This window comes from Sutcliffiella halmapala (assembly GCF_050107295.1).
Lineage (GTDB): Bacteria > Bacillota > Bacilli > Bacillales > Bacillaceae_I > Sutcliffiella_A > Sutcliffiella_A halmapala_A.
Window position 1 is genome coordinate 338,111 of the sequence record NZ_JBNIKR010000002.1, and the last position, 57,671, is coordinate 395,781.

Consider the following 57,671-nt stretch of genomic DNA (forward strand, 5'->3'; position numbering starts at 1 on the left):
CGTAAGAGTCTGGGCGTTTTCACTGTAATTCTATTTTTCCAATTGATTCTGCATCAATTGGGCAATCTCCTGGGAATCATATGCGTTCTGCTTTTTTAGCCTAGCGATGACTTTTTCTTTCCGTTCCTTGGAGTGGTGCTGATTCAGCTTCCATTTCCCTTCAAGTTTATCTACCGTTAAGCGAATTCCGACAATCCCGTTCAACATACTGTCCACGGTTTCTTCATGTTCTTCAATCTTCCACGGGGCTGCAAATTCCCCTTCATAGAAATCTGTTGCATTTTTTAGAATATCCTTCAGTGATTGAGAGTCCGTCAGAACTTCAACTTGTCCATGTGCATGTGCACTTACATAATTCCATGTTGACACCGTTCCAGGCTCCTCGTACCAGCTGGCGGAAATATACGCATGTGGACCTGTGAAAACAGCTAATGCTGTCTTGCCCTCCAGTGTCTTCCATTGCGGATTTGCTTTTGCCATATGGGTTACCAAGGTGATGCTTTCTTCGGCCTCTTTTACGATAAAAGGGAGATGTGTCGCTGTCGGGTGATCACCGTCCTGTGAAAAAAGGACTCCGAAACTGTTATGACGGATAAATTCAATGATTTCATCCTGCTTTTCATTTTTGAATTGTTTTGGTATGTACATGATGGAAGGTTCACCCCGGTTTGCTTGATATTATTATATTTATTATAAAGGATTGTAACTAGGAAGGGGGACAAAATAAGAATACAATCGAAAATAAAAAAGCACGCGGCAATCACCTAGCCGCATGCATTCTCCACTATCCTTTATAACTCCGTTTTGTCCTTCTGGTCTTTATTGCGCTTATTGCCCTTACTATTATCACCAGCAACATGCTCGCTGGAGTTGATACTGTCCCCGGTAGGACTGTTCTGGTTTTTGCTTCCACCATGGTTATATTTCTTTGTCATATTAGATTCGCTCCTTTAAGAAAATGTAGGTAACTGATCCAAATTGTTGGTAGGGTCGCCGTCTGCATTGCCCCGGATATACATCTCGCCATCTTTCCCTTTGAATACATTGGCACCGAGAATCGCACCATTATTGACGGCCAATAACGCTTCTTCATAGGAGATTACGTTGCCGGAAGAAGTTTTAAACTTTACAATGTCTCCATCTCCGTTCTTTTGAACAGCAACGAAAGTTTCGCTCATCCTGCACACCTCCTTTTCTTTATGCTACTAATCTGTCCCAGAAGAACGAATTTATTCTAAAAGAAAAGAAGAGGATATTCCGGAGAACATAGAGAAATAAAAAGAGGAAAGGCAGGCTGAATAAACATGAAATCATTTGACTGGAATCAGGAAACAGAAAAGAAATGGAATGAGAATGCCGATTTCTGGCATGAAAATAGTGAAAATATGTGGCTAAAAGGGAGCAGGAGCACCATCATCCCTTTTATTGGAGAAAAATTGCCTGAAGGCTCGCACATACTTGACGCAGGCTGCGGAGACGGTTTTGGTTCCTACCTACTTGCTGAAAACTCCTACAGGGTAACAGGAATAGATATAGCGGAAAAGATGATTTCCCATGCAAGTGAAAAGCGGAAACACCAAAATGTAACCTTCCAGAAGGGGGACCTGACCAAGCTGCCTTTCGAAAGGGGTCAATTTGATGCGGTAATGGCCATCAACTCCATTGAATGGGTTGAACAGCCACTAGACGTCCTAGGAGAATTCCAGAGGGTTACAAAGGAAAAAGGTTTTCTGTTTCTGGGACTTCTTGGGCCGACTGCCGGACCTCGTGCAAACAGTTTTCCAAGATTATATGGAAATAAAGCGATTTGCAATACGATGATGCCCTGGGAATTCGAGCAGCTGGCACAGGAAAATGGCTGGGAACTTTTAGACGGGATTCCCGTATATAAGGAAGAAGCGAAAAAGGTGGATGTGACAGGTCTTCCTAGACACCTGAAGCAGGCATTGACGTTCATGTGGGTGTTTATGCTGCAAAAAAGATAAAGGGGCGTGATTGTATGTCAAAGTACTCCATCGATCAGTTTATCCAAAAAAGCAAGCAGGTTGATAAGGGGCAGGGGCTGTTCGAGCTTGAAACGGAAAGAATTCTGGAAATCAACTTGGACGGGGAGATCTGGGCCAAAATGGGTTCGATGATTTCCTATGATGGAAAAATAAAATTTGAAAGAGAAGGAATCCTGGAGCACGGATTGGGTAGGCTCGTTAAAAAAGCATTTACCGGAGAAGGTTCTCAATTGATGAGGGCAACGGGTTCCGGTAAACTTTATGTTGCCGATCAAGGAAAGAAGATTACCATATTGGATCTTCAGGGGGAGAGCATCTTCATCAATGGGAATGACCTCCTTGCATTTGAAAAAGGCTTGGACTGGGATATCAAGCTGATGAGGAAAATTGCCGGCATGATGGCAGGTGGACTATTCAATGTCAGGCTTGAGGGGGAAGGAATGGTGGCGTTCACCTCCCACTATGAGCCACTGACACTGATGGTTCATCCTGGACACCCGGTCTACACGGATCCAAATGCAACAGTCGCCTGGTCTGGAAATCTTGAACCGGAATTTGTCACTGATATCCAGCTGAAAACGTTTTTTGGCAGAGGAAGCGGCGAGTCGATTCAGATGAAATTTTCAGGAAGCGGCTTTGTGGTCGTTCAGCCATATGAGGAGGTTGTTTATGCGCAAAATACTCAAAGTTAATCCGTAGTGAATATCTTAAAAAGCAGATAGGCAAAACCTATCTGCATTTTTTCGTTTAGACGGATTTTCTCCATGCACAATCAAGGGAGATCTTTTCACTTTCCTCTATAACGTCATCGATAATCGTGTTTGATGCATAAGGAAGATGTAGATTTTGCAGGGAGTCTTTTATTACTTGTTGTAGTTTAGGGTCTTCGAGCAACATAATTACGGCTTCAAGCAATCTTTCTTTTTTCTCCACCAATATTGCCGCAACCTTTTCCTGAAAGAAAAAGGCATTTTCTTTTTCCTGACCAGGAACAGGTTTGTACAAAATAACCGGAGTTCCAATGGCACATATCTCTGAAAGGGTAATGCCGCCTGGCTTTGTCACAATACAATCGGCGATCCTGAACAGTTCATCAATCCTTTCCACAAACCCGTGTGATTGAAATTTGGCAGGATGCAAAGATTCAAATGCCTCCAATTCTTTTTGCAGCATCTTGTTGTTTCCGCAAACTACAAGTATTTGATAATTTGTTGTGGAAAGAATATCTTCACAGATCTTATATATATCTTTCAACACACCATGTGCCCCCGCAAGTATTAGCAAAAGCTTTGTGTTTCTATCTACCTTATATTTTTCAATAATTGGTTCAAGGGGAGGGTGGTATTCGAAGTTGGAGCGGATCGGAATGCCACTGACCATGATTTTTTTGTCATGGATATTTAACTTCAGAAGTTCTTCTTTCAGACTAGGAGTTGCAACATAATACTTATCTACTTCACTGTGCAGCCAAAGTCGATGCAGACAAAAATCCGTCAGTATAGTGAAAGTAGGGATGAAGATACCTGTTTTCTTACGGAATTCAGGTACTGCATGGATTGGGAACGTGTTGATGAGAATGTCCGGCTGTATTTCATCGATCAGCAGACTGAGACGGTTTAAACCGTAATAGGCATACCATCTCCAGAGTTTTTTATCGTAAACTTTATTCGTACCATAGTAAAAAAGGCGATACATCTGTTTTCCGACTGTAAAACTCTTTTTATAGAGCTTTTCTGTAACTTCAGTGACAGCAGGATGCGATTCGGAATAGAGATTACAGATTGTCACATCCTTTATACCCTTGCTGATACAAGTCTGTTGCAGTGAATGAGATACTTGCAAATGTCCATTGCCATATGCAGCAGTCAGTATCAAAATTTTCGGGTTGTTACGTATCATGAATTGACCTCCCTAAAAGGTGTTTTGGCCTTCCTCTTTAACGTAGCACCCATATGTAAGACTAGTATGACTGAATGTTAAAATTCATCTGAAATTTTGTTAATATTCTGTAAATGTGATAGGTGGTTTGATCATAAGTAGTTGAATCAAAAAGTGGTACAATAACGAGTAGGGAAAATATTATTATTATTTGGTGGGGGAATGAATGTGAAGCATACAAAAACGGCTGTGCCGTCTGATATTGAGATAGCACAACAGGCATCCATGAAGAAAATTTTCGAAATCGCAAATGGATTGGACATCGAAGACGAGGAGCTCGAGCCTTACGGGCGATATAAAGCAAAGTTGTCCTTGAATATTTTAAAAAGATTACAACCGAAAGAAAACGGGAAATTGATACTGGTAACTGCCATCAATCCTACACCTGCAGGAGAAGGGAAATCCACTGTAACGGTAGGACTTGGGCAAGCCTTACATAAATTGGGCAAAAAAGCTGTCATTGCGATGAGAGAGCCTTCTTTAGGACCTACTATGGGGATGAAGGGTGGCGCCACTGGCGGAGGCTTTTCACAGGTTTTGCCGATGGAGGATATCAATCTACATTTTACAGGCGACCTCCATGCCATAACCACTGCTAACAATGCCCTTGCTGCCATGATTGACAACCATATTCATCAAGGAAATCAGTTGCAGATTGATACGAGAAGAATCAGCTGGAAGCGGGTAGTCGACCTAAATGACCGCGCATTGCGTAAGGTGGTTATCGGACTTGGTGGACCTGTACAGGGTGTTCCGAGAGAGGACGGTTTTGACATAACCGTAGCCTCGGAGATAATGGCGGTATTCTGCCTCGCAAAAGACCTGAACGATCTGAAACGTCGCCTATCACGTATTGTGGTGGCATACGACATTCAAAAAAAACCGATAACAGTGAAAGATCTGAATGTGGAAGGTGCACTGACACTATTATTAAAAGATGCTCTTCAACCCAATTTAGTTCAGACATTGGAGCATACGCCAGCTATCATTCATGGTGGACCTTTTGCAAATATTGCTCATGGGTGCAATAGCGTGATTGCTACACAGATGGCTGCAAAACTTGGTGACTATGTGGTGACAGAAGCAGGATTCGGTGCAGATCTTGGTGCAGAAAAATTCCTGCACATCAAGACACCGTCGCTTGGGTTCAATCCTGAGGTGGTAGTCATTGTGGCAACCATCCGTGCATTAAAAATGCATGGCGGCGTACCGAAAGAAATTCTGATGGAAGAGAATGTCGAAGCATTGTCTAATGGTATTTCCAACTTGAAAAAACATATTGAAACCATCCAAAGCTTTGGTCTTCCTTATGTGGTGGCACTAAATGAATTTGTAACAGATACAGAAAAGGAAGTTTCCTTCGTACTTGACTGGTGCAGAGAGCACAACATTCCAATCTCCTTGACACAGGTGTGGGAAAAAGGCGGAGATGGTGGTGTGGCCTTGGCAGAGAATGTTTTGGAGCAAATCGAGAAAAAGCAGACCGCATTCACACCGCTGTACAAGCAAGAGGATACTCTTGAACAGAAACTCGAAAGCATTGCAGTAAACGTATATGGTGCAAAAGGAGTTGAGCTATTGCCTGCTGCCAAAAAGCAGTTGCAGCAGATTGAGGGCGAAGGCTGGGGCAAGCTTCCAGTATGCATGGCAAAAACACAGTACTCCTTAAGTGATGATGCCAAAAAGCTTGGCAGGCCGGAGGATTTTTTCATCACCATCAGAGACCTGAAGCCTTCTGTTGGAGCAGGTTTCATTGTCGCTTTGACTGGAAGTATCATGACCATGCCTGGACTGCCAAAGGAGCCGGCTGCACTAAAAATGGATGTGGATGAAGAAGGCAAGGCTGTAGGTATATTCTAAAAGGGGAAGGGGATGAAACGAATGTTTGATCCTACTGTATTTGATAACTTGAAAGTCATTATAGAGGGAGCGATTTATGACCTTGATCTGGATGGAGAGCTTCAGGTTGTCAATCGACGAGATCTGGTCGACCTCGCTAACATGTCCAGGCAGTTTTCCATGGATATTGCCGTTTCTGCAGAAATGCTAGGAAGGGTCGAGCTGTCGAGCAACCTGGAGAATATTTCTGGTGAGCTACTAAAAAGGCTGGACAGACCGGGATGCTCAGTGACGGTATCTTTTTTTCAGGAAGTCAAAACAAGCTCGATAATCAAAGAGAAATTGGAACAATGGAAGAGAGAAATACAGGACATATGGGGAGAAAGCTGGGAGATGGAACTATCTTCAACAGAAAACCTTGATCCGAAACAGCCCTTAAAGCTTTCGGCGACCATCCGATTCGACCGTCTTTTCTACGAGGACAATATCGATGACCTAGAGGAGCTCCTCCCGTACATGATGAGCACATTGAGGTAAGCCTATTATTAGACAAAACGAATTTCCTTCCATCATAATAAAGAAAAAACAACAGAGGTGATCAGTTTGTCTATTTATGAATATACTGCCAAGAATTTAAAAGGTATTGATATTCCTTTAAGTGAGTACAGGGACTATGTGGTTCTGATTGTGAATACGGCAAGCAAATGCGGCTTTACCCCTCAATATGAAGAGCTGGAGCAGCTATATCAGGAATACCGCGACCAAAAATTTATGATATTGGGCTTCCCGTGTAACCAGTTTGGGAACCAAGAGCCCGGAAGTGAAGAGGATATCAATGAGTTCTGTCAGGTGAATTATGGGGTAACTTTTCCGATGTTCGCAAAAGTGGATGTGAACGGCGATGATGCTCATCCATTATTCGACTATTTAAAAGAGAATGCCAAAGGACTCCTGGGATCGAAGGCTGTCAAATGGAATTTCACCAAATTTCTTGTAAACCGAAATGGCGAAGTGGTCGACAGGATTGCGTCTGCCACAAGTCCCCTTAAAATGAAAAGTGATATTGAAGCATTACTATAATAATAATATTGGATACCAAATATCCATTTTGTTGAATACTATCAGAAAAATCCTTTCCGTTATGGAAAGGATTTTTGAGTATTACTATCGAATAAATAATAATACTATTATGTCAAGAAAGGAGTAACCGTTTGAAAATCATCGATGCCCATGTGCATTTTTCAGAAATAGCAAGTTTTCATGATACCGCAAAACGCCTTTCCAATCTATCGTATTCCTATGATGGGCTGCTTCAGGAATGGAGGGAGCATAATGTGGTAGGCGGAGTGGCGATGGGGGTCACTGAAACAGTACATAACGGATTTCCTGATTATCAGAGCAATACCCCTATGGGATTGGATCTGGCTGCGTCCATTCCTAAAAATCTGGTGTATTGCCCAGGAATCAACCCTTTCAAAATGGATGAACAAAATTTAAAGAACCTGGAGCTTGAATTACTTAGACCGGACGTTGCAGGTATCAAAATCTATCTGGGTTATTATCCAATTTTTGCTTATGATGAGATCTACACGCCGGTCTATAGGTTGGCAGCAAAGTATAATGTGCCTGTGGTCTTTCATACTGGCGATACATACTCCGAACGCGGCCTGTTGAAATATTCTCATCCGCTGACGCTTGATGAGGTCGCTGTAAAGAATCGGGATGTTACGTTTGTCATGGCTCATTTCGGGGATCCCTGGGTGCTTGATGGAGCGGAAGTCGTGTATAAGAACAGGAATATGTATGCAGATCTCTCCGGATTGATTGTTGGAACGGAAGAGGAAATCAACAGGCATAGGAGAACCCGGTTTCTGAACCATCTTCTGCATGCTCTTGATTATTGCGATCATTACGAGAAGCTGATGTTTGGAACCGATTGGCCTTTAATAGGAGTGGGGGCTTATATCGATTTCATAAAGGGGATCATTCCTGAAGAATTTCATCATGATGTTTTTTATCAAACGGCACTTAAGGTTTTTCCAAAATTAAAAAGTAATTTGATTGAATAATATAAAGAGAATTTAAGGGGGAAAAGTGAAATGGAGAAGATTGCTTGGGTTACAGACAGTACGGCATTTTTGGATGATGTACTAACTAACCATCCGGATGTTTACAGCATACCAATGGTCGTTTATTTTGAAGAGGACGAATATTTGGACGGAGTCACGCTTTCCTTGGAGGATTTTTATACTAAATTGGAAACAAGTCCAATTCCTCCAAAAACATCACAGCCATCTGTTGGCGCATTTGTGGAGTTGTACAATAAGCTTTCTGAGTCATATGATCGAATCATTTCGGTCCACCTTTCGAGTCATTTAAGCGGAACTGTGAGTTCTAGCAAACAGGCAGGAGAAATGGTCGATATACCTGTTCATACGGTCGATTCGAGGGTTATTTCCTTTCCCTTGTCGGCAATGCTGAAAAGAGGGGTTGAAATGCGGGAAGCCGGGACCTCTTATGAAGAGATACTCGCCCATCTGGAGGAGCTGGCAAAAAAATGTGAAATCTATGTGTTGATCGGAAGCCTCGAGCAGCTTCACAGAAGCGGAAGAATGTCAGGAGTACAGAAGCTGTTGGGCAGTCTCCTTCAGATAAAACCGATCATAAAGATTGAGGATGGAAAACTAGAAGTTTCAGAAAAAGTACGGACTGAAAAGAAAGCGTTATCAAAAATTACAGATTACTTGAAGGAGGCAGCTGCACTTTCCTCCATCAGGGAACTGTTTGTCCTGCATGGCACAAACGTTGACCAAGCTGAAGCATTAGTTAAAGAACTGCGTGAAACCTATCCGTCGATACCAATAAACGCCTTTCCATTATCTACGGCAATTGCTGTTCATGCAGGGGTGAATACAATCGGCATCTCTTGGTTTAACGAGTAATTCTAGCGATAAATCAGAAGATATTGAATGTCAGATTGATTTAAAGGGTAGCCTCCAATAACCGTGTACCCAATACTGATGAAGCGGGAAAGGGTTTCCGCACAACTGATGCTTGCAGGTTCTGATGGAGCGTGATCACTTTTGGTGATGGAAAGCACCTGATTGGTAAGAAAGTTGCATCTGATGAGAACCACATGTGTTCCTTGCCACGCAGTACCAATCTGTGTGGGGTTATGGTTAGCCATTGTTTTACCTCCTGCAAAAGCTGATTGAAAGTTGAGAGTATTACATTCTCATTTTTCAATTGGCTTTTTGTATTGTCATTTTTTTTAGCCCGTGCCCATTAATATGTATATGTGGATAGCCATATGCGGTGACTATTGGCGTTTAAGGTTTTTGCATTATAAGATTGAGGATAATCATGATAGAATAGAAAAAGTAGAAACCTTTAAGTCAGGGGAATAAGGAGTCTGTTTTTGTGATTGATAAAATAGAGAGCTTCGTACAATCAAAATTTGAACATGATGCTAGTGGTCATGATTGGTACCATATACAACGAGTGAGAAAACTGGCTGTACATATTGCCGACCAGGAAAAGGCGGATCGTGGTTTCGTAGAAATTATCGCTCTTTTGCACGATGTGTTGGATGATAAGCTGACGGTTGACAAGGTAGAAGCTCAGCTTGAACTAACTGAGTTTCTAAAGGGCCTGGCACTGCCTGAGGCTCAGATCCAAGAAATTCAGTACATTATTGAAAACATCGGATTCAAAGGCGGCAATGGAGTTATTCTTCCTAGCTTGGAAGGCCGGATTGTCCAGGATGCGGATAGGCTGGATGCACTTGGTGCAATTGGTATCGCCCGTACCTTTATGTATTCCGGTGCGAAAGGGCGTGCGATGTACGACCCACGAATAGCGGTAAGAGACTCCATGAGCTATGAACAATATCGAAATGAGCGCTCTTCCGCGGTCAACCATTTCTATGAAAAACTGTTTTTATTGAAGGATACTTTACATACAAAAACTGCAAAAAGGATTGCCGATGAGCGTCACCTCTATATGGAGCAGTTTGTTGATCAATTTTTGAAAGAATGGAATGAGATTTAACGATGAAAATGTTAATCGGGGAGAACCTCTCAAAAACCTATGTGGAAAAAGTACTGCTGGACAATGTATCATTCAGTATACAAGAAAAAGAAAGAGTCGGCTTGATCGGAGTAAATGGAACTGGTAAATCTACGTTGCTAAAAATAATCGCAGGCCTGGAAAGCTGTGACACAGGGACCATTACAACTTCTAACGACTATACGATCGGCTTTTTGTCACAAGCGCCGGAGTTAATGGATGAGTTTACAGTGATGGAACAGATTTTCAGCAAGGATACGCCTACGAATAAAGTTATTAAGCAATACGAGGCTTGCCTTGTGAAAATGCAGGAGAACCCTGCGGAAATAAGTCTCCACGAGGAGCTTTCAAAGCAACAGCTGCTGATGGATCAGCTTCAGGCTTGGGATGCCAGTGCAAATGCAAAGGCTATTCTGCACAAACTTGGAATGGATGACGTCAACCTGGTCATCGGGAATCTTTCAGGCGGACAGAAAAAGCGGGTCGCATTGGCACAAACATTGCTCGAGTCTGCAGATCTCCTAATATTGGATGAACCGACCAACCATCTGGACTTTGAAGCGATTGAATGGTTGGAAGATTATTTGAGCAAGTACAGAGGGGCAGTCCTGCTCGTAACCCATGATCGGTATTTCCTGGATCGTGTCACGAATAAGATTTTTGAGCTGCACAATGGATCTGTTTATTCCTACAATGGAAACTACGGCGACTACCTTGAAGCCAAGGCCATCCGAATGGAAGAATTGGAGAAGACCGAAGCAAAGCAGAAAAGCCTTTACCGTCAAGAGCTTGAATGGATGAGAAAAGGCGCCAAGGCGAGAACAACGAAGCAGAAGGCAAGAATCAAGCGATTTGAGGATCTTGATGAGAAAGTATCCGCAACTTCTGCCTCACAAGACCTCGAACTGATCACCGGGTCTCAGAGGCTTGGGAAAAAAGTGATGGAACTCGAGGGTGTCAGTCTCCATTATGGAGAGAAGGTCATTTTGGACCATGTGGATCTTCTGGTCAAGCAAAAAGACAGAATAGGGATAGTAGGACCGAATGGAGTTGGGAAATCCAGCCTGCTGAACGTGCTTGCAGGTAGGATCCAACCAGATAGCGGTGAGCTTGACACAGGTGTGACAGTAAGAATCGGATACTATACGCAAGAGCAGGAAGAAATGAACCTCGAACAGAGAATGATAGATTATGTGAAGGAAGAGGCGGAAGTCTTAAAGAGTGATGATGGCACTCAAACAAGCGCGTCCCAGCTATTGGAGCGATTTCTATTTCCTTCCCATTCCCATGGTACACCCATAAGAAAGCTTTCTGGGGGAGAGCGGAAAAGACTATACCTTCTTCGCATCCTTATGTCACAGCCTAACGTATTATTTTTAGACGAACCCACCAATGATCTGGACACAGAGACATTGACCATTCTGGAGTCTTATCTTGCAGAGTTCCCAGGTGTCGTCATCACGGTATCACATGATCGCTATTTTCTTGATAAAGTAGTGCAGGAGCTTGTCATTCTAGAGGGAAATGGAAAGCTGAAACGTATCTTTGGAGAGTACTCTGACTATGTGGAAGAGCAGCTTCGCAAGCGCCAGGAAGATAAAAAAATCGAGCAGGCCGTAAAGGATAACCAGCAGAGGCAAAAGCCGAAGACCTTGAAGCTGACTTACCAGGAGCAAAAGGATTGGGATGGAATTGAAGAGCGGATCATGGCGGTCGAAGAGACTTTGGAAGAGATTGAAGCGGAGATAGCCAAAGCCGGAAGTGACTATGAAAAGGTCAGCAAATGGATGAAGGCCCAGGAAGAAAACCATGAACTTCTTCAGACCCTGATGGATAGATGGGAAGAGCTTTCAGAGAAAGTGGAGCAAATAAACGCTAAAGAATAATGTCTATTCGTTTAAATGAATAAGGCTTGTATGCTACCATAGTACTATTGAATCGTGTAAAGGAGTGATCACTCGTGAGAATAAAAGCAATAGAGCCTACACCGAGTCCAAATACGATGAAGGTTATTTTGTCGGAGGAGCTGCCGGCAGGTGCCAGAAACAATTATACAAAGGACAATGCCTCCCAGGCACCGGATATCATCCAGTCCATATTGGAAGTGGAAGGTGTAAAGGGAGTTTATCATGTTGCAGACTTTCTGGCGGTTGAGCGAAATGCCCGCTATGACTGGAAAGTGATTCTTGCGGATGTAAGGAGCGCTTTTGGTGAATCGGAAGAGGACCGCGCAGAATCAGGTGACACACCACTTAGCGGGTTCGGAGAAGTGAAAGTCTTTATCCAGATGTTCCATGGCATTCCCATGCAAGTGAAGTTGACTGACGGGGAAGTGGAAAAACGAGTCGGCCTTCCAGAGCGTTTCATGAATGCAGTCCTGACTGCACGAAAAAACCAGGACAATGTGGTCTTGGAGCGGGAATGGAAAGAGCATGGAATCCGATACGGCGACCTTGAAGCCGTAGGGAATGAGATTGTGGAGGAAATTACAGCAACCTATTCGGAGGAAAGACTTCAGAACATGCTGGAAAAATCGGCATCAGGTGAAAAGCAGTCTAATATAAAGCAGAAACAAAGATACAAGGTGTCTTTGGAGATGCTTGATAATCCCGACTGGTCCGAGCGATTTGCAGCCCTTGACCAGATGGATCCGACAGAAGGGGATATCCCAGTATTGGCTAAAGCCCTTGAGGATGAGAAAGGTTCTATTCGCAGGCTGGCAACCGTATACTTCGGTATGCTGGAAGACTCTGATATATTACCTTATTTGTATAAAGCGCTGAAGGACAAATCCGTAACAGTAAGAAGAACTGCAGGTGATTGCCTATCCGATCTTGGAGATCCAGCGGCAATGTCTGCCATGATGGAAGCATTGAAGGATAAAAATAAGCTTGTCCGATGGCGTGCAGCAATGTTTCTATTTGAAGTCGGAGATGAAAGAGCATTGCCGGCTCTGCGTGCAGCAGAGGATGATCCAGAGTTTGAGGTCAGCATGCAAGTGAAAATGGCGATTCAGCGTATTGAAGGCGGGGAAGAAGCAAAAGGTTCCGTCTGGAAACAAATGACCGAACGAAACAAATAAAAGGGGGACGTAATCATGTCGATGGCATATGAAGATTATATGAGACAATTAGTAAAACCGATGAGAGATGAATTGACCAGAGCTGGATTTAAGGAACTGACTACAGGGGAAGAAGTGGAATCTTTCTTTGATAAAGTGGAAGGTACAACTTTAGTTGTTGTCAATTCAGTATGTGGTTGTGCAGCAGGCCTGGCGCGTCCAGCAGCTACCCAAGCTATCCTGCAGGCAGAGAATGCTCCTGATCATCTCGTGACCGTTTTTGCTGGGCAAGATAAGGAAGCAACGGAGAAAATGCGTGGGATTTTCGGCGATATCCCACCTTCATCCCCTTCCATGGCAATACTGAAAGGGAATGAAGTGGTCCATTTTATTCACCGTCATGATATCGAAGCGAATACGATGGAAAATATTATGACCAATCTTCAAGGTGCTTTCCATCAATATTGCAAGTGATTTTTAAAAGAATGGTGTGCGCCTTTGAGTGCACACCTTTTGTTTATGCGTAAAGATACTTGAAATGGAAAATCAAAAGCAGGAGACAATGAATAATGATCGTAACCACTGCAGGCAGAACAAATGACCAGATGATCAGAACCGCCATTAGAGTTGCAATGGAATTGGATCTGCCTTACATAGAACGAAACAAAAAATCCATCGGGCTTTTACAGACGCAATATAAAACAGATGTTTTAGTCATTGGGAAAGACAGAATCGAATGGTTCATATTAGGTACGAGTAACCCTGTATTTTTTCATCCAAACAGTGCGGCATTTAGGGCAAAGCGATGGCTTTCCGGCGAAGTGGAACCGTTCCTTCAGGCAACCACCCTGAAGTCGGGCATGTCTTTTCTGGATTGTACCTTAGGTCTTGCGTCTGACAGCATCATGGCAAGTCTTGTAACTGGATCTGCGGGTAAAGTGACAGGCATCGAAGCGAACAAGCTGTTATCTTATATTGTGAGTACGGGCCTTCAGAACTGGGAATTGCAAAATGAGGAAACGGAACAATCAATGAGGCGGATTGAGGTTGTTCAAGGAAATCATCTCGATATTCTTCAAACACTTCCCTTTGACTCCTATGATGTTGTCTATTTCGATCCGATGTTTGAAAGACAAATCGAGGAATCTACCGGAATTCTTTCAATAAGGAATATTGCGCACTATGGAGAGCTGACTCAGAGAACAATGGAAGAGGCAAAAAGAGTCGCAAGGAAAAGAGTGGTGTTAAAAGACCATTGGCAAAGTGAACGATTTGAACGTTTTGGGTTTACGAGAATGGTTCGAAAATCATCCAAATTCCATTATGGCTATTGGGAGAAAAAAACTGATTTGGGACAAACTATTGAAGATTTCACAAAATATTAGTAGGAGGTCTTCAATATTATGGGTGGAAAAAGAAAAAAACCTGGCAATGTGGGGTTACCCTCTTCTCAAGTGGAGGGACAGGGGACAACATCTACGGAAATCGATGGAAAGTCCATGAGCTCCAGCAGAAAAAGCACAAAACGAAATTAAAAAGAAAACTCGTGTCGGAGTGAATCCACACGAGTTTCTTTTTGCTTTTTAGATTAGTCTGTAATACATAAATAAGTTAAATATCCCAATGTTAAAAATGAGCTTACAATCAATAGAACCTCATACATGTATAAAACCTCCATTATGTACTATTTACACTTATGAACGAAGCGGTTATATAAGGATAACGCTATTCTTAATATTAACAAAAAAAGCTAAATAAATGAACAAAAAATATCAAAAATGAACTCCAAATCAATTTTTACTTCGGTATTGTTACATCTTAGAGGAAAAGTTATATTACTCTTTGTAAAAAAACAAAGTTAAATAGATAAAATTTTCTTACTTTTATGATATACTAGATTTAAAAAATTATGACGTACATAAAAGAAAGGGAGTTTCCCATGCCGAAATGGTTGAAGAAATCGTTAGTGGTCCTTATTACTGCATTGACATTCGGTACTGTTTCACCTCCTGCCTATTTAATTGCGGACGACAATTCCGATGATTCCAATTTCAGTGACATAAAGAGTAGGGAATCTGATAGTTTTTCCTCAGGATTATATCATTCTCTCAAACCGGAGCTTTCCAAAGAGCAGTTTTTATACCAAGCACTTGAGCAGGCGGAAGTCCAAAGCTTTGCGAAGTTCGGTTCCCGCATCGGGCCGAAAATTGAAGATGAATTCAAGGATGTGATCCTTCCGAAAATGGAGGAAGTAATCAGCACACTCGCTTTTCAGCATCCTGAAGAGGATTTAAGCAACCTTACTATTTCGGAATCACCAGCCGGAGGAGATGGCGAAAAAATCTTTCACATCTACCACAAAGTGTCCGGACAGGATATAATCCGTTTTCATGTTAGAAAGGACAACCCTCCAAAAGAGGGGTATTGGTTCAATTTCCATTACCATACCCACCATGACCAATTCCAGAACCATCATGCGTTAGGATCCATTTTCTGGGCCAAAAACATGCCGCCGAAGTGGCTGAGCTAATAAGAGAGAATGAGGGGTCTGAAATGAGAAAATACACACTGCAACAAATGAGAGAGACTGCAAAGAAAATGCTGGAAGACCGTGGTGTCACTATCCGGGATATAGCGGAAATTGTACTGCTCCTTCAACAAAGATACATTGCCGATGTGACGCTTGAGGATTGCATCCACAATGTAGAGAAGGTGCTAGAGAAAAGGGAAATCGTCCATGCAGTTCTTACCGGAATTTCACTAGACATCCTGGCCGAGCAGAAGCTGCTGCCGGAGCCATTGCAATATCTCGTTGAGACAGATGAGCCTTTATATGGAATCGATGAAATCATACCTCTTTCCATTGTCAATGTGTATGGTTCGATCGGCTTGACGAATTTCGGTTTTCTCGATAAAGAGAAATTCGGAATCATCAAGAAGTTGGATGAACACGTAGGAGAAGAAGTGCACACATTCATGGATGACATTGTCTGTGCACTCGCTGCAGCAGCAGCAAGCAGAATAGCCCATCGCACCAGGGACATTCAAGAAGCAGCATTAAATCAAGAGGAAATTATTGTTTAACCATAAAACAAGAGGGTGTCCAACAAGTCAGTTTTTCTTGACTTGCTGGATACCTCTTTTGTATTGTACGAATCTTATTGAAATGTTCAATAGAAGTGTTCTAATGGCCTTTTTTCATGTAAAACTCATTGAGAAGTCCAATAGGAGTGTTCTAATGGCCTTTTTTCATGTGTAAACTCATTGAGAAGTCCAATAGGAGTGTTCTAATGGCCTCTTTGCATGTAATTCACATTGAGAAGTCCAATAGGAGTGTTCTAATGGCCTTTTTGCATGTAAAACTCATTGAGAAGTCCAATAGAAGTGTTCTAATATACAGGCGATCCAAAATTGGAAATATTTAATTACCCATTTCCATTCATTGCTAAACCTTTTAGGCGAAAATGACAGCTCAAATACACGTTTAGATGTTATAATAGAAACATATTATTCGATAATGTGAATTTTCAAACAATACATAACATCCTAGAAAAACATCATCAGAAGGAGAGGGAAAATGAGTCGACGTGTTTTAGCCATTGGACTTTTATTAGTTTTTACGATTATACCGGTTTATTGGAAGGCATACGCCAGTTTGGATGCTATTTCATTAAAAAACTATCATTCTACTACCTTTAATTCTCATCTCGGAGAAATAGAAAATAGAGAACTGATGGAGCATCTGATCTATGTACCATCCGGGGAATTTGCAGAAAAAGAGGCGGCATCCATGGTGTCCCGATTATCTCATATTCCGGGAAGTATTCTCAGCATATTGGTCCAGCAGAACATCCATCTGTATTTATTTAGTGGCAGTTTGACAGAAGTCCAGGGCTTTGAACATCTTCATGGAGTCAAACCCAGAGGCTATAGCGTAAAAGGTTCGACCTGGGAGAAAGTTCCGGGAGTGGGCGGTTCCAAGCTGGTCTTGGCGAAAATAGGTCATAGCAATAAAGGAATGGGTCATGGCTCAGTCAATCTAGAGCTTCATGAATTAGCGCATTCCGTTGACCGATATGTGCTTGGAAATGTACGAATGAACCAAACCTTTTTGACTCTCTGGAAGGAGGAAGCACCTCAGCTTTTTCCTGGTAAAGACTATTTTCTGCATTTTCCAGAGGAGTATTTTGCTGAAACATTCGCCATGTATTACTTAAACGAAACCTCTAAATTGGAAATTGCAATGAAAGCACCAAAGACATTTCTATTCCTGGAGAATCTAGAGACCTCTCCAATATCGAGAGGAAATTTGCTGGGGCTTCGATCACAGTGAGCATTTCATCATGAAATGCTCTTTTTTCATTATCTATATGGTAGAATAGAATCGTCGACTATAGCTGAAGAGGTGAATATAATGAAACAATACTTAGATCTTTGTAGTCATATTTTACATAACGGTACGAAAAAAGAAGATAGAACAGGAACTGGCACGATCAGTACATTCGGGTATCAGATGCGTTACAATCTTGCAGAAGGCTTTCCGGTTGTGACGACCAAAAAGCTACATCTGAAATCCATTATCCATGAACTGCTCTGGTTTCTAAGCGGTGATACGAACATCAAGTACCTTCAGGAAAATGGTGTTCGCATTTGGAACGAGTGGGCCGATGAAAATGGCGATCTTGGGCCAGTTTATGGCTATCAGTGGAGATCCTGGCCTACACCTGACGGGAAGAGCATAGACCAGATTACAAATGTGGTAGAACAGATAAAGAACAATCCAGATTCAAGAAGGCTGATCGTATCGGCATGGAATGTGGCGAATGTGGATTCCATGGCACTGCCCCCATGCCACACCATGTTCCAATTCTATGTTGCAGATGGTAAATTGTCCTGCCAGCTATACCAGCGTTCTGCCGATGTTTTCCTTGGTGTCCCTTTTAACATCGCATCCTATGCATTATTAACCATGATGGTCGCCCAAGTCTGCGATTTGGAGCCTGGGGAGTTTATTCACACCCTAGGGGATGCTCATATCTATACTAACCATTTAGATCAGGTGAAATTGCAGCTTGGCAGAGAACCAAAAGGATTGCCTAGAATGGAAATCAATAAAGAGGTGAAATCCCTTTTTGACTTCACCTATGCAGACTTTAAGTTGGTAGGCTATGATCCGCATCCAGCGATCAAAGGAGTGGTCAGTGTATGATATCCATGATCGTTGCGACAGACAGAAATGGTCTGATAGGCAGGGACAATGATATGCCATGGAGACTACCCGAGGATCTGACTTATTTCAAAAGGATCACAACAGGATCAAAAGTGGTGATGGGAAGGAATACTTTTGAATCCATTGGTAAGCCGCTTCCCAATAGAGAGAATATCATACTCACAAGAAATAGTGACTACCATGTGGAGGGCTGCAAAACATTATCCTCCATCGAGGCACTTAAAGAGATGGCTCAATCAGAAGAGGAAATTTTCGTCATTGGCGGGGCCAATATCTACAAACAGGCTATGCCGTTTACAGAAACACTTTACCTTACATATATTGACGAGGAATTCGTGGGAGATACCTATTTCCCTGAAATCGAAAAAAGTGAATGGAAACTGGTTTCAGAAGAAAAGGGAGTAAAGAATGAAAAGAACCCTTATGACTACTTTTTCAGGGTATATAAGCGAAGATTTTAGAGTTGTTTGGATTAGGGAGAGAATGAAATGCTACGTACGTTATGGTGGTTCACCTACTTTTTCGGCTATTTGATTTATAGCTTGCCGACAATAGAAAAAGTAAAAAGATTGGCCCCTTCCATGCCAGTGGAAGAGAGAGATACAATTATTCATGAAAAGCCGAAGCATTGGGCAAAAAGCCTGGTGAACATTACTGGATCCAACATTCATGTGATAGGAGAAGAGAAGGTTCCAAGTGGTCCAGTGCTGTTTGTAAGCAATCACCAAGGAAACTTCGATGTCCCGATCCTTATCGGATTCCTTCAGAAGCCACTGGGCTTCATTTCCAAAGTTGAAGTGAAAAAGATTCCTTTTATCCCAAGATGGATGGAAGCGATGAATTGCGTATTTATCGATCGCAAGGATAGAAGAAAAGCCATCCTCTCCATCAGGGAGGGTATTGCAACATTGAAAGAGGGGCATTCGCTCGTTATCTTCCCAGAAGGAACAAGAAGCAAAGGGAATGAGATGGGAGAATTCAAAAAAGGTGGACTGAAGCTAGCAATAGAAAGTAGAGTACCAGTTGTACCCGTTACCATCTCCGGATCCTATAACATCATGGAAAAGAGCAAGTTCGGTTTTCAACCAGCAAATGTAACAGTAACCATCAGCGACCCGATCTACATCCCAGCAGAAGGAAAAGTCGATGGCACCGAACTGGGTATCGAAGTGCAAAATCGAATCAAAGAACATTTATAACATGAAATAGCAATCTATATTAATATAGCAAGGTCACTACTGGAATCAGTTAGTGGCTTTTGTTCTATGTATGTATAGGAGATAATGAACAGGGGGGAAAATGGAGTATGTTGAAATTGATCAAGAATGTTCACGTGTATGCACCCGAAAATCTAGGCAGGAAAGATGTTCTTTTGATTGGTGATAAAATTGGAGCTGTCGAAGATGAAATAACGGTCCAGACCAATCTGCAAAACATTGAGCTGATTGATGGAGAGGGACAATTACTGGTCCCAGGATTCATAGACGCCCATGTTCATATTACAGGTGGTGGCGGAGAAGGCAGTTTTCATACCAGAACTCCTGAGCTGATGCTTACTGACGCAACAACATCGGGCATCACAACACTTGTCGGTGTCCTAGGAACAGATGGGACCACCAGAACGATGGCAAGCCTGATTGCCAAAGCGCGTGCTCTCGAGGAAGAAGGCATTTCCTGTTACGTACATACAGGGTCGTATCAGGTTCCCGTCAAAACCCTGACCGATACCATCGAAAATGATCTTATTCTTATCGATAAAATCATAGGTGTCGGAGAAATTGCCATAGCGGATCATCGTTCCTCGCAGCCTACCATGGAAGAGATGGCGAAAATAGCTGCCAGTGCAAGGGTGGGGGGGATGCTATCAGGTAAAGGAGGCATCGTCAATATTCATGTTGGGGATAGCAGTGCATTGCTTTCCCTTATTGAGAAGGTAGTCGAAGAAACGGATATTCCGATAACACAGTTCTATCCGACACATATTAATCGAAATAAAAGCTTATTTGAAGCAGGCATTCATTATGCCAAAAATGGAGGGTATGTGGATTTTACAACCAGTACTGTTCAAAGATTCCTCGATCAGGGGGAGGTCAGTTGCAGCACTGGCCTAAAAAAAATGCTTGAGGCAGGAGTGCCGATTCAAAACATTACATTCACTTCAGACGGACAAGCAAGCCTCCCGGAATTCAATGGTCAGGGGGAGCTTGTCGGATTGCAGGTCGGTAAAGTGCGGTCCCTTTTTCAAGCAGTAAGAGAGGCAATCCTCCAAGAAGGCATTCCGCTTGATGTCGCAATAAAGGTCATCACAGAGAATCCGGCAAGGATTTTGAAGCTGGCCCAAAAAGGGACGGTATCCACAGGGAAGGATGCTGATCTTGTAATGCTGGATCCACAAAATCTGACGGTACAAACAGTGTTTGCAAAGGGGAAGATGATGGTCCGACATGAGATGGCAATCGTTAAGGGTACCTTTGAAGATTAAAGGAGGGTTCCAATATGTGTGGAAGATTTTCTCTGACGACAGAAATTCATAAATTACAGGAGCGATTTTTCCTTGAGAATTCAGATAGCCTCAATTTTCAGCTGAGCTACAATATTGCACCTGGGCAAAAAGTGCTGGCTGTGGTCAAAGGGGAACAAAAGAACAAGGCAGGATTTTTGCATTGGGGGCTTGTACCGAGCTGGGCAAAGGATAAGAAAATCGGGAACAAAATGATCAATGCCCGAGCTGAAACGCTACAGGAAAAAGTGAGCTTTCGTCGTCTTCTAGAGAGAAGGCGCTGTCTCATCCTGGCCGATAGCTTCTTCGAATGGAAAGCGGAGGAAGGTGTGAAAAAGCCCGTCAGGTTTGTCATGCAAGATCTGCAGCCATTTGCATTTGCTGGACTCTGGGACCGGTGGAACCATAACGGAGAGGAGTTGGTAAGCTGTACAGTCATTACCACCCAGCCGAATGAACTGGTAAAAGATGTACATAATCGGATGCCCGTCATCCTTCAGAAGGAGCATGAACAGAAATGGATAGATCATGAAGAACAAGATCTAACCTTTCTAACCTCCATTCTAACACCCTTCGACGCTCGTTCCATGAAAGCTTATGAGGTTTCCTCTGCTGTAAATTCACCTAAAAACAATGATTTAAGATGTATTACACCCACTTAAAATGTAGGCTATTTTCGTAAAGATTGTTGTTTTTAAATATCAGGCTGGACTAAAGATATGATGTCACCATTAAACTCCTGTTGGTTTCCGTTCCAGGCGTTCGCTTTCCGCGGGCGGCCTCGGGAGCCTCCTCGGCGCTTTTGCGCCTGCGGGGTCTCACTTGACACGCTGCTCCCGCAGGACAAGGAAGGCTTCGGCAGCGATACATCGCACGCAGAAAATGCTTGCATTTTCAAGGAGTCTCACACCTTGCACTCCAACCAACAGGGGTGAATAATAGTATAAAATTTCCTTCCTAAAGCATGAAAAAAATTGTACTTTTCTCATGTTTTCATTTCAGTAGAGCAAATGATGTTAAAAACTGAGTTGATTGTAGCGGAGGACACTTGACTCCTGCGGGAGAGTAGAGGGCATGGGAGACCCCACAGGCGAAGCCGAGGAGGCTCCCATCCGTCCCCGGGGAATCTTGTGTCCGGAGCGGAAATCAACGGGCTGCATTTGTGCATACAATTTATCCATTTAAAAACAACGAATGCGAAAACAGCTAAAATGTTTTATTTTGTCAGACTATTTATTAACACTTGTGAGAAAGATTAGGGTATAATAATGACAAACGGGTGAAAAAGAGGATTGATATTTTGCTATGGAAAAGCCTAGAGTTCACGATTGAAAAGGGACAGAAGGTAAAAGTCATTGAAATTCCAGTATTGGAGGACGATAGCACATATCACTTTATGCTTCGTGTCAGATTGCAGACATTTTTAACACAAATTCTTTCGGATAAAAATCCCAAGCAAGTGTATTCGTTCAGGGAATATCTGCAAAAAGTGTTGAAATGGCCGGATTATTGCAATGTAATAAAAACAGATATCTTAAAAAACAATGCTTAAAGAACCGAGAATGTGATAATATGGGGACAGGGCTAACACCCTGTTATTTTTTTTGTCAAAAAACGCCAAACTAGAAAAAAATGTGACGAAATCCTGTATAATGTAGGTTTCAAGTCAAAAAATAAGGGTAATTGGTTTGAAGTGCATATAAATGCAGGTATAATAATAACTAGGCTATATTTGGGGAAGTGAATTCATGACAAATGTAAAAATAGTGACGGATTCGACCGTTGATATTGATCAATCCATCATAGATGAGTTAGACATCAAAATTGTACCATTGTCCATCACCATAGATGGAAAATCATACATAGACAGATTTGGTATCAAGCCTGATGAATTTATGGACAAGATGAAAGATTCAAAGGAGCTTCCGAAGAGCTCCCAACCTGCTGTTGGTACTTTTGTGGAAACATATGACGAACTAGGCAGTGATGGAAGCAGAATATTGTCCATCCACATGACAGGCGGAATGAGTGGGACAGTTACATCTGCAGAAAGTGCCTCCAACATATCCGAAGCTGATGTAACAGTGGTGGACTCGCGCTTCATTTCTTTTGCCTTATCCTTTCAGGTAGTGGAAGCTGCAAAAATGGCTAAGGAAGGGAAGTCTGTTGAAGAGATCCTAAAAAGATTGGATGCGGTAAGAGCTAACACTGATTTGTTCATCATGGTGGATACTTTGGATAATCTCGTGAAAGGTGGCCGGATTGGTCGCGGCAAGGCCATGATCGGCTCCTTATTAAGCATCAAACCGATCGCATCTCTTGCTGACGGGGTATACACACCGGTGAACAAGGTCAGAAGCCATTCCCAGGTCATAAAATTCTACACGAAACAATTCAAGGAAGATATTGCAGGCAAAACAGTTAAACGTGTAGGAATTGCGCATGCAGGCTGCCTGAAGCTTGCAGAAACGTTAAAAGCTTCCCTTCAGGAGGCATCGGGATTTCAGGATGTGGAGATAGCATTCACTACACCTGTCATTTCCACTCACACCGGACCAGGTGCGCTTGCACTCATGTATTTTGCAGAATAGAACCGAAAAAGCTAAGGGCTTGGCCCTTAGCTTTTTTTATTAGTTAGAAGGCGGCATTGGTGTTGGTGTAGGAGAGGAGTACCCTTCCTTGTATGCCTCATCGATGCGGTCTCTGATTTCTTTTATGGATTTTCCGTCCTTATATTCCATTACCGAAGTAGCTGCAATTTCCAGACACACTCCGCATCTTGTTCCATGATCATCCCATTCAAGGGAACCGTCCTCATACACTTCATGAACGAAGCATTGATAACTGCTTTTATGTCCAGCTGAAGTCCCGCAGCCACAATAGCAGGGGATATGCTCCAGTAATTCCTGGTGTTGTGCTGCAGCGGCATAGATTAATTTAATATCGTCTGATTTCTCGTCCAAAAAGGCGGGAAGCTCTTGAACGGAACCGGTTTTTTCTCTAAGGTCCCCTTGAAAGAAAGAAGGTTTTTCATGCTGATGATGTTCTTCTGCTTCAGACGTTTGATTTGTTGCAATCGACTCTGAATTATTGGAACATCCCGTTGAAATGACCAACATGAATACAACTATCAATGCCATTTTTTTCATATCGTACACCTCGTTTACATAAACTATACCATTCTACTATAACATAGCCGAAATAGGGATACTTTAACATCTTTGTGAACGAGGTGAGGGTTTTACACTTATCTAATTACCAGAATAATAGTCCGCCTAGTACAATTCCTGTAACGAAAGCTAATGGAACAGCTACAGGGTTGTAACCATATCCGCCATATCCGCCATATCCACCAAAAAAGCCCATTCCGAATCCATTCAGGCCTCCTCTTCTGTTTGGCTGAATGTATACATGGCTGGGTGACACCCTAACAATTCTTCCGCAATGACTCGAGCCGTCCCTGCATCTGATGGTAACCATTTGCCCATGGTAGCGTTGGCACTGTTGATAAAACTGTGACATATCTCATCCTCCTATCGATTAGATTACATAGTAGACTATTCCGCTTCCGAATGTGTTGCTTGTACGTTTGACTAGCTAAGTCCGAAACCACAGAATTTTTCAGATAAAGGGGGGGAATCTGGATGAGCAGGAAAATCTTATTGTTTGCAGATTTTGGCATAGACGATATTATGGCCATCATCTATGCGTACAATGAAGTCAATGTGAATATTGTGGGAATCGTTGCAGAGTATGGAAATGTCCAGAAAAGAACTGCTATTCGAAACGCGAAATATTTGCAGGAAGTGACAGGCAGGGATGATGTTCACTTGATTGGAGGGGCTGAACGTTCGTTAATTGGTGTACCGCCGATCTATTATCCGGAAGTTCATGGGCCTGAAGGATTTGGAGGTTTCGATCCACTTTCGGAATATATCGATGCAGAGGAAGAAGATATTTTCGAAAATTTTCATCAGATCTACGATATCATCGAAAAATATGATGGAGATTTGACAATTGTCTGTGTAGGGAGGCTCACCTCCTTGGCCACTTCATTTATTCTTTATCCAGAAACGGTAGCAAAAGTTAAAGAGATATTTATAATGGGTGGAGCATTCAATTTTCCCGGCAATGTCACTCCTGTTGCAGAAGCTAACATTTTTGGTGATCCTTTTGCCGCTAACATCGTATTCAATTTCGCAGAGGATTTGACCATTTTTCCCCTGAATGTGACACAGCAAGCAATCCTCACATATGAAATGGTCAATTACATCGATCAGGTGAATAAAGCAGCCAACAACACGCTCGGTCAGATCATCAAGCCGATGATGGACTATTACTGGCAGTTTTACAAGTCACAAATACCTACTATTCCTGGTGCACCATTGCATGATGTTGTCACTTTATGGGGAGTATTCAACGAACAGCATATCAAATATGTCAACAAGCCTGTCAGTGTAGTCACAGCGCCTGGGAATGCCTTCGGACAGACGGTAGGGGATTTCCGTGATTTTGTCCAGCTTTCAGACAAGCCTGTCCATCGGATTGCCGTTGCGATCGACTATTCCAAGTTTATCAGTCGGGTCGTGGAAGTGCTGACAAATGAATTGATCAATTAACGGAAAAGTCACCTCTTTATGAATAGGGGATGACTTTTTTCATATTCTTCACTGTTCTGGCTATCCTATCCTTATAGATGCTCGCCCGGAAAGGAATGTCCCTTATGGCTTCTGCTACGTCCCTGTCTTCCCTCGGGATCGAGGAGGTAAAGAATTATTTCACCAAACAGCTTCATCATAGTCCGGATTTGTATTTTTATGAGCTTCCGGTAAAGGAATCAACATTACTGTTTATCTATATGAAGAATCTAGTGGATGATTCCACACTGAATCAGTTTATCCTCACTCCTATAATGGAAAACTTTCATCTGGTCGATTCAGAAATGAAGGATCTTCGTCACAAGCTGTTAATGACAGACACTTTTCTTACGAATGATGGGGAAACTGCAAAAAAATATATATTGGAAGGCTATGTTTTTATTTTCGAAAATCAGGGGAAATCGGGGATCCTTGCCAATGTGTCCAAAAAAGTGGAGCGAGGATTAGAGAAAGCTGAAACAGAATCGCTTGTATTCGGGCCGAAGATTTCCTTTACGGAATCATTGAGTACCAATATCAGCATCGTACGCCAAAATATTCTCCTTGAAGATCTTTGTACAAGGACGCTGACGGTAGGAAAGCGGAATGAGACGGAAGTCCGGCTGGTATATATAAAAGGGGTTGCTGATAATGAATCAGTAGAATACATAGAAGAGAAAATAAAAAAACTTGAAGTGAATGAAATTCTGGACACATCAGTCTTGGCACAATTGATAGAAGACCACAGCTATTCCGTCTTCCCGCAATATGTGCAGACAGAGCTGCCTGACCGTGTTACATACAGTCTGGAAAGAGGCATGATTGCTGTATTTGTGGATAGAAGTCCGATGGTGCTATTGGGACCTGCAACTCTATTCAACTTTTTTGAATCGACGGAAGATGTGTATATGCGCTGGAACATGGGCAGCTTTATTCGCTCTCTGCGCTATCTGACTATGTTCTTGTCCATTCTGCTGACTCCTGCCTATGTTGCCATCATTACGTACCATTATGAAATGATACCATCGACACTGATTGTTTCTTTGGGAGAGTCCCGTTCCAAGGTACCGTTCTCACCGATATTTGAAGCTTTTTTGTTGGAGATCATGATAGAACTATTAAGGGAAGCGGGTGCAAGGCTGCCGACAAAGGTAGGTCAAACAATGGGTATCGTAGGGGGGATTGTACTTGGACAAGCTGCAGTGGAAGCAGGATTTACTAGTAATATCCTCATTATTGTGGTTGCACTCAGTGCTCTCGGGTCCTTTACGGCTCCCAGTTATTTAATGGGGACTGCAATAAGGATTACGAGGTTCCCGATTTTAATTCTAGGGGGCCTTTGGGGAGGAGTAGGGATAGCAATTGGACTTTGCTTTCTGCTGATTCACCTGCTAAGGCTTTCTAGTGCGGGAAAACCATATTTGCGGCCAGTGTACCCACTTGATTTGAGAAAAGTGAAAAATACCGTATTAAGAATTCCTGTCGAAATGATGAAAACCAATCCTGATAAAAGAGGTTTTTTCTCATTTAGTGGAAAATACACAAAAGATATTGATGAATAGGGTGGTCAAGGATGAACACTCCCACAACGGTAAAGCGACAGCTCTTGGTGCAAGCATTTTTAGTTTTCTTTGTGGTTCACACAAACCAGACTGGGGTTGGAATAGCAGGGGTAGAAAGAATTATTTTCTTTGAGGCCAAACAGGATGCATGGATCTCTCTGATTATCAGTTATTCAGGAATGGCTCTTACCATTGCTGCGATGTGCTATATATTAAGGACATTTAAAGATAAAGACCTATTTGACATCCATGTATCCCTATTCGGCAAATTGTTTGGAAACATGATGAACATACTTTACATCACGTATCTATTGGCTGGACTATTAGCCATTATACTTGGTTATTCGGAGATTGTTCAGGCATGGATCTTCCCTGATATGAAGACCTGGGTGATTTCCTCCTTTCTTCTCATTCTTACCATATATGGTGTATTTGGGGGAGTACGAACCATTGTAGGTGTTAGCTTTATTACTTTCTTTTTAGCTATATGGCTGCTGTTGTTGATATATGAGCCGATTCGATTTATGGATTGGACCAATTTCCTTCCAGTATTGGAGGCATCCCCCAAGGAAATATTGAAAGGTGCATATAAATCATCATTTACTGTACTAGGGCTTGAAATTTTATTTTTCATCTACCCGTTTATCAGGAATAAGGAAAAAGTTCATTTTTATGCCCAAGCAGGCGTTCTCTTTACCTTTCTACAGATTCTTCTATTAATGGTCGTGTCCATTGGTTATTACAGTGGTGAGCAGCTTGAAAAGACAATCTGGGCAACCCTCTCCCTGTTTAAGATCATTCAATTTCAGAACCTGGAGCGCTTTGAATTTTTTGCTGTTTCCATGTGGCTGGTAATCATTCTGCCAAACATTCTATTGATGATGTGGGCGGCAAGCAGAGGCCTCAAGAGAATCACGAAAATTAAACAAAGAAAAATAGTGGTGGGATGTGCGGCAGTATTAATTGTATTAACTTCCATATTCAATAGAAGAGTTGAAAATAATGAATACATTGATGCGGTTGGACTATATGGATTCAGTATTGTTTTTGTCTATACCGTGATTTTGTTTATAATCGTTTTTATCCGTAATCGATTCTTGGCAAGGAGGGGGACGGGATGAGGCAAATTAAACTTATATGTATAATGGCCAGTTCCATCCTGTTGAGTGGTTGCCTGCAACAGAAACCATTGGAAGAGCTAGGGTTGGTTACTGCAATGGGCTATGACAAAGAGGATGAGCAGCTCCGAGGAACTATCGTCTACTATGAATTCGATCCGCTCCATACAAATGATTCCAAGATGGTTTCTACGCTTGCGAATACAAGTAAAGGGATTCGTCAAAAAGAGAACCTTTCATCAAGCAGAAAACTGGTATCAGGCCAATTAAGAATCGCAATCTATGGGGAGGATCTGGCAAAGGAAGGGATTATTGCTTATATCGATACACTTTCACGAGACTCTGAAATAGGAACAATGGTCTATTTGTCGGTAGCTGAAAACTCCGCATATGATCTAATAAACAATTCCCAGCAGTCAGATGAGATAACAAATGTAGGTACGTATCTATATGACCTGATAAGCCAGAATGTGGAAGCCGAATCACTTGTTTCCCCGACCCTCCATGAGTTCATGCAATGCTATTACAGTGAAGGAAGGGATCCGTTACTGCCGTTGCTGGACTTCTCAGATGATACGCTGCAAATAAAGGGTCTTGCATTATTTAAAGATGATAAAATGAAAGGGTTAATCGATACAGAGAAATCATTCTATCTAAAGCTATTATTAGAACCGTACAGAGGGGGAACGATTGAAGTTTCACTCCCGAAAAAAGAAATGGAAAAGCACATCAAAAAGAGGGAACAAGTCCAAAATGAATCTGAAAACCTGTTTGTTTCACTAGATCATTTGGAAAGCTCAGTGCATATAAAACTCGACGATGCAGAATCCAATCATTATAGAATAAAGGTGGATTTGGTTACAAGAATGCAGGAAATCTCTGAGGATTATGATCTTGGAAATCCAAAATCCTTAATAGTTTTGGAAAAAGCCATCGGCAAAGTGATGAAAGGGAAAATGGAAAAGTTAATAACCGATTTTCAAAGTCTCGGTGTAGATCCTGTCGGTTTTGGCAACTACTATAGATCAAAGGTCGGATATGATAAGTTTACAAGGGAGAAATGGGAGGGCATCTATCCAGAAGCTACTTTTACCATCGAAGTGAAATCAGAAATATTGCGTACCGGAGTTATGGATTAGGAGGGCAGAACTAGCCCTCTCTTTTTTGTTGAGAAAATTAGAATTGAAAAGTAAAAAATATTGGAAATGTTTGAAACCTTTTACGACCTATTTCGTCAAAGATATAGTTATCCACGTAAAACTGCTTTAAAATGGAAATATCAAGGATATAAAGAGAAAAGTTTTTATGATTAATAGGGGGAAGCAACTTGAGAAATATAGAGAGTATAAAAAAAATCATTGTCTTATTATTATTTTGTCTTGTTCTACTTCCAGGAATGCCGAGTGCGGAAGCAAAGCTGGAAGTGAAAATCGAATATGGTGTGGACAATAAAGTCCAAATGGGCAGAGGCCATACTGTAAAAATAGAAATGAAAAATAATGGCGATGTGGTAAAAGGCGACTTGGTCATATTCACTAGTCCTACATATAACATGGCAGGCAGCTATGTCATTCCGGTGGAGCTTGAGGCAGGCGGATCAAAGGTTATCGAATTGTCAGTCAAAGGCAGTACAGACCAGTATTCCTACGGCTATTCAGGGAAACCCACTGATGCTATAAGCTTCTACGATGGCGGTGTGGAAAAGGGCATGGAAGTGAAGCTTAGTGGCAATGCAAATGCCAAGCCCCGCTTTATGGCAGATAACCGTCTGATATTAGGTGTACTAAGCAATAATCACGATGCAGTAAATTATATGAAGCTGGTAAAATACCAGAATGAAGCGATGGAACTTTTAAATATCAAACAGGAAAATATTCCAACCGAATCATTCGGCCTGGAAATGTTCGATGTCATCATGATACATGATTTCCTTATTTCTACCTTAACTTCAGCACAGCAGAATGCTCTAAAGGAATGGGTCATCAACGGAGGCTCTATCGTGTATGATTCCAAGATCAACATGGCACAGGATTTTGGGGAACTGACCGATTTCCTTTTGCTCGATCCTAGCAAAGAAACGAATATTTCATCCATCGATAACGAGAGTGCTTTTCCTAATCTTCCTGTCTTTACTGGGGAAATGAAGCAAAATGATGTACAGGTGCTTGTAAAAGAGGGAGATACACCATTGACCATCATGAAAGCTTTTGGAGCAGGTACGGTAACTCAGGTGACTAGCAGCCTTTCAAATCCAGAGTGGAGTGGTTGGGATGGTGTAGGATCATGGTGGAACAGTGTCATGCAAAAGGCATCTTCCAAAAATGTCGCCACATATAATGCACCTCTTCTTGAAGAGCTATCCCATCAACTGAGCGCAATAGGAGAAACATTTCCGGGTTCCATTGTTTCCGTCCCATTGCTGATCGGGGCATTTGTTCTTTATCTCATCATATTGATTCCTGTACTTTATATCATTTTAAAGAAAACAGATAAACGGGAACATGCATGGTGGATCATCCCGGGTATTGCATTATTTACAAGTGTAGTGGTATTTGGAATCGGTGCAAAGGATAGAATTTCCGGCACTCAAATCAATGAATCCAGCATCCTTGTATTGGAAAAAGATTCAAAGTTCGCTTCCGGATTCGGTGTGGCTTCCATCTTGACAAATAGTGGAGGCAAATATCGGGTGGAAACGGAGCATGAGCAGACAGATTTTTTTCCGGTGACCTATGGATATAACGATAATATAGATCTGATGAAAAATTATGCTTATTTGCAGGCTGGCGAAAGTGGTACAGATATCACATTCAACAATGTAGAATACTGGTCCATCCGAACAAGTGTGGGAAATGTAAATAATGTGGAGCTTGGGACTTTGGAATACGAAATGACAGTAAAGGACGGAAAAGTAGTTGGAAATATCCAGAACGGTCTAGCCTATGAATTGAAGAGTGCCTATATACTATCAGGAACAAACGCTCAAAAACTGGGGGATATCAAGGCCGGCGAAGCAAAGCAAATAGAATTCGATATACCAAAAGGAAATATTGCAAATGTACTAGCTTCACCGAATTATGCGGCAGTATCAAAAGCCTTCCCTAATTTTGGCGCCAGCATGTACCAGCACGGGGGACCTGTACAGATTGAAAAGTGGGAGCTGCAATCCTATAAGCAATTTCAAATGCTGGATATGTTACTGAACAGAAAAGATATTTTTTCCGGGACCGATCAGCCCGTCCTTGTAGGATATATCACACAGGACTTACTCGGGACTAAGGTTAATGGGAAAAAATCAAATAACCATTCCTTGCACTTAGTGGCAATACCAGTAACGATTCAAAATGAAGGATCGGGAAGCTTCAGTTTTACAGAGGAGCAATTCAGTCCAAAACTTACGATAACAGAAGGGGAGACTGGTGACATATATCATAACGGGTTGGAATACGGGGAGCCATTTATTCACGTGAGTGATGGAAGCTATACCCTTTCCTATCAGTTGCCGGAGATGATTGCCAAGGAACGGGATAGTTTCAATAAACTGAAGCTTAAGCTGAAGTCAAGGGACGTAAATCTGGAGTATTTCATTGTTAATCAGGAAACGAAGGATCTCGTACCTTTAGATAACAAGAGCAGCATAACCATCGAAGAAAAGGTGAAAGATTTTATTTCTAATCAAAACGGCATAGAAATAGTCATTAAGGCACCGGTTAACTTTGAAGATCAATTGGAAATTCCGGGAATCGGGCTAGAGGGAGAGTTAGGTAAATGATAGAAACAGTCAATCTTACAAAAAAGTATGGAAAATTTACAGCTTTGGATTCATTGAATCTGAAGGTGGAGAAGGGTACTGTATTCGGGTTTGTGGGACATAATGGTGCCGGCAAATCGACCACCTTTTCGATTCTCTCTACTCTTTTGGCACCAACGTCCGGAACTGCATATGTAAATGGTTATGATGTAACCGAAAATCCAAAAATGGTACGGAAATTCATTGGTTATATGCCGGATTTCTTTGGTGTTTATGATCAATTCCGTGCAGATGAATATCTAGACTTTTATGGAGCAAGTTACGGAATTCCATATGAGGAGAGGCAGAAATTGATTCCGCAATTATTGGAGCTTGTAAACTTGACTGACAAAAGAGATGCTTACATTGATGTGCTCTCCCGTGGAATGAAGCAAAGACTTTGCCTTGCCCGGGCACTGATTCATGATCCCGAAGTACTGATTCTTGATGAACCGGCATCCGGACTCGATCCGAGAGCAAGGATTGAGATGAGAGAGATTTTAAGGGAACTGAAGCATATGGGGAAAACAATCATGATATCCTCTCATATTTTACCTGAGCTTGCTGAAATGTGTGATGAAATTGGTGTTATCAATGGAGGAAAGCTGGTGGCGACTGGCAGGGTGGAGCAAATCCATCAGCAGCTACAGGCAAACAAGGTATTAAAGGTCCTCGTAACTGGCAATATGGAAGGAGCAATACAATATTTTGAAGACTGTCCTTCCGTGTCCAACATCCAGATCAATGAACAGAAGGAAAACCTGCTCTCCTTCTCCTTCGAAGGTACAGATGAGGAACAGGTGCAACTTCTTAAAAATGCGCTTGGAAGAGGCATCATGATACTAAGCTTCAGTCAGGAAGAATCCAATTTGGAAGACATCTTCTTAGAAATAACAAAGGGTGTGGAATAGATGAGGTCACAACTGATAAACCCCATGTTGAACAAAGAGTTCAAATTACGTTTTCGAAGCTTTAAAAGCTTTCTGGGGATATTCTTCTATTTAGCAGTCCTAGGCTTGATCGCATTGTTTTTCATTTATATGGAAACACGATACAGCTCCATGGGGATGTTCCGTCCCGAAAACAGTAAGAATATGTTCATGATATTGGCTTTTGTCCAGCTTGCGCTTATCTTCTTTATGACACCAGGTCTTACAGCGGGTATCATCAGCAGCGAAAGGGAGAAACAGACCTTGAACATATTGCTGACAACCCAGCAGTCCTCCACAAGCATTATCGTCAGCAAGCTTGCATCGTCGCTGTCCTTTCTATTATTAATTGTCTTATCAAGTCTGCCTTTGTATAGTATCGTGTTTCTGTTTGGTGGCATCTCTCCAAAACTGTTAATTATGACATTTGGAATCTACCTGCTTTCCATGGTCACATTAGGGAGCATAGGGGTATTCTTCTCCACCTTCATCAGAAAAACAATTGTTGCCATGGTCTGCACATATGGAGTAGCATTCTTTTTTGCAGCAGGCACCGCTGTTATCACCATGTTTTTAATGAGCTTCCTCTCATTCGGCGGTACTGGAGGAGGTCCATTGGTCAACCCTGCACCATATTTTATTGCAATGCTGAATCCATTCGTATTATTGATGCTGGTTTTTGAACCAGGATTCGAGATGGAATTCCAACGTGTGACTGGTGTGGAAACATCATTGGGACTCGGGTTTATTCTCTCCTATATCATTTTATCTATTGGGTTGGTCATATTGAGTATTCGAAAACTGCGTCCAAATATGAAGCCACACAAAAGGAAGGGAAAAAATGAAGGATAAAGAACAACTTATTGTTTTTCTTCGTTCAATTAGAAAAAAACTGCGGATTCAGAAGATTTCAAAGCAGGCACAGCTGGCTTGGTTCTTCGGTTCCTGCGCATTTCTCCTTATCGTTTTGGTTGGAAGATTTATTGTGACACCATTCATGTTGGAAAAGGCATTAATCCTTGGGGGAATTGTCTTCTTTGTATCCCTCCTCTTTTATTGGAGAAAAAGGCCGTCCACATACGATGCAGCCAGGTTTTCTGATCAGGTACTGAAAGAGGATAGGCTTGTCACAACACTTGATTATGCCGAAGATTCCTCCTTCCTGGCAGAGCTTCAAAGAAAGGAAGCTCTACAGCATCTCAGGCAGCATGAAAGGGAGATAAAGGATATCAGGTTGACGCATTTCTACGGGAAAATCATGGTAACATCCATTGCAACTATTTGTTTAGCCTTACTGCTGCTTGTGGTGCCAAATGCAAAAATGCTGGAAGCGGAAGCAGTTGAGAAAAGGCAGGAAATAATTGAGGAAACGAAGGAAGAATTGAAAAAAGCTGCTGAAAATGAAAAAGACAGACAAGGGCTAAAAGAAGAGCTGGAAAAATTAAAAGAACTGGAAAAATTGGATGATCCCAATGCACTCTTAAAAGAATTAATGAAAAATGAGAACGAACTTAGTGAAAAACTGAAGGAATTAAAAGAAAAAGAACAAAAATTAAAGGAACTCGCAAAGAACAGTCCAGAGAATGCAATGGCAAACCTTGCATTGAAAGGTAAAAATACTGAACTGCAAAAAAGGCTAGACGAGCTGAAAGAAAACTCGGAAAATCTCTCCGAAGTGGAAAAGGATGAACTGAAGCAGTTGGCTGAAAACCTCCTGGATAAAGAGGATATGGACATGGAGGAATTATCGGCGGAAGAACTGGCAGCGTTAATGGAACAGCTAGAGGAGCTTTTGCAGGACGCGGCCTCCATGGAGCAGCTTGAAAGCCTGCAAAGTTCCCTACAGTCTGCAGCAACAAATCAATATGCCAAAATGTCACAGGCAGGAATGAACCCTACGAAGCTTACGCTTTCCAATTCAAAGCAAAACAATCCCTCCACCCAGACTGCGCAAGGTCAGCAGGGTCAAGGTCAAGGTCAAGGTCAAGGCCAGGGTCAAGGCCAGGGCCAGGCTCAAGGTCAGGGTCAGGGTCAAGGCCAAGGCCAGAGTCAAGGCCAGGGCCAGGCTCAAGGTCAGGGTCAAGGCCAAGGCCAGGGCCAAGGTAGTGGGAGCGGAACTGGCGGCGGTGGAACCGGAGCAGGTACCGGTGCTGGAAAACAAACCCTAACTGTTCCATCCTATCTTGCAGGTGAAGGTAGAACGGAAACGGACTCAGGGCCAACTGGGCAAGGCAGCTCCAATTTTGAGGATGCACAGGATTCACCTGTGTTGAAAGGCGAGGTCCGCAATTACGATGAAGTATATTCTTCCTATGAAAAGAGCTATCGGGAATCCTTGGATCGCATGAATCTGCCATCCAAGCTTGAAGATATCGTCAAACAATATTTTAGTGAAATGGATCCGAAGGGAGTCAATTAAGTGATAGGTCTGGAAGAGAAAGAGAAGGAATTAAAGTATTATCAGGATTCATTATCAGAAATACAAAAGGAAATAAGTAAAGTGATTGTTGGCCAGGAGGAGGTCATTCAGCAATTGCTGTGGGCGATAGTATCGGACGGTCACGCACTGCTTGAAGGTATGCCCGGTGTCGGAAAGACGATGCTGATCCGTACCATTTCGGAGGTGCTTGATTTCCGATTTTCGAGAATTCAGTTTACCCCGGACCTTATGCCATCAGATATTACTGGTACAAAAATGATTGAAATTCACGACACTGGGAAGCAATCCTTCGTCTTCCACGAAGGTCCCATTTTCTCCAATATCGTTCTGGCAGATGAAATCAATCGTGCCACACCCAAAACCCAGAGTTCATTGCTAGAGGCGATGGCGGAGAAGACCGTCACCATCATGGGGGAAACCCGTATGGTAGCCTCTCCTTTCTTCGTCCTGGCGACACAGAACCCTATTGATATGGAAGGAACTTACCCTTTGCCGGAAGCCCAGATGGACCGATTTCTATTGAAAATAAACATGGATTATCCCAAAAAAGAGGAGCTCTATGAGATTATCAACAGGACGACAGGAACCTCTTCCTATAAGGTAAGTAAACTGCTCGATACAGAGAAAATGCAGAAAATCCAGTGTGCCGTTAAAGAGATCCTAGTATCAAAAGAATTATTGGATTATACGGTGAACCTTATTATGGCTACACACCCTGCAGACGAAAATGCCAGTGAGATGGTTAAGAAATATGTCCGCTATGGCGTAGGGCCCCGGGGTATCCAAAGCTTGATTAAAGTGGCAAAAGCGAGGGCTTTCTGTTCAGGCCGTTACCACATCTCTAAAGGCGATATCAAGCATGCTGTTTTCCCGGTTCTGCGACACCGCCTTTTTTTGAATTTTGAAGGGGAAGCATCAGGAGTGGAAGAGGACACCATTCTGGAAGATGTTATCAACCACATGGATAAACGCTTGAATGCAAGGTAATAGCGAATGTTAAATGGATCTATTACTAAGCAGCTTCAGTCCTATTCCCTTCAGGCGAGCAAGCTGAAAAGAAGCTGGCATAAAGGTACCCGTAAATCAAAACGGTTTGGTGCTTCCCATGATTTTTCCGACTATAGGATCTATCAGCAGGGAGACGATCTACGTCAGGTGGATTGGAATATCTATGCCAGAACCCAAAAACACTATATTAAGAGATATTTAGATGAACAGGAACTCATTGCCTCCATTTATCTGGATTGCACATATTCCATGTCCATTGTTCCTGAGAAATGGAAATTGGCGAAAACACTTGCTGCCTCATTTGCCTATTTGGGTTTATGCCAGGATGACAGGGTTTCAGTAATTGGTGTACATGGAGAGCAGTCTCCTTATCTGTATCGAAAGGGGAAAGCACATCTGTTTCAAATGATGCAATATGTGGAAGACCTGAGTCCAAAGGAATCATCATCTCTTTTTTCTGAAGCCGTAGCGGGCTATGTGCAAAGGAAAAGCAGTATATCCATTGTGATCAGTGACCTGATGGAGCCGCTGGAGTCCATCTTCCATGTCCTTAAGCTGATACAGGCAAATAGGCAGCAAATCTACCTCATACAAGTACTGGACCGGGAGGAGTTAGATCCTAGCATGGAAGGTGATTATATGCTGGTGGATAGTGAGACAAAACAGGAGGTCAATGTAACGATATCTGATTATACGAAAAATCAGTATAAGCAGAGAATGAAAAACAGGATGGAAGCCCTTGAAAGCTTCTGTTATGAAAGAGGCATTTCCTATATAACATGCAGCACACTGGAAACCGTCGAAGATATTCTCTTTAAAAGAATGACCTCATTAGGTTGGATTAGGTGATATAAATGGGATTTACAGCACCGCTATATTTTTTTCTCACTGCTTTTCTGCTCTTTGTCATCTTTTTGTATTTCTTTAGAAAGCAGTATGAAAAGAAATCAATTCCTTCTGTGCTTCTATGGCAGGAATGGATGAATGAATTCGAGGCACAGGCTTGGTGGAAGAAGCTTCAACATCATATTCTTTTATATTTGCAATTATTGGCACTCCTATTTCTCATTTTCTCGCTCGTTCGGCCATACTTCGAGAAAGAGGGAATCGAAGGAGATCATTTCGTTTTTATTTTTGATACATCTGCAAGCATGACAGCTTTAGCAGATGAAGAGAGTACCAGGTTTGAACTAGCGAAACAAGAAGCCCTGGATACCTTGGAAGAGCTAGGTGATCAGGCTGTAACGATTATTGTGGCAAACGATACACCTTTGATGATAGAGGAGAGGGTATCCTCCAAAAGGGAAATAAGAAGGCACCTGGAAGCTTTAACTCCTTCCTATTCAACGGCAAACCTTACAGATTCCATCGAATTGGCAAAGAGTTTGATGGGGGAGGAGCAGGGACAGATTCATGTATTTTCAGATAATCTATCAAAGAGTACAGACATTTCCTTTCACAAGAACACAAGATTTGCCGCACATAATTTTGGTGAGGAGCATCCGAACCTTTCCCTTGTAACCTTCGGCGTAAGTATGAATGATGAAAAGGTTATTGGTGTAGCAACAATTAAAAATGAGAGCAAGGTACAAAAAGAAGTCATCTTGAATGTGTACGGGGAAGATGAAAATCTTGTGGAAGTGACAGAACGATTAGAGCCAAATGAAACGAAAACCATATACTTGGAGAACTTATCACAAGCAAAGATCTATCGCGCGGAAATCAGTGGCGACACTCATTACGTTTTGGATAATGAACAGTATGCCTTTCTTTTGGATCAAAACAGGTCTACCATCTTTGTTCACGAGGCTGTTCATCCATTTGCAAGAAAGGCTTTGGAGATTGCCAGCTCCCAAGTTATTCACCTTACCTCCAATTCTATAGTTCCAAAAGATAAGGAAGGAGTACATTTTATTAAAGGCTTGCCAATGGATGAGTGGCCGGATGGACCAAAATTCATCTTTCTTCCCATGGGAACTTCCCCAGAGGTGAAGGTGGAGCTTGAAGGGGAAGTAAGCTTTGATCAGAATCATCCTCTATTAAATATGGTGGAAATTGATAAGGTATTTGTTCAGTCTGCCTACAGCTCCAAAATAGAAGGTTTGAGTGTATTGGCGCAAAAGGGCAATATACCATTACTGCTTGAGGGAATGTATGATGAATATCCGATTATTGTTCAGACATTCGAACTAGATGCAAGTGACTGGCCATTGCACCCCAGTTTTCCTTTATTTTTATATAATGCAATCGAGCATCTGACAGCGGGACAGGAGCTAATGGGCTATTATTCTCCTGGTGATTGGCTTGAATATATCCCTGCATCAGATACATCTTCAGTGGAAATTGTCAATGATAAAGGTGAAGCAGTAATTCAATATAAGGATTTTGATCAGAACCTGCAGCTTCCGATTCAACCGGGACTCTATACGTTCAAAGAGGTAAAGAATAGTACTACTAAAGAAAAATTACTTACAGTCATGCTGGACGATGAGGAAAAAACGATTGTTCCAGAAGAAAGCTTTTCCCTATCTTCATCAAAGGCCGTCAAGGTGGACGAAGGCACTTCTAGTAAGGATGTAACCTATATATTCCTGATATTAGGCTTGCTTGTACTGCTTGTGGAATGGGAGGTATATAGACGTGCAGTTGCAAATTGAACACCCTCTCATGCTATTATTCTTAATACCTGTCATCATCAGTCTGGTGCTATCCTGGCGCAAAAAGAAACAGAAAAGGAGCAAGGATTATGTAATTTTCAGCCTAAGGAGCCTTATCTTTTTTCTTATTATCATTGGACTTGTCATACCTTCCCTACTCTATCCGGTAAAAGGAGTACATACGGTCTTTGTCCTGGATCAATCAGAAAGTGTCAAACGGTTGGAAGGGGAAATGCTGGACTTTCTGAACCGTTCAATCGAGGCGAAAGGGGATGAAGATTCCTACGCCATCATTACTGTAGCTGATAAGGCAAGGCTGGAACGCTCATTTTCCCGTGAAAAAGATGAAGTGCAGACCGTTTCAGTAAATGAGGAAACGAATTTCACCAATCTGGAGGAGGGAATCAAGCTTGCTTCAAATTATCTTCCGAAAGATTCCAAGGGTAGAATCGTCCTATTGACAGATGGTGTGGAAACGAACGGAGACAGTCTCAGACAGGCGGAGCTTCTCTCATCAAATAACATCGAATTTGATGTCAGGGCCTTTCAGCCACCAAATGTCCATGATGTTTCCATCCAATCCTTTACTACTCCCCAAAATGGTTTTGAGGGGGAGGCGGTTCCTTTTCAGGTGTCTCTAGATTCGAATTTTGATACGACTGCAACACTGCAGATATCACTTAACAACGAAATGGTCATTCTAGAAGAGATAGTGGTAGCTAAAGGGATGAATTACTATTCCTATCAAGCTCCATTAAAAGAGCCGGGACTTTATTCCTTTAAAGCTGAAATTATTCCAATAGATGATAAAATTGTGGAAAACAATCTTTCCCATTCGATCACTACTGTCAACGGGCAACCGAAAGTGCTGTTGGTCGATCAGGAAGCACAAGGAGAGAAAGTTTATCAGGCTCTGACTTCCAATGGGTGGAGAGTGGACCGGATTCAACCGGAACTTTTACCGACCAATCTGGCAGGATTTCTGGCTTATGAAAGCATCCTTTTCCATAATATATCTGGCCATCATTTAAGTGAAACCCAGATGAAATTGATGGAGACGGCAGTAAGAGATTTTGGTGTCGGATTCATCATGACCGGTGGAGACGAATCATACGGATTGGGTGGCTATTTCCAGACGCCAATCGAGAAGATACTACCTGTAGACATGGATGTCAAAGGTAAAAAGGAAATCCCTTCGCTCGGTCTGGTTATCGTACTTGATCGTTCAGGCAGTATGATGGGGGAAAAATTCGAGTTGGCTAAAGAAGCAGCTGCCAGGTCTGTTGAGCTATTAAGGGAAGATGACACCTTTGGATTTATTGCATTTGATACGGAACCTTGGTCTGTGGTAGAAACAGCTCCAATAATGGACAAAAAAGAAGTGATTGAAACCATCCGATCCACTGCACTAGGCGGAGGTACAGATATTTATCCTTCTTTAAGCCTGGCATATGAACAACTGAACAAACTAGATCTTAAAAGAAAACACATTATTCTGCTTACAGATGGACAATCTCCGGATGGTGCGTATGAAGAGCTGATTGAGGAGGGTCTGGCGAATAATGTAACGTTATCCACTGTTGCCATCGGAGGAGATGCAGACATTAGCCTCCTCGAGGAACTTGCAGGTTATGGCAGCGGGAGATTCTACGAGGTTTATGAGGCGAGTTCTGTACCGAGCATCCTGTCGCGTGAAACAGCTTTAACAACAAAAACATATATTGAAGATAACCCGCATGTTCCGTTTGTAACATCAGGCTATGATTGGTCCACGCGTTTTTCTGGAGGTACTCCAACGATTAACAGCTATATTGCGACCACTCTTAAATCCAGGGCAGACCAGATCATCAGCAGTGAAAAGGAGGATCCAATCCTTGCACGGATGAACTACGGTTTGGGAAGAACTGTTGCCTGGACCTCAGATGTATCGGGAGCCTGGAGCGGAGGTTTTCCAATCTGGAGCGAATGGACCGGCTTCTGGAACGAGATCGTCACATGGTCCCTGCCTTCCTATGAAAAAGGAAATTTTGACATTCAGACAAGTGTATCGGGTGGAAAAGCCACCGTAAGAGTGGAGGCTGCCGAAAATAAGCTCCTTCCCCTTAGTATCAGTGTCTCGAACAACAAGGGTGAAATAATAGAGAAAGCAAAAAGTAAATTAATAGGGCCAGGGCAGTATGAATTGGAATTTCCTGCTCTACCGGAAATCTATTTCTTGAATATCAGCCAGGAAGAACAAGGAGAAACGGTGAACACCTATTCCACTGGTATGGTGGTTCCCTATTCTACAGAGTTTGAACAAAAGCCTATCAATCAGGATCTGATTGAAAAACTGGCTTCCATCAATAACGGAACGATATTAGAGGAACCAACCGAGTCATTCAGACCTTGGCACAAGAACTTATATCAAAGTCAGTCCGTTTGGAGCCCATTTATCATCTTTGCTTTTTTTCTTCTGCTGTTGGAGATCTTTATTAGACGGTTCGGACTGTCACCGTTCTTTTATCTGAAAAGCAAGGTTATTCCTAAGAAGAAAACTGCTGAAATGAGAGAAAAGAAACTTCCTTCCATAAAAGGGAAAGAACCCAAAAAGGCAAAACCAAAGACAATCCTAAACACCCAGGAAATCAGGAAAGAGAACCTTGTTTCCAGTGAACCAACAAAAAAACCTAATACAGAGCAACGTCCAACAACTGAAAACAGCAGTCCCACCGACAAAGAAGATCGCATGGCACAACTATTAAAAGCCAAAAATAGAAAAAGAAAAGGTTAACCCCAGCGGTTAATCTTTTTTTAATGAAGGTTCTATTGAAGAAAAGAATTATTTACATATACTAGCTGTTGATTGGAGCAATAGCCAAGACTCCGGCGGGTGTTGCGTTTAGTGGGGACCCCGAAGGCGAAGCCGAGGAGGCTCCACAATCGCCCCTTGGGTCGCTGCGCCTAGTGCGGAAATCAACAGCGGTGTTTAACGGCACAAATAAAATATGTTGATTTTATGAACTTGATTGCAAGCTTCTTTTAACACCTGCCATTTAGTGATAATATTTGACGTAGTAAAAGTATTCATGAAAAAGGTGAGTTGTTTGAGGAAGAGAATAAAATTGTTAAGTATATTTCTTGTTATGACTTTACTATTGGCAGCATGCGGTACGCCTGGGAAGGAAGGCATTCCGGATGCAACAGACCGGGAATTGGAGGACTTCTCTTATACCAACCAAGAAGGAAATACTTTTGGACTGAAGGATATGAAAGGGGACATAACGGTTGCCTCCTTAATTTTCACAAGCTGTACAACTGTATGTTCACCGATAACTGCTAATCTCGCCAAATTACAGCGGATGTCCATGGAAGAAGGGCTCGACGTACATTTCCTATCCTTTTCCGTAGATCCTGAAGTGGACACTCCTGAAAAGTTAAAGGAATTTGGTAATCAATTCGAAGCGGATTATACAAAATGGAATTTTTTGACCGGCTATTCCCAGGAGGAGATTGAAACCTTCGGACCGGAAAATTTTAAAACGATAGTTGCGAAGCCTAAAAATGGTGGAGAGGTTGTTCATGGTACCAGCATCTACCTGATAGATCAGGAAGGAACCATTGTAAAGAGCTATGATGGGCTCGATGTTCCGTTTGAAGAAATATTGGAGCATGTCAAAATTCTTCAAGAGCAATAATATTAAATGTCCAGCAAAACCTTTTGTTTTGCCGGACATTTTTTAGTACCTTCTAAGATTTCTCTGATTTCTGTTCCAAACTTGCCCTTACTCCATCTGTCACAATAACATGTAATTCCTTTGAAAATAATTCCCTCGAAACCTCCTCATTACATGCAAGTATTTCCTTTTCTTTTAAATTTTCATTCGTTTTATTATCCATCTGTTTCATCCTTTCATTTAATATAGTATTAAAGTGTGTAGAGTAGGTATTTTTGAAAAAAGAGTGGTAGTATGATATAAAAAATATACCGCATCCACTATTAGGGTATATAATTGTGATAATATACCTATCTGCTTTAGACCCTTAAGTGCATGAATCGAGGATAAGGTTTACTTACTTTCAATAAAGTGGGAAACCTCAGCAAGAAGGTTCACTTAATGAGGAGAATGTGAAATGAATAAAAGTTTATCCATTTTTGGCCTATTGGGCCTTTTCATAGTCGGTACTGTTAGTATGTCTAGTTGCAGTGCACAAAATTCTTCGAGCATTGTGCTTGAAAAAGCTAAAGAAAGACGGGAAAGCCAGGAAGAAAAGGAATTTTTCGAGGGAGGTTTATTCTTCAATATAGAAGAACAAGCCGAAAACAAGCAAAAACAAACAACATTAGAGGAAAAAGAAGAAGTATCCGATGACTTTTTTGATCGCTCCTTTCAATTAGTTTTCTTTGGGGATTCATTGACACAAGGCGTTGGAGACAGTACGAAAAAAGGTGGATTTACTCCTTTTGTGAAGGAGCATTATTTGAATAAATCCTATATCGATGAAGTTTCCATCACCAACCTTGGTGTAAGGGGAAACAGGACCAATCATCTATTGAAAAGACTAAAGCAGCCCGAGGTCCAGGATTCCCTTCAGAGTGCCGATGTTATTTTTATGACTGTTGGTGGGAATGACTTAATGAAGGTGATCAGGGAAAACTTCCTTGATTTGAATTTCGAGTTGTTCGATAAAGAACAAGCGGAATATGCGGTAAGACTGGAAACTGTCATATCGGAAGTCAGGAAAAACAATCCGAATAGCACCATCTACGTAGTTGGACTTTTTAACCCTTTTTACGAATTCTTTAAGGAAATTCCAGAAATGAATGAAGTTGTAACCAATTGGAATGAAACCACCGTTTCCGTATTGGAGAAGCATCCAAAAACTGTTTTCGTCCCAATCCAGGAGCTTTTTCTTGACACGGATGAAAACTTGTTGGATGATGACCAGTTTCATCCCAATGAAAAAGGGTATCATTTAATAGGAAATGAGGTTGTCAAACAGGTGATTGAATATAATGAAGAGGTACTTTCAGAAGAAAACTTGCTGGAAGAAAGGGAGTAGAAGAGGAAATCATGACGAAGAGAGTGATGAATTGGAAAGTTGCATTTTTTTCCTTACTAATAATCAATATTCTGATTGCAGGCTTGGCGATTTTGCTGGTACTGCTTCCCAAACATTCCAATCTGCTCCGATTATCCGAGAAAACTGCGGATGACAGACAAAGGGTATCCTTCAATATCCGTTCCGATAAAGAAGATCTGAATAAGCTTGTTGAATATTACTTGGAAAAAGAAACAAAGCGACCATTGAATTATGAAGTCAGATTAACGGACAGGGTGGAACTGAGGGGGGAAATGACTGTTTTTCAAAGAGATATTCCTCTGACAATGACATTTATTCCTCAAGTACAAGAAAATGGGGACGTGAATCTAAAACAGGATTCGATGTCCATCGGAAGATTACAAGTACCTGTTTCCATGGTTCTAAAGTATGTGGGTGACAACTATCCGCTGCCTTCATGGGTAAGTATTCTTCCTGATGAACAGAGCATCTATGTATCACTGCAGGAATTGGAGCTTCGCAGTGACGCAAAAGTCGAATTCACCAAATTTGACCTGGAAAAGGACGATATAGAATTTAAACTTCTAGTACCGGTTGAAGATTAATAGTAGTTGTTAGAAATTTATAAGAAGAGGCTGTCCGAAAAGACTTCATGCTGTCTGTCGGATGGCTTTTTTATGTGATTAATGGACCAATCGAGCAAGCAATAGAAAATGTTATTGGCTATTGGACTTTTCCAAGTGAGATTCATGCTCGAAAACCGATTAGAAAGTTCCTAATGTACTTCTCATCGGAAAAATCGAATGAAAAGTCCAATAGAGAGGCGCTAATGGCCTTCTCACTGTAAAAGAAGATTAAAAAGTCCAATAGAAGCCCGCTAATGGCCTCCTTACTGTAAAAGAAGATTAAAAAGTCCAATAGAAGCCCGCTAATGGCTTTCTCACTGTAAAAGAAGATTAAAAAGTCCAATAGAAGCCCGCTAATGGCCTCCTCACTGTAAAAGAAGATTAAAAAGTCCAATAGAAGCCCGCAAATGGACTCCTCTATGTAAAAGAAGAACAAAAAATCCAATAGAATTCCCCATATGTACTGCTCGTGGAGATTGAACAATAGAAAGGGGCTTAAAAATCCTAACGAATTTCACAAAGGGGATTGACGTGCAAAAGAGGTTGATCAGAAAGCCGTGAAATACAGACTTTCTGAACAGCCTCTTTTTAAATTCCATAATTGGGGAAAATACCTAATTTTTTTGGAACTGGGCATCAGCCTTTCCATTTGGACTATAGATGAATACATTATGTATTAGGAAAGAGGGGGAGGTGTACAGCATGGGTGGTCCTGGATATGGAACAGGATTTGCATTGATTGTTGTTCTGTTTATCTTATTGGTGATTGTAGGTGCAGGTGCATTAAAATACTAATGCCCCGCTGACGATTAATTAAGATACGTGGAGGAGGTGACAGCTATGAGTTGGTGTGGTTGCGGCAATTACGGTTACGGTCAAGTTGCTGGTGCAGGTTACCCTGGTGGATACGGCAGTTCTTTCGTGTTAATCGTAGTATTATTCATTCTTTTGATTATCGTTGGTGCTGCTTGGTGCTAATAACTTAAATGATGGAATGCCCAGTCCTCGGACTGGGCATTTCTTTGTTTAGGGAACCAAAAAGATGGCCTCCAAGTTTGGTGCTTCACCAGGCAGACCGACAACTGCAATGGTGTACGCCAAATCAGGCTTCACATTTACCCTGTTAATCGGTAATACTACATCCTTTGTACCAGCAAGGCGTATCTCAAGATCCACGGTCATCGGTGTTAATGGTAAATAGTCTGTCACACTGCGAAAGTCCAGATCAGAAAAGATGACATCCCCCTTTTTGACGCCTATGTCCACTTTTGGAGCAGTGGGGGATAGATGCAGAAAACGGACTTTGGTTTCACCAGGAGGAACCCTTTCATCGTCACTGACAGGTAGAATGGTTGTATTTCCATCGGAATTCAAGGCAGCAATTGTATACGAGGTTCCTTGTGCTACCTCGAGCATAGTCGAGGTTAAGAGTTGTGAGGGGTTATCGGTAATTGTAAGGTCGACTTGATAGCAGCCGGCTGGAAGCTCGAGATATTCACTGCTATTTTTATAGCGTAACCCTCTTAATATCAGCTCCTTATTTATATATACATCCACGATGGTGGTTCTTGGAGCACCGTGTAATACTCGTACCTTTGAAGTATTGTTCACTGGAATTTCCCTTACTGAGTGTTGATGAATCCAATTGTACAAATGATGATAATGTTTCTGGTAATAATAAATATGTTTCGTAGGATCTGAATATTTATAATAATCGGCAAGGAACTGATATCTTGTTGCTTCAGTAAAAGAATCCGAACAAAAATGCATTTTTCCACCTCCGGAAAAGTCCTGACGGTAAAAGGATATGCTGGATAACTTGTGCACTTGTCTATTATTTATTCTTATCACAAAATGACTAGATAGTTTACGGGGAAGAAAAATGTGGTAAATTAAAGATAGGAACCTTTTCTCTATTTCATAAAAAAAGGAGCAAAAAACCATGGCTGAATATGAAAGCACCATCCACAAGGATATTTCTTTAAATTATGAAGATAAAGGTGTAGGAAAGCCTGTTGTTCTATTACACGGCTTTTGCGGTACCCATGTGTATTGGAAATATATCATGGAAGAGCTTTCCTCCTATTACAGGGTCATTGCGATCGACCTGCGGGGCCATGGGAAATCTGCAGTTTCAGAGGAACCGTTCTCAATCGATGATATGGCCCAGGATATCGATCATCTTCTGAAGCAGCTGGAAATAGAAAAAGCTACGATTCTCGGTCATTCATTAGGTGGTTATGTCACCCTGGCTTTGGCAGAGAACTCTCCCCGTATGGTAGAAGCCTTTGGACTTATTCATTCTACCGGTGCAGAGGACAGTGAAGAAGCGAAAAAGGGAAGAGAGAAAGCAATTGAACGTATAAACGAAGAGGGCATGAAAGGCTTTATTGAAGAACTTTCCGGCAAGCTTTTTGCTGATGAAAATATAGATGAAATGGCAAATGAAGTGGAGTTTGTCAAAAAGCTTGGTTTCAATACGAGGGTCAACGGCGCACAAGGTGCCCTGGAAGCCATGAAAAACAGAATGAACAGAGAAAATGTTTTAAATGAATCGAACTGTCCCATACTGTTGGTCGCTGGAAAAGGGGACAAAATCATCCCTCCTGAAAAGACTTTTACAGCGGAAGGCCCTCATATTCATCAAACATTGATGGAGAAATCCGGACATATGAGCATGATTGAAGAGCCTAATGAATTATTGGATGCTATTATCGGATTTATGGGATATGTAGATGAACATAGACGAAATAATCATAATTAAAAAAAGGGTAGAAGGCCACGGCCTTTTACCCTTTTTGATATTCTGCCCTTTTAATAAATGATCTTTCCTCTTCTATCAGGCCGCAAGTCGCACATTGCACTTTGTAGGAAGGTCCTTTGTATGGAATGTGGAAAGCATCCAGCGTTTCCGAGGAGAATTCATTCAGCACCTCACCGGAATGTGGATCAAGCTTCACCGATTTTGGCACTTGTTCAATTATGTTAAAGCGGGATCTGTTTGTTTTGCAATTAGGACATAAATAAGGTGATGTCATAAATCAGGCTTAACCTCCTTTTCGTTATTTTTTTCTAATTGCAGGAAATTATACGAAAAAATAGAGAGGCAAAACCTTGTTTGCAATTCGTTTCTCTGTCTGTTTATCAAAATGTTAAAGTTCCAGCCTATTTCTGAGCGCCTTTACATAGTTCCTGCTTACAGATAGTTTTTCTTCGCTATCCAGTAGCTCGAGCATATAAGCACCATTAAACCAGGGAATCAGCTTTTGAACATAGGATAGATTTACAAGATAGCTTTTATGAATGCGGAAGAACGAATATGATTTTAGCCTTTCTTCCAGATCTTTCAGTGCAAGCTTGGACTCAAACTGCTGTTTCTTGGTATATATCCTGCTCACCCTATCATCCCTGCTAATATAGAGAATGGCATGTGGATCGATATAATGGATTTCACTTTCAAGTTCCACAGCCAGCCTTGAGGAGGATGCAACTTGTAAACCTTCTTCTGGTTCGAAGAGCAGTTTCTGTAGTCGCTTTATGGTGTCAGCCAGCTGATCCTCATCAAAGGGTTTAAGTAGGTAGTCCACTGCTTCATGGCGGAATGCTTCCACGGCAAAATTGGGATAGGCCGTCGCGAATACGATAAAAGGCATATGTTTCAATTCTTTTAAATTCTTCGCGACCTCCAACCCATTCATTTTCGGCATTTCTATGTCAAGGAATACAACATCCGGCTGCTGCTGCATACAGGTAATCAAGGCACTTTCCCCTGACTCTGCTTCCCCGATTACTTCTACAAAAGGGAATTCGTTCAGTAGATGCTTCAATTCCTCTCGACTATATCTTTCATCGTCAACAATGATGGCTTTTATCTTCCTACTCATTCCGATCATCCTTCTTTAAGCGTTTATCAATAAAAAACAATACCGTTGTCCCTTTATCGGATTCGCTTCTAAAATGAAGCTGCGACTCCTTCCCAAACATCATGATCAAGCGTTTATTTATATTATATAATCCAAATCCTGTTCCGCTTGCAGATGACACGAGTTCTTCCCCTAACAGCGCAATCCTCTCCGGAGGGATTCCTTTGCCGTTGTCTGTAATCTGTATTTCAATCCTATGGACATGTTCTTTAATCCTGATGACTACCTTGCTATTACGTTCCATATCCCTTATCCCATGCTTCACTGCGTTTTCCACGATCGGCTGAAGCGAGAGAGGAGGAATCAGATAATGCAGAACACCTTCATCAATCTCATATTCAACATCCAACTTATCAATAAATCTCGCTTCTTCCACAGATAGATAAGCTTGTACATGTTTGAGCTCTTCCTGAAGGGTCGTCCACTTCACAGTCGTTGCCGAGAGGTTCTGACGGAAAAAATGAGAAAGTGATACTAAAAGCTTTCTGGCTTTAATGGGGTTGGTACGAATCAAGGACACTATGATATTCAGTGAATTAAATAGAAAATGAGGGCTGATCTGCGCCTGTAACGCCTTAATTTCAGCTTCATTGGCTAATTTGGATGCTCTTTCCGCATCAGATATCTCCAACTGGTGACTCATAAGTGAGCTTAGACCCTTAATCAATTGAATCACGATATTATTGATGTCTCTTTCAGCAGGAAAATAAAATTTCAAGGTCCCGACCGTTCTGTCCCTTTTCTTTAAAGGTGCTATCACTACCGCACCAAGGGGACAACCGGGATGTGTGCAATGTATGGAGTCTTTACCGGCTACCAAAAGCTCTCCGTTTTGCAACACTTGTTTTGTAACATGTGTTTGGATAGGGGAAAGAGGTCGGTGATGATCGTCTCCAATCCCGATATGTGCCAAAATCTGTTTTTGGTCGGTTATGGAAACTGCACTAGCATCCACTTCCCGGTAGATGATCTTGCATGTCTCTTCAGCTGATTGCAGTGTGAGACCTTTGCGCAAATGACTCAGTGTGTTCTCGGCAAGGGACAAAGCTTTTTGCGCCTGGACGGCTCCGGCTTTCTCTTCCTCTTTGATAAGAGACAAAATAATAAGAAAGAATAAGGCCGAGCCAATGCCATTTGCGAGAATCATGGGTATGCCGATACTTTCCACTAATACCAATGCCCGATCAAATGGCGCCGATGTCAGGAGGATAATCACCATCTGAATGGACTCCGCGAGTGCACCAGTCAAGAGGGCAATGGTGACACTTATCCGCTTGCTTTTATATTTACTTCTGATATATGCAGCTAATACCCCGGCGATTATGGAGGAAAAGCCACAGGAGAATGCAGTAAATCCCCCCAGGCTCATTCGGTGTATCCCCGCAATCAAGCCTGCCCCGATTCCAACTTTGTAGCCGCCTAATAGACCTGCCATTACAATTCCGATCACCCTTGAGTTCGCAATGGCCTCCGACTCTGTCAACTCTGTGATCCATCGATTGAATAGATTTGTATCAGTGCTGAATGTGAGTCCGGTATAGGTGCCAACAATACCAAAAAAACCGAAAAAGAGGATAGCGATAACCTGCTGTCTCCGGTCAATCTGCTGTCGATTGATTAGTTGCCTAAAAAAAGGCAGCCGTGTCATGAGAAAGGCGACGGTTACGATGATTCCGAGTCTCTCAAGCATCGTCAATAGAAGTTCAAACATAGGTTCACGTCCCAAGAAAAGTTGTTGTGATAATGGTAGCATATCCTAAAAGCTATTGGTTAAAAAAATGTAAAAGTGTCTCCCAATTGCTGAAATTGCAAATCGGGCGCAAATTTGGAAATTCGGGCGCAAGTGCCCCTTTTCGGGCGGAAAATTTGATTTCCGAGCGGTAAGCATAAAGTATCGGGCGCAAATCCTGTTTTTCGGGCGAAAGTATTTAAAAATAGAAAAGAGACTTCCACCGGCAATGATGAAAGCCTCTTTTATTGCTTGTTATTTTTAAAATGAGCTTGAATTTGCCCTTTTAGCATCTGTTTTTTCCAATCTTCATTTGCCTTTTCTTTCTTTTTCCATTCCCTTCTAATTTCATGGGTCTGGACTCCTTCCTCCATCTGGTTGGCAATGTCCATCAATCGTTCAACATCGGAAAAGGAATACTTTCTGATGCCAGATCCTGATCTTGCAGGGAAAATCAGTTTACGCTCTTCGTAATACCTGATCTGCCTTTCGGATAATCCTGTTAGTTCACGGACAGTACCAATGGATATGACTTTTTTCTCCTTGATTGATGCAGAATCTTCCGGCTTCATGGGTTCACACATCCTATTCTCCACTCGTTAAATCCATTATAGTATAAAAAATCTAAATGTTCCTTGGTGTTTGTTAGAATTTCTAACAAACTTTTCAGTAAATTTGAAGATTCTGTGTTATTTATCCTTACATGATAGAGGAAAGCAAGTTTTTTATGATTTACACTAATTGAAAGGAGAGGTGAGAAGAATGGCAAAGGTATTAAAGCAAGCAGTATATGATGTGCGAAGCTTTTATATTCAAAAGCTGATGGATGGTGGTTACTCATTCGACACACAGACTCTAGCCTCCTATACAATCAGTGAACTCAAAAAAGAATATGCGATCATTGTAAATAATGGAAAGAACCAAAAAAGCTAACTCAAGAATTCTTGGGTTAGCTTTCTTTTGTCTGTTCCAACTGCATTAATTGAGTTTTTAATGAATCTACATCAAGATTTTCACCGATAATGACAAAATTAAGCGGTACTTTGACAGGCTCTTTCAAATAGAGAGGGGTGCCATAGGAATATTGGAAAAGATAAATGCTCGAAGTGTGATGAAAAGATAGATAGCCTTTAATTCTGTATACGGTATCAGGCAGGCTTCGAAGCCAATCCTCAAACCGATCCAGGTCGATGGAAGAGGTAAAACGGTGCACAAAGGTTTTTAAGTGTAGCTTCTCGTTGACATGTGCAGAATGATGACTTTCTTTTTCTATCTGCTTAACCTGCATCCAGCTGTTCTCCGGGATTTTTGCATAACTGGTCAGGATGGTCTTCGCATAGGGACTCAGGGACTGGATTTCAAATAGAATGGTAGATACCTCCGCCTCACTGAGCAGGTCCGTCTTGTTCAGAATGAGCATGTCGGCATGACGCACTTGTTCACGTATAAGCTGTTTGACCTGAATGGATAACGCATCTCGTTCCTTCCACCTGAGAACATCAAGCAGGGTAATGATTCTTGCGGATGAAAACCTGTCAGCAAAAATGGGGGAAAGCACTGTATCCAGTACTTCAATAGGATGTGCGGCCCCAGTTGTTTCAATATAGACAGCATCTAGTTCTTTATCCATCAACAGACCTTGCATGGTGGACTCCAGCTTTTCCTGGATGGTGCAGCAGATGCATCCATCGAACAGCTCGGCTAGCGGCAGACTCTCTGGCACGGCATCGGAGTCGATGGATACCTTTCCTAGTTCGTTCATTATCACTGCCACTTTTCTACCGCTCTTTTGTTCCTGTTCCAGCATTTGCGTCAACAGGGTTGTTTTTCCGCTCCCTAAAAAGCCGGAAAGTATGTAAACCTCAATTTGTTTGCTCATGGCAACCTCCTAATAAGAATGGAAGGGATCATTTCATCCTCCCATTTTACCATATACCATTAACCTATTGGAATGGATGCTTTAAATTAGGAATTGTTCAGGTAAGTTGCTATAATTCGTATAAAGTATAACTAACAGAGGTGGGACAGGTATGGAAAATACGAATAGATTCGAAAAAGCGACATTTGCTGGAGGCTGCTTCTGGTGTATGGTCAAGCCCTTTGACGAGCAGGACGGAATTGAAGAGGTAATCAGCGGCTATACAGGTGGTCATAAAGAAAACCCAACCTATAAAGAAGTTTGTTCTGAAACAACAGGACACTATGAAGCTGTTCAAATAACCTTCAATCCATCCGTATTCCCCTATGAAAAATTATTGGAGGTATTCTGGACACAGATAGATCCAACAGATTCTTCAGGTCAATTCAATGATCGAGGGGATTCTTACCGTACGGCCATTTTCTATCATACGGAAGAACAAAAGGCTGCTGCTGAAAAGTCAAAGGAGGATTTGCAGTACAGCGGGAGATTTTCAGCGCCTATAGTGACGGAGATACTTCCGGCAGCGACTTTCTATCCAGCTGAAGAATACCATCAGGACTACTATAAGAAAAATCCTTTTAGATACAAAATGTATCATACCGGTTCAGGCAGAGCGAAATTCATCAAGGAAAACTGGAAGAAGCTTGACGATGATATCAGAAGCAAGCTAACTCCCATGCAATATGAGGTAACCCAGAATAATGGGACAGAACCTCCGTTCAAAAATGAATTCTGGAATCACACAGAGGAAGGGATTTATGTGGATATCATAAGCGGAGAAGCACTGTTCAGCTCATTGGATAAGTATGATGCCGGATGCGGATGGCCAAGCTTCACAAGGCCGATTGAATCCCATATCATCAATGAGGAGATGGATGTGACTCACAATATGGTCCGTACAGAAGTGAGAAGTAAAAATTCTGATTCCCATTTGGGGCACGTTTTCGAAGATGGACCTAAAGATTTGGGTGGACTACGCTATTGCATAAACTCTGCAGCATTACGCTTTGTTCCGCTAAGTGAGCTTGAAGAACAAGGCTACGGAAAATACCTGCCTCTTTTCAGAAATCAGTAATAGTATCAACTTGGGATGGGACTTATAGGAGTTCCATTCTTTTTTTGTTCACGTGCAGTGATAGACCGTTAACTGTTGTATGTCATGATTCAACAAATTTCCCCTTATCTTGCAGGATTTTTAAACGTGTGTGCAGAATACTTCTAGTTAGCTTACAGAAAAATATATTGGCTGATTGAGTGGGGGAAATGAAATGTCTGTTTTAAGTATCAAAGAGTTGAAGTTTCAGGATCTGGTAAACAAAAACAAGCTGATGTTTTTTATTGTGATGTTTTCGTACACGGCAGGCTTTATCGTCAATGTCATCTACCCGGCTTCACCGGTGATCACATTTTCAATTTTAGCTGCACTGATATTGGGAGTAACCCTTTTCTTCTTAACAAAATGGAAGAACAGCTTTCATAAAGTAGTGCCTTACTTTGCAGTTGTCGTTACCTTTATGGTGTTTTTTCTCATTCTTATAAATCGCGGAGCTTCTTTATCAGGTTTTGTACTGCCTTTTTTTGTATTGATCATTGCAACTGTTTACTTTGATCGGGTTGTTTTTATTATAGGCGGGATTTGTAGCATGATATTGTTCGGTTATTCTCTATGGTCGTTTCTGAATGGCCATCTTTTGACAGAGGGGCAGATCGGCAATATCATCCTCCTATTCTTTTTGTTATTTGTTGTTACCTATGTTCAAATAACCATCGGGAGAAAGCTTTTCTCTCAGTTTGAAAATATTGTAGAAACGATGAAAATAGAAAGCCGTATCAAAGAACAAAAGCAGGAAGCGTTCAGAAATGATGCCATGAAATTGATGGAAAGTGTCGATCGAATTCATGAAAGACTTAGTATTAATATCCAATCACAAAAAGAAATTTCTTTGACGATTCATGAACTCTCCGTAGGTAGCCAAAGACAGACGGATCAAATTGCAGGTATAGCGGAGCTGACAAACAATGTGACGTCCTTGATGGATCATATTGTTGAACAGTCCAATAGTTTATACGAGGATACTGGCTCTTCGCAGAAAACAGCCGTTCAAGGAAAGGATATGGCTCTTGATTTGCAAGAAAATATGAGCAGTTTTTCCGAGGATGTCAAGCAGGTGGATTCAATCTTCCAAGTTTTGACTGAAAAAATCGATGAGACGAATCTACTGACCCAGCATATCAAGAACATCACCGAACAAACAAACCTGCTTGCATTGAATGCATCCATCGAAGCTGCCAGGGCAGGGGAAGCGGGAAGAGGCTTTGCTGTAGTAGCCGAGGAGATCAGAAAGCTTGCGAGCTTGACCGGAGATACCACAAAGGAAATCACCGAGAACCTCTCTTCTCTCCACAGCACAAAAGAAGAAGTCCTTCAGCAATTGCAGAATAACAGTGCAAAAATGAAAATCAACCTCCAATCAACCGATCGGGTGAACAACATGTTCGTACATATTGGGGATACTTTGGAGAATTTATTGGAGAACGTCAAGGAGTTTCATGATTTTGCACTTCAAGTAAAGGATAAGACCAATAATACGGACAACTATACGAATGAAGTTGCTGCCCTGATGGAGGAAGCAACGGCAGGTATTGAGGAGATAAGTGCCAATATCGAACAACTGACAGAGGAAAATGCGCATATTGAATCCATACTTAAAAACATGCTTACCATCATCGATGAAATGGAAAAGAAGAAATGATCTACCGTTTCAAAATCCATTAATCATCCGTTATTTTCTTTAAAATGGGCATATGCACATACAGGACAGCCACCTATTACATAGTGTAGAAGTGTAAATATTAAACAGGAGTGATAATTATGAACGACTACTGTTACTACACTTGTGGACCTTGTGGTTACCCGACTAACGTAGCACCAGCACATGGCTGCGGAAATACATTTGTTTTGATTGTTGTTTTATTCATTCTTTTAATCATTGTTGGCGCTTGCTACTGCAAGCATTGAGAATTGAAAAAACAGAGAACGTAGGAAAACATCCCTTGATGAAAGCTATCTAGGGATGTTTTTTTATACATCTTCTATCCTTTAGTGGTGGAGCCGATGGGTGTCTAATGAATAGGAGGCTGTAACAAGGTCATTTTCAATGGACCTTGTTACAGCCTCTTTTTTCTATGAAAGAATTCGCTCCACTGAACATAGGATAGAATAAGGTTTTTTTTCTCCTGAAATATTCTTTTAGGTTATATGGTGGCTTTATCATATTGTGGAAGCCTTTTGGTAAACGGTTACAGCAGATGAGGGAAAGGAGTAATCGTTTATGGATTATCAATCCTATTTAATCAAACCTTTATTGGATAAAAAATATCCGATAATCAGTCATGGAATGGGTGTCTATTTGTTTGATGTGAACGGAAAGAAATATTTGGACGGATCATCAGGTGCTGTGACGGCAAGTATCGGTCACCATGTACAAGCTGTAATTGATGCAATGGCCGAGCAGGCAGCTAAGGTATCCTTTATCTACCGCTCACAGTTCAGCAGTGAGCCAGCAGAAAAACTAGCGGAAAAATTAATGAGGCTCGCTCCAGGAGACGTGAATTGGTCATTTTTTGTAAATAGCGGGACAGAATCAATCGAAACGGCGATGAAGGTGGCAATCCAATACTGGCAGGAACGGGGAAGACATGAGAAAAACCAGATCATTTCAAGATGGAAGAGCTATCATGGGATTACCATTGGTGCACTTTCCTTATCGGGACATGCAGACAGAAGAAGCCGATTTGAAACTTTGCTGGAAAAATCACCTATTGTGGAGCCTCCGTATTGCTATCGTTGTCCATTCAACCTCCAATACCCGGATTGTGGATTGAGCTGTGCCGGGGATCTGGAAAGAGCAATCTTGGAAATCGGGTCAGAGAACATTGCAGCATTTGTAGCTGAACCGATAGTCGGTGCAGCTGCAGGTGCAGTGACGCCGCCTGATGGCTATTATCAAAAAATTGAAGAGCTTTGTAAAAAATACGATATCCTTTTTATCGCGGATGAGGTAATGACAGGAATAGGAAGAACAGGGACAATGTTTGCCGTCGAACACTGGGGTGTCACTCCTGATATCATCTGTATCGGGAAAGGGATGAGTGCAGGTTATTCTCCTATAGCGGCGACACTTGTCAGCCATTCCATCATCGAGACAATCCTGAAGGGATCCAAAATAATCATGAGCGGACATACCTACAGCGCCAACCCCCAATCCGCTGCAGTAGCTCTGGCAGTGTTGGGATTTATCGAAAAGGAAGAGCTTGTAGAGAATGCAAGAGTAATGGGAATATACTTGAAGCAACAGCTGGAAATTCTGCAGAAAAAGTATCCGATCATTGGCGATGTAAGAGGAAAAGGATTATTGTTGGGTCTGGAAATTGTGGCCGACCATACCACCAAGTATCCTTTTTCCCAGGAAAAGGCAGTGACCATCAAGTTGGTTGATATGGCAATGAAAAATGGGCTTCTCATTTATCCAGCTTCAGCAGGTACGGAAGGGGTCGGAGGAGATGCAGTCATCATAGCCCCTCCACTCTCGGTGACAAAGAATGAAATAGAGGAACTGGTATCCATCCTAGAAAAAACACTGAAAGAATTATACGAAGAACTATAAGGAGTGGCGGCTGGGTGGAAAAAATAGAAAATGCATTCGGGAAAATGAAGGACTATGAGGAAATCCTCCAATTATTTAAAAGTGGCAGCACTATCATGTTTGGCGGATTTGGGGGAGTTGGTACGCCGCCGACTTTAGTGGATCTGCTGATAAAATCAGGTGCGAGAGAACTCTGTCTAATAGGAAATGATGCAGGCTTCCCGACGATCGGAATAGGAAAGGTTGTATGCAAGGGGTTGGTGAACAAGCTGATTGCCTCCCATATAGGCTCCAATCCGATTGCAGGGCAGCAAATGACAGATGGAAGGCTTGAGGTGGAATTCAATCCTCAAGGAACTCTGGTCGAACGAATCCGGGCTGGGGGAGTTGGTCTTGGAGGCATTCTGGTAGATGTGGGAATCAACAGCGACGTGGTCACCAAAAATAAGCAGTTTGCCAAGGTTGCGGAGCGGAACTACATCATCGAGTCTTCACTGACAGCTGATATTTCTATTGTCTATGCAAAAAAAGCGGACCCATATGGCAATTTGATTTTTGATAAAAGTGCCAGGAATACAAATCCCCTTGTGGCAATGGCTGGGGACATTACCATCGTGGAGGTGGATGAGTTCGTTCCTCTCGGTACACTCGATCCTGAGGAAATCATCACACCAGGAGTTTATGTAGATCACATGATTCAGAGTAAAGGAGTGAATTGGACATGGGTTTGGGATCCAACATACGGAACCTGATTGCCAAAAGGGCTGCTCAGGAAATAACAAATGGCATGGTTGTAAATTTGGGAATCGGTATCCCCTCTCTTGTACCCAATCACCTCCCACCTGATATCCATGTCATGTTCCATGCCGAAAATGGGGTGCTCGGAATGGGTCCGACTCCTGAAGAGGGTAAGGAAGATGAAAATTTGTGCAACGCCGCGGGATACCCGGTAACCATCCAAAGTGGCGCCTCCTACTCGGATAGTACAATCGCTTTCGGG

At 42.0% G+C, this 57,671-nt stretch carries 61 protein-coding genes (1 of these 61 cut by a window edge); 47 read left to right on the forward strand and 14 right to left on the reverse strand.

The features are described 5' to 3' along the window. Positions 1-30: 30 nt before the first annotated feature. From ACQCT5_RS05610 to ACQCT5_RS05620, 3 genes are all read right to left on the reverse strand, one after another. A complete protein-coding gene (locus ACQCT5_RS05610; protein WP_499639816.1) occupies positions 31-648 on the reverse strand; it encodes an FMN-binding negative transcriptional regulator in 618 nt (205 codons plus the stop codon). Positions 649-791: 143 nt separating this feature from the next. After that, positions 792-935, reverse strand: coding sequence for a hypothetical protein (locus ACQCT5_RS05615; protein ID WP_499639818.1), 144 nt, complete (start codon positions 933-935; stop codon positions 792-794). Between the two features lie 15 nt (positions 936-950). After that, positions 951-1,178 carry a DUF3892 domain-containing protein gene (locus ACQCT5_RS05620; RefSeq protein ID WP_499639820.1) on the reverse strand — a complete coding sequence of 76 codons (228 nt, stop codon included), beginning with the start codon at positions 1,176-1,178 and terminating at the stop codon, positions 951-953. Between the two features lie 126 nt (positions 1,179-1,304). Between ACQCT5_RS05620 and ACQCT5_RS05625 the strand changes: the two genes are divergently transcribed. Together ACQCT5_RS05625 and ACQCT5_RS05630 are read left to right on the forward strand one after the other, a co-directional pair. Then, a complete protein-coding gene (locus ACQCT5_RS05625) occupies positions 1,305-1,985 on the forward strand; it encodes a class I SAM-dependent methyltransferase (protein ID WP_499639822.1) in 681 nt (226 codons plus the stop codon). Positions 1,986-1,999: 14 nt separating this feature from the next. Then, positions 2,000-2,698, forward strand: a complete 699-nt coding sequence (locus tag ACQCT5_RS05630; protein ID WP_499639824.1) for an AIM24 family protein — start codon at positions 2,000-2,002, stop codon at positions 2,696-2,698. A gap of 55 nt (positions 2,699-2,753) precedes the next feature. Here the strand turns inward: ACQCT5_RS05630 and ACQCT5_RS05635 are convergent, their stop codons facing one another. Continuing rightward, complete coding sequence (locus ACQCT5_RS05635) at positions 2,754-3,902, reverse strand: diglucosyl diacylglycerol synthase (protein ID WP_499639995.1); 1,149 nt, start codon at positions 3,900-3,902, stop codon at positions 2,754-2,756. A gap of 204 nt (positions 3,903-4,106) precedes the next feature. Between ACQCT5_RS05635 and ACQCT5_RS05640 the strand changes: the two genes are divergently transcribed. The 5 genes from ACQCT5_RS05640 (at position 4,107) to ACQCT5_RS05660 (ending at position 8,725) form a co-directional block, all read left to right on the forward strand. Beyond that, positions 4,107-5,804, forward strand: a complete 1,698-nt coding sequence (locus ACQCT5_RS05640; protein WP_499639826.1) for a formate--tetrahydrofolate ligase — start codon at positions 4,107-4,109, stop codon at positions 5,802-5,804. Positions 5,805-5,816: 12 nt separating this feature from the next. Beyond that, a complete protein-coding gene (locus tag ACQCT5_RS05645; protein ID WP_499639828.1) occupies positions 5,817-6,320 on the forward strand; it encodes a hypothetical protein in 504 nt (167 codons plus the stop codon). 66 nt (positions 6,321-6,386) lie between these two features. Beyond that, positions 6,387-6,863 carry a glutathione peroxidase gene (locus ACQCT5_RS05650; protein ID WP_499639830.1) on the forward strand — a complete coding sequence of 159 codons (477 nt, stop codon included), beginning with the start codon at positions 6,387-6,389 and terminating at the stop codon, positions 6,861-6,863. 131 nt (positions 6,864-6,994) lie between these two features. Continuing rightward, on the forward strand, positions 6,995-7,852 hold the full coding sequence (locus tag ACQCT5_RS05655; RefSeq protein ID WP_499639832.1) for an amidohydrolase family protein: 858 nt from the start codon (positions 6,995-6,997) through the stop codon (positions 7,850-7,852). Between the two features lie 30 nt (positions 7,853-7,882). Then, a complete protein-coding gene (locus tag ACQCT5_RS05660; protein WP_499639834.1) occupies positions 7,883-8,725 on the forward strand; it encodes a DegV family protein in 843 nt (280 codons plus the stop codon). Positions 8,726-8,727: 2 nt separating this feature from the next. Here ACQCT5_RS05660 and ACQCT5_RS05665 read toward each other — a convergent pair whose 3' ends face one another. Next, a complete protein-coding gene (locus tag ACQCT5_RS05665; protein WP_499639836.1) occupies positions 8,728-8,970 on the reverse strand; it encodes a hypothetical protein in 243 nt (80 codons plus the stop codon). A 233-nt stretch (positions 8,971-9,203) separates the two neighbouring features. On the opposite strand from ACQCT5_RS05665, the gene ACQCT5_RS05670 reads away from it, so the two are divergent. From ACQCT5_RS05670 to ACQCT5_RS05740, 15 genes are all read left to right on the forward strand, one after another. Continuing rightward, positions 9,204-9,833, forward strand: a complete 630-nt coding sequence (locus ACQCT5_RS05670) for an HD domain-containing protein (protein ID WP_499639837.1) — start codon at positions 9,204-9,206, stop codon at positions 9,831-9,833. A 2-nt stretch (positions 9,834-9,835) separates the two neighbouring features. Next, positions 9,836-11,737 (forward strand): ABC-F family ATP-binding cassette domain-containing protein, encoded by a 1,902-nt coding sequence (locus ACQCT5_RS05675; RefSeq protein WP_499639839.1) that lies wholly within the window; start codon positions 9,836-9,838, stop codon positions 11,735-11,737. 74 nt (positions 11,738-11,811) lie between these two features. Beyond that, positions 11,812-12,933, forward strand: coding sequence for a conserved virulence factor C family protein (locus tag ACQCT5_RS05680; RefSeq protein WP_499639841.1), 1,122 nt, complete (start codon positions 11,812-11,814; stop codon positions 12,931-12,933). Between the two features lie 15 nt (positions 12,934-12,948). Then, the gene (locus ACQCT5_RS05685) at positions 12,949-13,386 is read left to right on the forward strand and encodes a BrxA/BrxB family bacilliredoxin (RefSeq protein WP_499639843.1); all 438 of its coding nucleotides are present in this window, start codon (positions 12,949-12,951) and stop codon (positions 13,384-13,386) included. A gap of 95 nt (positions 13,387-13,481) precedes the next feature. Beyond that, the gene (locus ACQCT5_RS05690; RefSeq protein WP_499639845.1) at positions 13,482-14,297 is read left to right on the forward strand and encodes a class I SAM-dependent methyltransferase; all 816 of its coding nucleotides are present in this window, start codon (positions 13,482-13,484) and stop codon (positions 14,295-14,297) included. A gap of 554 nt (positions 14,298-14,851) precedes the next feature. Then, positions 14,852-15,442, forward strand: coding sequence for a YpjP family protein (locus ACQCT5_RS05695; RefSeq protein ID WP_499639847.1), 591 nt, complete (start codon positions 14,852-14,854; stop codon positions 15,440-15,442). Positions 15,443-15,465: 23 nt separating this feature from the next. After that, complete coding sequence (locus ACQCT5_RS05700; protein WP_499639849.1) at positions 15,466-15,996, forward strand: phosphatidylglycerophosphatase A family protein; 531 nt, start codon at positions 15,466-15,468, stop codon at positions 15,994-15,996. A gap of 493 nt (positions 15,997-16,489) precedes the next feature. Next, complete coding sequence (locus ACQCT5_RS05705; RefSeq protein ID WP_499639851.1) at positions 16,490-17,245, forward strand: anthrax toxin lethal factor-related metalloendopeptidase; 756 nt, start codon at positions 16,490-16,492, stop codon at positions 17,243-17,245. A gap of 81 nt (positions 17,246-17,326) precedes the next feature. Beyond that, positions 17,327-18,121, forward strand: a complete 795-nt coding sequence (locus ACQCT5_RS05710; protein WP_499639853.1) for a thymidylate synthase — start codon at positions 17,327-17,329, stop codon at positions 18,119-18,121. After that, on the forward strand, positions 18,118-18,603 hold the full coding sequence (locus ACQCT5_RS05715; RefSeq protein ID WP_499639855.1) for a dihydrofolate reductase: 486 nt from the start codon (positions 18,118-18,120) through the stop codon (positions 18,601-18,603). The genes ACQCT5_RS05710 and ACQCT5_RS05715 overlap by 4 nt, the downstream gene beginning before the upstream one ends. Before the next feature lie 27 nt (positions 18,604-18,630). Next, positions 18,631-19,341, forward strand: coding sequence for a lysophospholipid acyltransferase family protein (locus ACQCT5_RS05720; RefSeq protein WP_499639857.1), 711 nt, complete (start codon positions 18,631-18,633; stop codon positions 19,339-19,341). Positions 19,342-19,448: 107 nt separating this feature from the next. Continuing rightward, entirely contained in the window at positions 19,449-20,624 is a 1,176-nt protein-coding gene (gene iadA, locus ACQCT5_RS05725) for a beta-aspartyl-peptidase (protein ID WP_499639859.1), read from the forward strand. Positions 20,625-20,638: 14 nt separating this feature from the next. Further along, a complete protein-coding gene (locus ACQCT5_RS05730; protein WP_499639861.1) occupies positions 20,639-21,304 on the forward strand; it encodes an SOS response-associated peptidase in 666 nt (221 codons plus the stop codon). A gap of 638 nt (positions 21,305-21,942) precedes the next feature. Then, complete coding sequence (locus ACQCT5_RS05735; RefSeq protein ID WP_386638512.1) at positions 21,943-22,194, forward strand: DUF2535 family protein; 252 nt, start codon at positions 21,943-21,945, stop codon at positions 22,192-22,194. A 196-nt stretch (positions 22,195-22,390) separates the two neighbouring features. Next, a complete protein-coding gene (locus ACQCT5_RS05740; protein WP_499639864.1) occupies positions 22,391-23,233 on the forward strand; it encodes a DegV family protein in 843 nt (280 codons plus the stop codon). A gap of 39 nt (positions 23,234-23,272) precedes the next feature. Here the strand turns inward: ACQCT5_RS05740 and ACQCT5_RS05745 are convergent, their stop codons facing one another. Beyond that, positions 23,273-23,791, reverse strand: a complete 519-nt coding sequence (locus ACQCT5_RS05745; RefSeq protein WP_499639866.1) for a PCYCGC motif-containing (lipo)protein — start codon at positions 23,789-23,791, stop codon at positions 23,273-23,275. A gap of 106 nt (positions 23,792-23,897) precedes the next feature. Then, entirely contained in the window at positions 23,898-24,164 is a 267-nt protein-coding gene (locus ACQCT5_RS05750; RefSeq protein ID WP_499639868.1) for a hypothetical protein, read from the reverse strand. Positions 24,165-24,286: 122 nt separating this feature from the next. Here ACQCT5_RS05750 and ACQCT5_RS05755 point away from each other — a divergent pair, with 122 nt between their 5' ends. The 13 genes from ACQCT5_RS05755 to ACQCT5_RS05815 all read left to right on the forward strand — a co-directional run bounded on the left by ACQCT5_RS05755 (position 24,287) and on the right by ACQCT5_RS05815 (position 42,460). After that, a complete protein-coding gene (locus ACQCT5_RS05755) occupies positions 24,287-25,261 on the forward strand; it encodes a nucleoside hydrolase (RefSeq protein WP_499639870.1) in 975 nt (324 codons plus the stop codon). Positions 25,262-25,365: 104 nt separating this feature from the next. Further along, positions 25,366-26,841: a spore germination protein gene (locus tag ACQCT5_RS05760; RefSeq protein ID WP_499639872.1), complete on the forward strand. Its 1,476-nt coding sequence runs from the start codon at positions 25,366-25,368 to the stop codon at positions 26,839-26,841. Positions 26,842-26,852: 11 nt separating this feature from the next. After that, the gene (locus ACQCT5_RS05765) at positions 26,853-27,962 is read left to right on the forward strand and encodes a GerAB/ArcD/ProY family transporter (RefSeq protein ID WP_499639874.1); all 1,110 of its coding nucleotides are present in this window, start codon (positions 26,853-26,855) and stop codon (positions 27,960-27,962) included. Beyond that, the gene (locus tag ACQCT5_RS05770) at positions 27,959-29,098 is read left to right on the forward strand and encodes a Ger(x)C family spore germination protein (RefSeq protein ID WP_499639876.1); all 1,140 of its coding nucleotides are present in this window, start codon (positions 27,959-27,961) and stop codon (positions 29,096-29,098) included. The genes ACQCT5_RS05765 and ACQCT5_RS05770 overlap by 4 nt, the downstream gene beginning before the upstream one ends. 188 nt (positions 29,099-29,286) lie before the next feature. Next, entirely contained in the window at positions 29,287-31,731 is a 2,445-nt protein-coding gene (locus ACQCT5_RS05775) for a DUF8725 domain-containing protein (RefSeq protein ID WP_499639878.1), read from the forward strand. Next, positions 31,728-32,660, forward strand: coding sequence for an ABC transporter ATP-binding protein (locus tag ACQCT5_RS05780; RefSeq protein ID WP_499639880.1), 933 nt, complete (start codon positions 31,728-31,730; stop codon positions 32,658-32,660). Before ACQCT5_RS05775 ends, ACQCT5_RS05780 begins: the two co-directional genes overlap by 4 nt. After that, positions 32,661-33,530, forward strand: a complete 870-nt coding sequence (locus tag ACQCT5_RS05785) for an ABC transporter permease (RefSeq protein WP_499639882.1) — start codon at positions 32,661-32,663, stop codon at positions 33,528-33,530. After that, entirely contained in the window at positions 33,520-35,097 is a 1,578-nt protein-coding gene (locus ACQCT5_RS05790; protein ID WP_499639885.1) for a DUF8809 domain-containing protein, read from the forward strand. Before ACQCT5_RS05785 ends, ACQCT5_RS05790 begins: the two co-directional genes overlap by 11 nt. After that, the gene (locus ACQCT5_RS05795) at positions 35,098-36,105 is read left to right on the forward strand and encodes an AAA family ATPase (protein WP_499639887.1); all 1,008 of its coding nucleotides are present in this window, start codon (positions 35,098-35,100) and stop codon (positions 36,103-36,105) included. Between the two features lie 6 nt (positions 36,106-36,111). After that, positions 36,112-36,975: a DUF58 domain-containing protein gene (locus ACQCT5_RS05800; protein WP_499639889.1), complete on the forward strand. Its 864-nt coding sequence runs from the start codon at positions 36,112-36,114 to the stop codon at positions 36,973-36,975. A 5-nt stretch (positions 36,976-36,980) separates the two neighbouring features. Further along, the gene (locus ACQCT5_RS05805; protein WP_499639891.1) at positions 36,981-38,783 is read left to right on the forward strand and encodes a vWA domain-containing protein; all 1,803 of its coding nucleotides are present in this window, start codon (positions 36,981-36,983) and stop codon (positions 38,781-38,783) included. After that, entirely contained in the window at positions 38,767-41,556 is a 2,790-nt protein-coding gene (locus ACQCT5_RS05810; RefSeq protein WP_499639893.1) for a VWA domain-containing protein, read from the forward strand. The genes ACQCT5_RS05805 and ACQCT5_RS05810 overlap by 17 nt, the downstream gene beginning before the upstream one ends. Before the next feature lie 295 nt (positions 41,557-41,851). Next, positions 41,852-42,460: an SCO family protein gene (locus ACQCT5_RS05815; RefSeq protein ID WP_499639895.1), complete on the forward strand. Its 609-nt coding sequence runs from the start codon at positions 41,852-41,854 to the stop codon at positions 42,458-42,460. A gap of 52 nt (positions 42,461-42,512) precedes the next feature. Here the strand turns inward: ACQCT5_RS05815 and ACQCT5_RS05820 are convergent, their stop codons facing one another. Further along, positions 42,513-42,662, reverse strand: coding sequence for a hypothetical protein (locus ACQCT5_RS05820; protein ID WP_499639897.1), 150 nt, complete (start codon positions 42,660-42,662; stop codon positions 42,513-42,515). 234 nt (positions 42,663-42,896) lie between these two features. Here ACQCT5_RS05820 and ACQCT5_RS05825 point away from each other — a divergent pair, with 234 nt between their 5' ends. From ACQCT5_RS05825 to ACQCT5_RS05840, 4 genes are all read left to right on the forward strand, one after another. Continuing rightward, positions 42,897-43,826: an SGNH/GDSL hydrolase family protein gene (locus tag ACQCT5_RS05825; protein WP_499639898.1), complete on the forward strand. Its 930-nt coding sequence runs from the start codon at positions 42,897-42,899 to the stop codon at positions 43,824-43,826. 11 nt (positions 43,827-43,837) lie between these two features. Beyond that, positions 43,838-44,431 (forward strand): YpmS family protein, encoded by a 594-nt coding sequence (locus tag ACQCT5_RS05830; RefSeq protein ID WP_499639900.1) that lies wholly within the window; start codon positions 43,838-43,840, stop codon positions 44,429-44,431. Positions 44,432-45,154: 723 nt separating this feature from the next. Next, on the forward strand, positions 45,155-45,247 hold the full coding sequence (locus ACQCT5_RS05835; RefSeq protein WP_499639902.1) for a YjcZ family sporulation protein: 93 nt from the start codon (positions 45,155-45,157) through the stop codon (positions 45,245-45,247). Positions 45,248-45,292: 45 nt separating this feature from the next. Further along, positions 45,293-45,430, forward strand: a complete 138-nt coding sequence (locus ACQCT5_RS05840) for a YjcZ family sporulation protein (protein WP_386638457.1) — start codon at positions 45,293-45,295, stop codon at positions 45,428-45,430. 48 nt (positions 45,431-45,478) lie between these two features. Here the strand turns inward: ACQCT5_RS05840 and ACQCT5_RS05845 are convergent, their stop codons facing one another. Continuing rightward, complete coding sequence (locus tag ACQCT5_RS05845; protein ID WP_499639905.1) at positions 45,479-46,222, reverse strand: DUF4397 domain-containing protein; 744 nt, start codon at positions 46,220-46,222, stop codon at positions 45,479-45,481. 172 nt (positions 46,223-46,394) lie between these two features. Between ACQCT5_RS05845 and ACQCT5_RS05850 the strand changes: the two genes are divergently transcribed. Then, positions 46,395-47,216, forward strand: coding sequence for an alpha/beta fold hydrolase (locus ACQCT5_RS05850; protein WP_499639907.1), 822 nt, complete (start codon positions 46,395-46,397; stop codon positions 47,214-47,216). A gap of 25 nt (positions 47,217-47,241) precedes the next feature. Here ACQCT5_RS05850 and ACQCT5_RS05855 read toward each other — a convergent pair whose 3' ends face one another. From ACQCT5_RS05855 to ACQCT5_RS05870, 4 genes are all read right to left on the reverse strand, one after another. Then, positions 47,242-47,490, reverse strand: a complete 249-nt coding sequence (locus tag ACQCT5_RS05855; RefSeq protein ID WP_224840580.1) for a DNA alkylation repair protein — start codon at positions 47,488-47,490, stop codon at positions 47,242-47,244. A gap of 114 nt (positions 47,491-47,604) precedes the next feature. Next, entirely contained in the window at positions 47,605-48,336 is a 732-nt protein-coding gene (locus ACQCT5_RS05860; protein WP_499639909.1) for a LytR/AlgR family response regulator transcription factor, read from the reverse strand. Continuing rightward, positions 48,329-50,086: a LytS/YhcK type 5TM receptor domain-containing protein gene (locus tag ACQCT5_RS05865; protein WP_499639911.1), complete on the reverse strand. Its 1,758-nt coding sequence runs from the start codon at positions 50,084-50,086 to the stop codon at positions 48,329-48,331. Before ACQCT5_RS05865 ends, ACQCT5_RS05860 begins: the two co-directional genes overlap by 8 nt. 263 nt (positions 50,087-50,349) lie before the next feature. Further along, positions 50,350-50,676, reverse strand: coding sequence for a MerR family transcriptional regulator (locus ACQCT5_RS05870; protein ID WP_499639913.1), 327 nt, complete (start codon positions 50,674-50,676; stop codon positions 50,350-50,352). 190 nt (positions 50,677-50,866) lie between these two features. Here ACQCT5_RS05870 and ACQCT5_RS05875 point away from each other — a divergent pair, with 190 nt between their 5' ends. Further along, entirely contained in the window at positions 50,867-51,037 is a 171-nt protein-coding gene (locus tag ACQCT5_RS05875) for a Fur-regulated basic protein FbpA (protein WP_499639915.1), read from the forward strand. A gap of 16 nt (positions 51,038-51,053) precedes the next feature. Here ACQCT5_RS05875 and ACQCT5_RS05880 read toward each other — a convergent pair whose 3' ends face one another. Beyond that, positions 51,054-51,983 carry a CobW family GTP-binding protein gene (locus tag ACQCT5_RS05880; RefSeq protein WP_499639917.1) on the reverse strand — a complete coding sequence of 310 codons (930 nt, stop codon included), beginning with the start codon at positions 51,981-51,983 and terminating at the stop codon, positions 51,054-51,056. A 151-nt stretch (positions 51,984-52,134) separates the two neighbouring features. Between ACQCT5_RS05880 and msrA the strand changes: the two genes are divergently transcribed. From msrA to ACQCT5_RS05910, 6 genes are all read left to right on the forward strand, one after another. Further along, complete coding sequence (gene msrA, locus ACQCT5_RS05885; protein WP_499639919.1) at positions 52,135-53,100, forward strand: peptide-methionine (S)-S-oxide reductase MsrA; 966 nt, start codon at positions 52,135-52,137, stop codon at positions 53,098-53,100. A 193-nt stretch (positions 53,101-53,293) separates the two neighbouring features. After that, positions 53,294-54,778, forward strand: coding sequence for a methyl-accepting chemotaxis protein (locus ACQCT5_RS05890; protein WP_499639921.1), 1,485 nt, complete (start codon positions 53,294-53,296; stop codon positions 54,776-54,778). A 119-nt stretch (positions 54,779-54,897) separates the two neighbouring features. Next, a complete protein-coding gene (locus ACQCT5_RS05895; protein ID WP_499639923.1) occupies positions 54,898-55,044 on the forward strand; it encodes a YjcZ family sporulation protein in 147 nt (48 codons plus the stop codon). Between the two features lie 313 nt (positions 55,045-55,357). Further along, a complete protein-coding gene (locus ACQCT5_RS05900; protein WP_499639925.1) occupies positions 55,358-56,692 on the forward strand; it encodes an aspartate aminotransferase family protein in 1,335 nt (444 codons plus the stop codon). 14 nt (positions 56,693-56,706) lie between these two features. After that, positions 56,707-57,423, forward strand: coding sequence for a CoA transferase subunit A (locus ACQCT5_RS05905; protein ID WP_499639927.1), 717 nt, complete (start codon positions 56,707-56,709; stop codon positions 57,421-57,423). Further along, positions 57,393-57,671: the start of a 3-oxoacid CoA-transferase subunit B gene (locus tag ACQCT5_RS05910; RefSeq protein ID WP_499639929.1), read on the forward strand. 381 nt of this gene lie beyond the right edge of the window; 279 of the gene's 660 nt are visible here — the first part of the coding sequence; it begins with the start codon at positions 57,393-57,395; the stop codon falls past the right edge of the window. Before ACQCT5_RS05905 ends, ACQCT5_RS05910 begins: the two co-directional genes overlap by 31 nt.

Excerpts from the sequence above, each read along its gene's own strand:
- ACQCT5_RS05610 (WP_499639816.1), bottom strand. The coding sequence starts at position 648 with ATGTACATACCAAAACAATTCAAAAATGAAAAGCAGGATGAAATCATT.
- ACQCT5_RS05615 (WP_499639818.1), bottom strand. The coding sequence starts at position 935 with ATGACAAAGAAATATAACCATGGTGGAAGCAAAAACCAGAACAGTCCT.
- ACQCT5_RS05620 (WP_499639820.1), bottom strand. The coding sequence starts at position 1,178 with ATGAGCGAAACTTTCGTTGCTGTTCAAAAGAACGGAGATGGAGACATT.
- ACQCT5_RS05625 (WP_499639822.1), top strand. The coding sequence starts at position 1,305 with ATGAAATCATTTGACTGGAATCAGGAAACAGAAAAGAAATGGAATGAG.
- ACQCT5_RS05630 (WP_499639824.1), top strand. The coding sequence starts at position 2,000 with ATGTCAAAGTACTCCATCGATCAGTTTATCCAAAAAAGCAAGCAGGTT.
- ACQCT5_RS05640 (WP_499639826.1), top strand. The coding sequence starts at position 4,107 with ATGAATGTGAAGCATACAAAAACGGCTGTGCCGTCTGATATTGAGATA.
- ACQCT5_RS05645 (WP_499639828.1), top strand. The coding sequence starts at position 5,817 with ATGAAACGAATGTTTGATCCTACTGTATTTGATAACTTGAAAGTCATT.
- ACQCT5_RS05660 (WP_499639834.1), top strand. The coding sequence starts at position 7,883 with ATGGAGAAGATTGCTTGGGTTACAGACAGTACGGCATTTTTGGATGAT.
- ACQCT5_RS05665 (WP_499639836.1), bottom strand. The coding sequence starts at position 8,970 with ATGGCTAACCATAACCCCACACAGATTGGTACTGCGTGGCAAGGAACA.
- ACQCT5_RS05675 (WP_499639839.1), top strand. The coding sequence starts at position 9,836 with ATGAAAATGTTAATCGGGGAGAACCTCTCAAAAACCTATGTGGAAAAA.
- ACQCT5_RS05685 (WP_499639843.1), top strand. The coding sequence starts at position 12,949 with ATGTCGATGGCATATGAAGATTATATGAGACAATTAGTAAAACCGATG.
- ACQCT5_RS05690 (WP_499639845.1), top strand. The coding sequence starts at position 13,482 with ATGATCGTAACCACTGCAGGCAGAACAAATGACCAGATGATCAGAACC.
- ACQCT5_RS05695 (WP_499639847.1), top strand. The coding sequence starts at position 14,852 with ATGCCGAAATGGTTGAAGAAATCGTTAGTGGTCCTTATTACTGCATTG.
- ACQCT5_RS05700 (WP_499639849.1), top strand. The coding sequence starts at position 15,466 with ATGAGAAAATACACACTGCAACAAATGAGAGAGACTGCAAAGAAAATG.
- ACQCT5_RS05705 (WP_499639851.1), top strand. The coding sequence starts at position 16,490 with ATGAGTCGACGTGTTTTAGCCATTGGACTTTTATTAGTTTTTACGATT.
- ACQCT5_RS05710 (WP_499639853.1), top strand. The coding sequence starts at position 17,327 with ATGAAACAATACTTAGATCTTTGTAGTCATATTTTACATAACGGTACG.
- ACQCT5_RS05715 (WP_499639855.1), top strand. The coding sequence starts at position 18,118 with ATGATATCCATGATCGTTGCGACAGACAGAAATGGTCTGATAGGCAGG.
- ACQCT5_RS05720 (WP_499639857.1), top strand. The coding sequence starts at position 18,631 with ATGCTACGTACGTTATGGTGGTTCACCTACTTTTTCGGCTATTTGATT.
- iadA (WP_499639859.1), top strand. The coding sequence starts at position 19,449 with ATGTTGAAATTGATCAAGAATGTTCACGTGTATGCACCCGAAAATCTA.
- ACQCT5_RS05730 (WP_499639861.1), top strand. The coding sequence starts at position 20,639 with ATGTGTGGAAGATTTTCTCTGACGACAGAAATTCATAAATTACAGGAG.
- ACQCT5_RS05740 (WP_499639864.1), top strand. The coding sequence starts at position 22,391 with ATGACAAATGTAAAAATAGTGACGGATTCGACCGTTGATATTGATCAA.
- ACQCT5_RS05745 (WP_499639866.1), bottom strand. The coding sequence starts at position 23,791 with ATGAAAAAAATGGCATTGATAGTTGTATTCATGTTGGTCATTTCAACG.
- ACQCT5_RS05750 (WP_499639868.1), bottom strand. The coding sequence starts at position 24,164 with ATGTCACAGTTTTATCAACAGTGCCAACGCTACCATGGGCAAATGGTT.
- ACQCT5_RS05755 (WP_499639870.1), top strand. The coding sequence starts at position 24,287 with ATGAGCAGGAAAATCTTATTGTTTGCAGATTTTGGCATAGACGATATT.
- ACQCT5_RS05760 (WP_499639872.1), top strand. The coding sequence starts at position 25,366 with ATGGCTTCTGCTACGTCCCTGTCTTCCCTCGGGATCGAGGAGGTAAAG.
- ACQCT5_RS05765 (WP_499639874.1), top strand. The coding sequence starts at position 26,853 with ATGAACACTCCCACAACGGTAAAGCGACAGCTCTTGGTGCAAGCATTT.
- ACQCT5_RS05770 (WP_499639876.1), top strand. The coding sequence starts at position 27,959 with ATGAGGCAAATTAAACTTATATGTATAATGGCCAGTTCCATCCTGTTG.
- ACQCT5_RS05780 (WP_499639880.1), top strand. The coding sequence starts at position 31,728 with ATGATAGAAACAGTCAATCTTACAAAAAAGTATGGAAAATTTACAGCT.
- ACQCT5_RS05785 (WP_499639882.1), top strand. The coding sequence starts at position 32,661 with ATGAGGTCACAACTGATAAACCCCATGTTGAACAAAGAGTTCAAATTA.
- ACQCT5_RS05790 (WP_499639885.1), top strand. The coding sequence starts at position 33,520 with ATGAAGGATAAAGAACAACTTATTGTTTTTCTTCGTTCAATTAGAAAA.
- ACQCT5_RS05800 (WP_499639889.1), top strand. The coding sequence starts at position 36,112 with ATGTTAAATGGATCTATTACTAAGCAGCTTCAGTCCTATTCCCTTCAG.
- ACQCT5_RS05805 (WP_499639891.1), top strand. The coding sequence starts at position 36,981 with ATGGGATTTACAGCACCGCTATATTTTTTTCTCACTGCTTTTCTGCTC.
- ACQCT5_RS05815 (WP_499639895.1), top strand. The coding sequence starts at position 41,852 with ATGAAAAAGGTGAGTTGTTTGAGGAAGAGAATAAAATTGTTAAGTATA.
- ACQCT5_RS05820 (WP_499639897.1), bottom strand. The coding sequence starts at position 42,662 with ATGGATAATAAAACGAATGAAAATTTAAAAGAAAAGGAAATACTTGCA.
- ACQCT5_RS05825 (WP_499639898.1), top strand. The coding sequence starts at position 42,897 with ATGAATAAAAGTTTATCCATTTTTGGCCTATTGGGCCTTTTCATAGTC.
- ACQCT5_RS05830 (WP_499639900.1), top strand. The coding sequence starts at position 43,838 with ATGACGAAGAGAGTGATGAATTGGAAAGTTGCATTTTTTTCCTTACTA.
- ACQCT5_RS05835 (WP_499639902.1), top strand. The coding sequence starts at position 45,155 with ATGGGTGGTCCTGGATATGGAACAGGATTTGCATTGATTGTTGTTCTG.
- ACQCT5_RS05840 (WP_386638457.1), top strand. The coding sequence starts at position 45,293 with ATGAGTTGGTGTGGTTGCGGCAATTACGGTTACGGTCAAGTTGCTGGT.
- ACQCT5_RS05845 (WP_499639905.1), bottom strand. The coding sequence starts at position 46,222 with ATGCATTTTTGTTCGGATTCTTTTACTGAAGCAACAAGATATCAGTTC.
- ACQCT5_RS05850 (WP_499639907.1), top strand. The coding sequence starts at position 46,395 with ATGGCTGAATATGAAAGCACCATCCACAAGGATATTTCTTTAAATTAT.
- ACQCT5_RS05855 (WP_224840580.1), bottom strand. The coding sequence starts at position 47,490 with ATGACATCACCTTATTTATGTCCTAATTGCAAAACAAACAGATCCCGC.
- ACQCT5_RS05860 (WP_499639909.1), bottom strand. The coding sequence starts at position 48,336 with ATGAGTAGGAAGATAAAAGCCATCATTGTTGACGATGAAAGATATAGT.
- ACQCT5_RS05865 (WP_499639911.1), bottom strand. The coding sequence starts at position 50,086 with ATGTTTGAACTTCTATTGACGATGCTTGAGAGACTCGGAATCATCGTA.
- ACQCT5_RS05870 (WP_499639913.1), bottom strand. The coding sequence starts at position 50,676 with ATGAAGCCGGAAGATTCTGCATCAATCAAGGAGAAAAAAGTCATATCC.
- ACQCT5_RS05875 (WP_499639915.1), top strand. The coding sequence starts at position 50,867 with ATGGCAAAGGTATTAAAGCAAGCAGTATATGATGTGCGAAGCTTTTAT.
- ACQCT5_RS05880 (WP_499639917.1), bottom strand. The coding sequence starts at position 51,983 with ATGAGCAAACAAATTGAGGTTTACATACTTTCCGGCTTTTTAGGGAGC.
- msrA (WP_499639919.1), top strand. The coding sequence starts at position 52,135 with ATGGAAAATACGAATAGATTCGAAAAAGCGACATTTGCTGGAGGCTGC.
- ACQCT5_RS05890 (WP_499639921.1), top strand. The coding sequence starts at position 53,294 with ATGTCTGTTTTAAGTATCAAAGAGTTGAAGTTTCAGGATCTGGTAAAC.
- ACQCT5_RS05895 (WP_499639923.1), top strand. The coding sequence starts at position 54,898 with ATGAACGACTACTGTTACTACACTTGTGGACCTTGTGGTTACCCGACT.
- ACQCT5_RS05900 (WP_499639925.1), top strand. The coding sequence starts at position 55,358 with ATGGATTATCAATCCTATTTAATCAAACCTTTATTGGATAAAAAATAT.